The sequence below is a fragment of the Gracilibacillus kekensis genome, from assembly GCF_900143085.1.
Taxonomy (GTDB): Bacteria; Bacillota; Bacilli; order Bacillales; family Amphibacillaceae; genus Gracilibacillus; species Gracilibacillus kekensis.
Map to the genome: position 1 here is coordinate 1 of NZ_FRCZ01000005.1, position 57,671 is coordinate 57,671.

48 protein-coding genes and 1 tRNA gene (1 of these 49 running past the window's edge) are annotated in these 57,671 nt (G+C 36.1%); 8 read left to right on the top strand and 41 right to left on the bottom strand.

Features of this window, described 5'->3' with window-relative positions; translation table 11 throughout:
- Positions 1-328 precede the first annotated feature (328 nt).
- From BUC25_RS12385 to BUC25_RS12445, 11 genes are all read right to left on the bottom strand, one after another.
- Entirely contained in the window at positions 329-5,500 is a 5,172-nt protein-coding gene (locus BUC25_RS12385) for a family 43 glycosylhydrolase (protein ID WP_073202193.1), read from the bottom strand.
- 413 nt (positions 5,501-5,913) lie between these two features.
- Complete coding sequence (locus BUC25_RS19580; RefSeq protein ID WP_084543461.1) at positions 5,914-12,711, bottom strand: immunoglobulin-like domain-containing protein; 6,798 nt, start codon at positions 12,709-12,711, stop codon at positions 5,914-5,916.
- Between the two features lie 340 nt (positions 12,712-13,051).
- Positions 13,052-13,381 (bottom strand): hypothetical protein, encoded by a 330-nt coding sequence (locus BUC25_RS12405; protein WP_073202194.1) that lies wholly within the window; start codon positions 13,379-13,381, stop codon positions 13,052-13,054.
- Between the two features lie 12 nt (positions 13,382-13,393).
- Positions 13,394-13,909, bottom strand: coding sequence for an acyl-CoA thioesterase (locus BUC25_RS12410; protein ID WP_073202195.1), 516 nt, complete (start codon positions 13,907-13,909; stop codon positions 13,394-13,396).
- Between the two features lie 184 nt (positions 13,910-14,093).
- The gene (locus BUC25_RS12415) at positions 14,094-14,987 is read right to left on the bottom strand and encodes a LysR family transcriptional regulator (RefSeq protein ID WP_073202196.1); all 894 of its coding nucleotides are present in this window, start codon (positions 14,985-14,987) and stop codon (positions 14,094-14,096) included.
- Positions 14,988-15,104: 117 nt separating this feature from the next.
- Positions 15,105-16,448: a GH1 family beta-glucosidase gene (locus tag BUC25_RS12420; protein ID WP_073202197.1), complete on the bottom strand. Its 1,344-nt coding sequence runs from the start codon at positions 16,446-16,448 to the stop codon at positions 15,105-15,107.
- Positions 16,449-17,037: 589 nt separating this feature from the next.
- Positions 17,038-17,799 carry a sugar phosphate isomerase/epimerase family protein gene (locus BUC25_RS12425; RefSeq protein WP_073202198.1) on the bottom strand — a complete coding sequence of 254 codons (762 nt, stop codon included), beginning with the start codon at positions 17,797-17,799 and terminating at the stop codon, positions 17,038-17,040.
- A gap of 233 nt (positions 17,800-18,032) precedes the next feature.
- Entirely contained in the window at positions 18,033-19,073 is a 1,041-nt protein-coding gene (locus tag BUC25_RS12430; protein ID WP_073202199.1) for a Gfo/Idh/MocA family protein, read from the bottom strand.
- 15 nt (positions 19,074-19,088) lie between these two features.
- Positions 19,089-20,057 (bottom strand): sugar phosphate isomerase/epimerase family protein, encoded by a 969-nt coding sequence (locus tag BUC25_RS12435; protein WP_073202200.1) that lies wholly within the window; start codon positions 20,055-20,057, stop codon positions 19,089-19,091.
- A 21-nt stretch (positions 20,058-20,078) separates the two neighbouring features.
- Positions 20,079-21,104 (bottom strand): Gfo/Idh/MocA family protein, encoded by a 1,026-nt coding sequence (locus BUC25_RS12440; protein WP_073202201.1) that lies wholly within the window; start codon positions 21,102-21,104, stop codon positions 20,079-20,081.
- A 15-nt stretch (positions 21,105-21,119) separates the two neighbouring features.
- Complete coding sequence (locus BUC25_RS12445) at positions 21,120-21,842, bottom strand: ThuA domain-containing protein (protein WP_073202202.1); 723 nt, start codon at positions 21,840-21,842, stop codon at positions 21,120-21,122.
- Positions 21,843-22,068: 226 nt separating this feature from the next.
- Between BUC25_RS12445 and BUC25_RS12450 the strand changes: the two genes are divergently transcribed.
- Positions 22,069-22,833, top strand: a complete 765-nt coding sequence (locus BUC25_RS12450) for a helix-turn-helix domain-containing protein (protein WP_073202203.1) — start codon at positions 22,069-22,071, stop codon at positions 22,831-22,833.
- Positions 22,834-23,478: 645 nt separating this feature from the next.
- Here the strand turns inward: BUC25_RS12450 and BUC25_RS12455 are convergent.
- The 6 genes from BUC25_RS12455 to BUC25_RS12480 all read right to left on the bottom strand — a co-directional run bounded on the left by BUC25_RS12455 (position 23,479) and on the right by BUC25_RS12480 (position 28,620).
- The gene (locus tag BUC25_RS12455) at positions 23,479-24,156 is read right to left on the bottom strand and encodes a response regulator (RefSeq protein ID WP_073202204.1); all 678 of its coding nucleotides are present in this window, start codon (positions 24,154-24,156) and stop codon (positions 23,479-23,481) included.
- A gap of 274 nt (positions 24,157-24,430) precedes the next feature.
- Positions 24,431-25,516 carry a glycosyltransferase family protein gene (locus tag BUC25_RS12460; protein WP_073202205.1) on the bottom strand — a complete coding sequence of 362 codons (1,086 nt, stop codon included), beginning with the start codon at positions 25,514-25,516 and terminating at the stop codon, positions 24,431-24,433.
- A gap of 53 nt (positions 25,517-25,569) precedes the next feature.
- Positions 25,570-25,902 (bottom strand): helix-turn-helix domain-containing protein, encoded by a 333-nt coding sequence (locus BUC25_RS12465; protein ID WP_073202206.1) that lies wholly within the window; start codon positions 25,900-25,902, stop codon positions 25,570-25,572.
- 184 nt (positions 25,903-26,086) lie between these two features.
- Entirely contained in the window at positions 26,087-27,205 is a 1,119-nt protein-coding gene (locus BUC25_RS12470) for a glycosyltransferase family 1 protein (RefSeq protein WP_073202207.1), read from the bottom strand.
- 57 nt (positions 27,206-27,262) lie between these two features.
- The gene (locus tag BUC25_RS12475; RefSeq protein ID WP_073202208.1) at positions 27,263-27,703 is read right to left on the bottom strand and encodes a YveK family protein; all 441 of its coding nucleotides are present in this window, start codon (positions 27,701-27,703) and stop codon (positions 27,263-27,265) included.
- Positions 27,704-28,176: 473 nt separating this feature from the next.
- Positions 28,177-28,620 carry a DUF5392 family protein gene (locus BUC25_RS12480; protein ID WP_073202209.1) on the bottom strand — a complete coding sequence of 148 codons (444 nt, stop codon included), beginning with the start codon at positions 28,618-28,620 and terminating at the stop codon, positions 28,177-28,179.
- Between the two features lie 163 nt (positions 28,621-28,783).
- Between BUC25_RS12480 and BUC25_RS12485 the strand changes: the two genes are divergently transcribed.
- Positions 28,784-29,503 (top strand): metallophosphoesterase family protein, encoded by a 720-nt coding sequence (locus BUC25_RS12485; RefSeq protein WP_073202210.1) that lies wholly within the window; start codon positions 28,784-28,786, stop codon positions 29,501-29,503.
- Positions 29,504-29,878: 375 nt separating this feature from the next.
- Here the strand turns inward: BUC25_RS12485 and BUC25_RS12490 are convergent, their stop codons facing one another.
- Positions 29,879-31,969: a heavy metal translocating P-type ATPase gene (locus BUC25_RS12490; RefSeq protein ID WP_073202211.1), complete on the bottom strand. Its 2,091-nt coding sequence runs from the start codon at positions 31,967-31,969 to the stop codon at positions 29,879-29,881.
- A complete protein-coding gene (locus BUC25_RS12495) occupies positions 31,941-32,309 on the bottom strand; it encodes an ArsR/SmtB family transcription factor (protein WP_073202212.1) in 369 nt (122 codons plus the stop codon). The genes BUC25_RS12490 and BUC25_RS12495 overlap by 29 nt, the downstream gene beginning before the upstream one ends.
- Positions 32,310-32,481: 172 nt before the next feature.
- Here BUC25_RS12495 and BUC25_RS12500 point away from each other — a divergent pair, with 172 nt between their 5' ends.
- Genes BUC25_RS12500 through BUC25_RS12510 form a run of 3 tightly spaced genes read left to right on the top strand, consistent with a single transcriptional unit; the run spans position 32,482 to position 34,409 of the window.
- A complete protein-coding gene (locus BUC25_RS12500) occupies positions 32,482-32,856 on the top strand; it encodes a GntR family transcriptional regulator (protein WP_073202213.1) in 375 nt (124 codons plus the stop codon).
- A complete protein-coding gene (locus BUC25_RS12505; protein WP_073202214.1) occupies positions 32,846-33,715 on the top strand; it encodes an ABC transporter ATP-binding protein in 870 nt (289 codons plus the stop codon). The genes BUC25_RS12500 and BUC25_RS12505 overlap by 11 nt, the downstream gene beginning before the upstream one ends.
- Entirely contained in the window at positions 33,699-34,409 is a 711-nt protein-coding gene (locus BUC25_RS12510; RefSeq protein ID WP_073202215.1) for a hypothetical protein, read from the top strand. Before BUC25_RS12505 ends, BUC25_RS12510 begins: the two co-directional genes overlap by 17 nt.
- A gap of 493 nt (positions 34,410-34,902) precedes the next feature.
- On the opposite strand, the gene BUC25_RS12515 is transcribed toward BUC25_RS12510, so the two are convergent.
- From BUC25_RS12515 to BUC25_RS12530, 4 genes are all read right to left on the bottom strand, one after another.
- Positions 34,903-35,496: a histidine phosphatase family protein gene (locus BUC25_RS12515; RefSeq protein ID WP_073202216.1), complete on the bottom strand. Its 594-nt coding sequence runs from the start codon at positions 35,494-35,496 to the stop codon at positions 34,903-34,905.
- A 13-nt stretch (positions 35,497-35,509) separates the two neighbouring features.
- Positions 35,510-36,151, bottom strand: a complete 642-nt coding sequence (locus BUC25_RS12520; RefSeq protein WP_073202217.1) for an HD domain-containing protein — start codon at positions 36,149-36,151, stop codon at positions 35,510-35,512.
- A gap of 61 nt (positions 36,152-36,212) precedes the next feature.
- Entirely contained in the window at positions 36,213-36,686 is a 474-nt protein-coding gene (gene trmL, locus BUC25_RS12525) for a tRNA (uridine(34)/cytosine(34)/5-carboxymethylaminomethyluridine(34)-2'-O)-methyltransferase TrmL (RefSeq protein ID WP_073202218.1), read from the bottom strand.
- 105 nt (positions 36,687-36,791) lie between these two features.
- Complete coding sequence (locus BUC25_RS12530) at positions 36,792-37,631, bottom strand: amidase domain-containing protein (protein ID WP_073202219.1); 840 nt, start codon at positions 37,629-37,631, stop codon at positions 36,792-36,794.
- A gap of 206 nt (positions 37,632-37,837) precedes the next feature.
- On the opposite strand from BUC25_RS12530, the gene BUC25_RS12535 reads away from it, so the two are divergent.
- Both BUC25_RS12535 and BUC25_RS19400 read left to right on the top strand, forming a co-directional pair.
- Positions 37,838-38,146: a hypothetical protein gene (locus tag BUC25_RS12535; RefSeq protein ID WP_073202220.1), complete on the top strand. Its 309-nt coding sequence runs from the start codon at positions 37,838-37,840 to the stop codon at positions 38,144-38,146.
- Positions 38,147-38,318: 172 nt separating this feature from the next.
- Positions 38,319-38,462 (top strand): hypothetical protein, encoded by a 144-nt coding sequence (locus tag BUC25_RS19400; protein ID WP_170862698.1) that lies wholly within the window; start codon positions 38,319-38,321, stop codon positions 38,460-38,462.
- A gap of 177 nt (positions 38,463-38,639) precedes the next feature.
- Here BUC25_RS19400 and BUC25_RS12540 read toward each other — a convergent pair whose 3' ends face one another.
- The 5 genes from BUC25_RS12540 to BUC25_RS12560 form a co-directional block, all read right to left on the bottom strand.
- Positions 38,640-39,125 (bottom strand): AAA family ATPase, encoded by a 486-nt coding sequence (locus BUC25_RS12540; RefSeq protein ID WP_073202221.1) that lies wholly within the window; start codon positions 39,123-39,125, stop codon positions 38,640-38,642.
- Positions 39,126-39,150: 25 nt separating this feature from the next.
- Positions 39,151-39,654: a methylated-DNA--[protein]-cysteine S-methyltransferase gene (locus BUC25_RS12545; protein WP_073202222.1), complete on the bottom strand. Its 504-nt coding sequence runs from the start codon at positions 39,652-39,654 to the stop codon at positions 39,151-39,153.
- Between the two features lie 9 nt (positions 39,655-39,663).
- Entirely contained in the window at positions 39,664-40,803 is a 1,140-nt protein-coding gene (gene queG / locus BUC25_RS12550; protein ID WP_073202223.1) for a tRNA epoxyqueuosine(34) reductase QueG, read from the bottom strand.
- Positions 40,804-40,818: 15 nt separating this feature from the next.
- Positions 40,819-42,525, bottom strand: coding sequence for an ABC-ATPase domain-containing protein (locus BUC25_RS12555; RefSeq protein ID WP_073202224.1), 1,707 nt, complete (start codon positions 42,523-42,525; stop codon positions 40,819-40,821).
- Positions 42,526-42,666: 141 nt separating this feature from the next.
- Positions 42,667-42,740, bottom strand: a tRNA-Gly gene (locus BUC25_RS12560).
- Positions 42,741-42,925: 185 nt separating this feature from the next.
- Here BUC25_RS12560 and BUC25_RS19175 point away from each other — a divergent pair.
- On the top strand, positions 42,926-43,060 hold the full coding sequence (locus tag BUC25_RS19175; protein WP_139251827.1) for a lmo0937 family membrane protein: 135 nt from the start codon (positions 42,926-42,928) through the stop codon (positions 43,058-43,060).
- Positions 43,061-43,083: 23 nt separating this feature from the next.
- Here the strand turns inward: BUC25_RS19175 and zupT are convergent, their stop codons facing one another.
- From zupT to BUC25_RS12625, 13 genes are all read right to left on the bottom strand, one after another.
- Entirely contained in the window at positions 43,084-43,890 is an 807-nt protein-coding gene (zupT, locus tag BUC25_RS12565) for a zinc transporter ZupT (RefSeq protein WP_073202482.1), read from the bottom strand.
- 846 nt (positions 43,891-44,736) lie between these two features.
- Entirely contained in the window at positions 44,737-46,188 is a 1,452-nt protein-coding gene (locus BUC25_RS12570; protein WP_073202483.1) for a PH domain-containing protein, read from the bottom strand.
- On the bottom strand, positions 46,181-46,663 hold the full coding sequence (locus BUC25_RS12575; protein ID WP_073202225.1) for a PH domain-containing protein: 483 nt from the start codon (positions 46,661-46,663) through the stop codon (positions 46,181-46,183). The genes BUC25_RS12570 and BUC25_RS12575 overlap by 8 nt, the downstream gene beginning before the upstream one ends.
- A 62-nt stretch (positions 46,664-46,725) precedes the next feature.
- The gene (locus BUC25_RS12580; RefSeq protein WP_073202226.1) at positions 46,726-47,310 is read right to left on the bottom strand and encodes an ABC transporter ATP-binding protein; all 585 of its coding nucleotides are present in this window, start codon (positions 47,308-47,310) and stop codon (positions 46,726-46,728) included.
- Positions 47,311-48,063 (bottom strand): ATP-binding cassette domain-containing protein, encoded by a 753-nt coding sequence (locus BUC25_RS12585; RefSeq protein ID WP_073202227.1) that lies wholly within the window; start codon positions 48,061-48,063, stop codon positions 47,311-47,313.
- Positions 48,041-48,850: an ABC transporter permease gene (locus tag BUC25_RS12590; RefSeq protein ID WP_244535182.1), complete on the bottom strand. Its 810-nt coding sequence runs from the start codon at positions 48,848-48,850 to the stop codon at positions 48,041-48,043. The genes BUC25_RS12585 and BUC25_RS12590 overlap by 23 nt, the downstream gene beginning before the upstream one ends.
- Entirely contained in the window at positions 48,847-49,815 is a 969-nt protein-coding gene (locus BUC25_RS12595; protein ID WP_244535183.1) for an ABC transporter permease, read from the bottom strand. The genes BUC25_RS12590 and BUC25_RS12595 overlap by 4 nt, the downstream gene beginning before the upstream one ends.
- Positions 49,816-49,851: 36 nt before the next feature.
- Entirely contained in the window at positions 49,852-51,435 is a 1,584-nt protein-coding gene (locus tag BUC25_RS12600; protein ID WP_073202230.1) for an ABC transporter substrate-binding protein, read from the bottom strand.
- 205 nt (positions 51,436-51,640) lie between these two features.
- Positions 51,641-52,453: an ABC transporter permease gene (locus BUC25_RS12605; protein WP_073202231.1), complete on the bottom strand. Its 813-nt coding sequence runs from the start codon at positions 52,451-52,453 to the stop codon at positions 51,641-51,643.
- Positions 52,446-53,447 carry an ATP-binding cassette domain-containing protein gene (locus tag BUC25_RS12610; RefSeq protein ID WP_073202484.1) on the bottom strand — a complete coding sequence of 334 codons (1,002 nt, stop codon included), beginning with the start codon at positions 53,445-53,447 and terminating at the stop codon, positions 52,446-52,448. The genes BUC25_RS12605 and BUC25_RS12610 overlap by 8 nt, the downstream gene beginning before the upstream one ends.
- A gap of 265 nt (positions 53,448-53,712) precedes the next feature.
- Positions 53,713-55,344 carry a response regulator transcription factor gene (locus BUC25_RS12615; protein WP_073202232.1) on the bottom strand — a complete coding sequence of 544 codons (1,632 nt, stop codon included), beginning with the start codon at positions 55,342-55,344 and terminating at the stop codon, positions 53,713-53,715.
- 14 nt (positions 55,345-55,358) lie between these two features.
- On the bottom strand, positions 55,359-57,146 hold the full coding sequence (locus BUC25_RS12620) for a sensor histidine kinase (RefSeq protein WP_073202233.1): 1,788 nt from the start codon (positions 57,144-57,146) through the stop codon (positions 55,359-55,361).
- A 96-nt stretch (positions 57,147-57,242) separates the two neighbouring features.
- Positions 57,243-57,671 carry the 3' end of an ABC transporter substrate-binding protein gene (locus BUC25_RS12625; protein WP_073202234.1) on the bottom strand. The gene runs 930 nt beyond the window's last position, so the window shows 429 of its 1,359 coding nt (coding positions 931-1,359); its start codon lies off the right edge, out of view; its stop codon occupies positions 57,243-57,245.

Genomic DNA, 57,671 nt, shown 5'->3' on the forward strand with positions numbered 1-57,671 from the left:
AACTATTGTGACAGTTAACATTTTGAGCCTGTTACTCCAATAAACGAATTTTTCACATGAAAGTAATATCATAATGCAACCTCATGCTAGCGTTGTATAATATCAAATTAGCGCAGGCGTCCACTTCGACTCCTGAGGGATTAGCATGATCTGAAGATCCACTTTGACAAGTGTTTTTCTTTTCAAAGTTAGCTGAAGAGCATGCCCCTCGGAAAGCGAAGTGGGCAAGCCGTAGCGGTTGATACGCTCATAATAACTGTCAAAATTACCACGTCAGTTATTGCGCAGTATCTTCCAATTATACATAAAATTTTAGTCTTTTATTCAATTATCTCTTCAGCCTTCTACTTACCAATAAAGCGATTCCTAATGCCAAGAGGATTAGACTTATCAAGAAGTAGTTATAAATAGATGTCGCTGTATTCGGTAGTTCATCACCTGCCTGTTTTTCACCTTCTTTTCCATTTGTGTGTTGATTTCCACTAGGTATTTCATTATTGTCATCTGTGTCATCCTTATGGTTTGAGTTATTGTTATCATCATCTGAATCTTGATCATTATCATCATTTGAGCCATTACTACCATTTCCATCATTTCCGTTATTATCTGGATCTGTTGTATCATCTTCTTCTATTTTAGAAAAAACACCATAACTGGAGAAGTGTGAAACAGCAAGCTGGATTGTTTGGTTTTCTGAATCAACCTCGCCACCACGCTGCTCCCATACATTTGATTCTTCATTATAATAGTAAATTCCAATCTTATCTGGATTTGCATCTGCTTGATATCCCAAACTAAGAATAAAATCACTTGCTGGTTCATCGGCACCTTCCGGATACTCTACCGTAATGTTAAATGCCTCTCCTGCTATTTTTAAACCTTCATAATTGGTTCCTTCTATATCCATGGGTTCAACGATGATCGTTGTTCCTTTAGGCAAGTCTGACGGCGTTGTAATCTGAGCATTTGATCCTGAAATGATATAAGTTGTAGCTGCTGTAACCTCTTGTTTTTCATGAAAGTCTAGCTCTAAGTCCTCTTCAGGTGTTTCGTCATCCTCATCTGGTTCAGTACCTTCTTTATCAATATACACGGGTTCTGTTATCCCCTCTAATGTAGGTACAACTTCTTTTATTGTACCGTCTTGATTGAATTCCATTTTATCGATCATTACTTCTCGATTAAATCCGTTGCCATCTGGAATGGAAAACCTATGATAGACAATATAATAATCATCCGTATCAGGTATATTCAGCACAGAATGATGGCCTGTTGCCTTAATTCCTTGAGCTAAATCTTTACTTAAAATCACATCTTGTTTCGTCCATGGTCCCATTGGTGTTTCCCCTATTGCATAGGCTACTTGATAATTCTCATCTCTTGTATCATTCTCTGACCACATTAAATAGTACTTACCATCACGTTTAAATACTACAACACCTTCCCTGAAATTATCAGGCGTCATGTTCACTGGTTCTTCTGCAAGTGAAATCATATCTTCATTCAATGCCGCACCCCAAAGCGAGCCATTCCCCCAATAAAAATACGATTTCCCGTCATCATCGGTAAAAACATAAGGGTCGATCGCTTGACCCGAATATTCGTCTCTTGGAATAAGGGGTTCTCCAAGCGCATCTTCAAACCCTTCTTTAGGTGAGGACGAACTAGCGACACCTATTTGCTGATTTGCAGAGAAATAATGATAGAATTTTCCGTCTTTTTCTGCAAAACCTGGGGCCCATGCATTTCCTGTTGCCCACTCTACATCATCTGTCGCAAGATCAAGAATAACTCCATGATCTTCCCAATTGATGAGGTCTTTCGAAGAAAATGCTTTAAATTGTGTACCAGACCACCCTTCAAACCCATCTGTTGTTGGATACAAATAGAAAGTATCATCATGTACAAATATTTGTGGATCAGCATACAATCCAGGCAGCGTAGCAGATGGATAGATTTCAACCGATACTGTCCATTCTTGTTTATTACCATCTTTATCGGTAACCGTATACGTAATCGGGTTCGTAAAGTCTTGTGCTTGGTCAGTAGCTGGACTTATCTCAGCATCTGATGCTATTACAATTTCTGGTGTTACATTACTCAAATCAATCTCCTTACCTTTAAAAGGTACGGTTATCTGGTGATTCACTGCATCGATCTCTGTTACACCTTGCTGACCTGGTAATTGAAAAGCAGCAATACCTGTAGATGAAAGTGATTTATCAAGAATTTCATCAGTACTTAATGCACGATTATAAACCTCTACATTATCAAAAGCACCTCTAAAATACGGATCATCAGGATAAAATGACTTACCTAAATAAGCGAATAAATCATTACCCAAGTCGGACATCGAGACCGTAATATTATTGTTTTCTGCCAATAATATACCATCTTTATACATCTTCATACTAGTCGGTGTAATGACTAAATCAACTGTCATCCAATTATCTTTTACAGAAGCTGTATTCGCTTTTACTTCTTGCTCATTTGACCAACTATTGGAAGTGATCGCATTACGTATTTCCGTATCTCTTGTTCTTAAAAACATGTAACGTTGATTGTCTTTTCCTATCGCAAATGTGAAGAAATTACCTGTTACTGTTTCTGGTTTAATATCCATTGAAATTGTAACCGTATCTCTACCGTCGAAAAATCCTGTAGGAAATTCTGCAAAAGTGTTGTCTGTTCCATCTAAATATAAAACTTGGGAATCTTTTTCTTGATCATGTTGATATGTTGCATTTCCATGTAGTGTTCCATTTCGTTCATTACCTGAATTGTCTTGAATAACGTCTTCAGTCATTGACTCCTCAAAAGAATACGATAAAACAGGTGCTTGCTGTTCATCTTCATCAGGTATTTCCGATTCTTGATTCCATTTTTCTTGAATTGCTTGATATTCTTCCATTGTAATAGGTAAAACCGAACCATGTCGTTTACGGTTAGACCCTAACGAATAGTCAGCAGAATCCACCCTTGTAAAATCTCCACTAGATAAATCTGTTGTTAAAAGTGGCAGATATCCTTGCCCTGTTGCATATTGATCGACCATTAAATTCCATTTATCCTCATCATTCATTTTAAAAATTAAAGGTCCTTCCACATCATCGTTCGTTAATCCTAATGGTTCCAGGTTGCCTACTGCCGACCAATCTCCTAAAATTTGTTGACTTTCTTCGATCGTAATTTGACCATCAGCAGAATATCGATAATACATGTCATGATCTTTAATAATTGTAGTATCGATAATATGTTGGTCACCAGGCCGATCAATATAGACTTCTGGTTCAGTAAAAGAATAAAAATCTCTCGTTTTTGCATAATAAATATCTGCTTCACTGTATTCACCATTTTCATTCCGCGTTGTAGAAGCCCAAAATACAATATATTCTCCTGTTGCTTCATCATATACTGCTTCAGGTGCCCAGGCATTACCGGCATTTGATGGTGCAACTTCTACGATACGTTCTTCTGACCAATTCACTAGATCTGATGATTCCCAAATAATTAACGATTTACTACCATTTGTCGAGGCTTGCCCCCATCCTTTTCCACTAGCAATTCGTAGATCTGTAGCATTTAAATAAAATCTATCACCCTCTGGTGAACGAATAATATATGGATCCCTTACTCCTTTTTCTCCAATGTCTGAAGTTAACACGGGATCACCATCATTAAGATCTTCCCAATTGAAACCATCCTCACTATTAGCGAAATAGATCTGTTCACCAATATCATGTTCACCAGTGAAGTGTGTCATCAGATAGGCTTGATAATCATCTATTTCTGTTGCTGCTTTAACTGTTACCTCTAGCTCTTTAGTCTCGACAATTTCACCATAAGAAATAGTAGCCGTCAAGGTAACGAAAGTATCTGTTGATTGACGTGTTACGACACCTGGCGGGATATTATCATACCCCTCGTTGATCTCTTCTGTAACACTAATTACATCTGAATTGTCTGTTTCCCATGTAATAGAAGCGCCTTCTGTACTAGAACTAGGGAGCGTAATATTACCTCTAATATCTGAGGCATTCGGAATAACCAGCTCGTTTTTTGCTTTGTCAACAATTTCTTGATCCGTTAATCCTGCCATTTCTTTAATTTCCTCTGCTGTTAAGGTATAGTTATACACTTTAAAATCCGCTAATTTCCCTGTGAAGGCTGGAGCTGGGGTATATAGTGATTTACCAATATAACCAATAAAATCTGTTTCGGCATCCACACCATTTGCAAGTATATCCATGACAGAGAAAGTATGTGGAAGATTACCTACTTCCTCTCCATTGATATAGATGGTAATCAATTCGTCTTCAAAGGTAGCGGTCACCGTTTGATATTCTCCAGATTCGATGGATGCTTCCTGAAACAACTCTTCAGATTCCGCATCTTTTATTCCAAATCGTACCGTGTCATTTCCCTGCTTCGGATTGAAAAAAACATAATTATTAACATTTGGCCATTCCGCTTCCATTGTTCCTAGCGTATATAACCAATGATTGGCCGCTGTACTTGTGCTAAAAGTCGTTTCAACCGTAAATGTCTCATCAGTAACTAATCCTTTTGGCAATTTGACATACTCCGATTTATCACCCGTGAAGTTTAGAATCGCGTTATCATTTTCTTCTGTGAAATCTGACTGATCGAAACCTACAATAGGCGCATCATTTCCATTATTTGTTACATCTAATAAATTGCCTTCCTCTTGCGACATATCATAATGTGCAATTAATTGATCTGTAGATGATAAATAAATATGTTTTACTTCATCTGCTGTTAATGTATCATTATACACTTTAAAATCAGCTAATTTTCCTGTGAATGCGGGATCAGGAGTATATAATGATTTCCCAATGTAACCAATAATATCTGAACCAGATTCCACACCATTTTCTAGAATCTCTTGCACCGAATAGGTGTGCGGCAATTCTCCTGCTAGCTCTCCGTTAATATAGATGGTAATCAACTCATCTTCAAAGGTGGCCGTCACGGTTTGATATTCTCCAGACGTAATGGATCCATCTTGGAATAATAATTCATCCTCCGCATCCTTAATCCCAAAACGTATCGAATCATTCCCTTGTTTTGGATTTAGAAAAATATAATTGTTAACATTAGGCCATTCTGCTTCAATCGTTCCTATCGTATATAACCAATGGTTTGCTGCAGTGCTCGTACTAAAAGTTGTTTCAATTGTAAAAGTTTCGTCAATTATTAAACCTTGTGGAAGTTCTATATATTTGTCTTTATCTCCGGTGAAATCAAGTATTGAACGATTGTCTTCCTCTTTAAAATCTTCACTTTCAAACCCAACAATAGTTGCATCATTTCCATTATTCGTCTTATCGATCAGTTGATTTTCTAAATTTGTCATATCATAATGCGCAATTAGTTCAGTTGCTGAATGATTATTTGCTTTCACAGTTGCCGGTACAGGAAAAAGTGACAGAAATATAAGAAAAATCATAAAAAGAGCAAGATATTTTTTACCCAACATTATTTACCTCCCATAAAAATTTGTTTCATTGCGATTAGTAGTAAAAAAGTTCCTCCTTATCCACGTTTATTTGTAAACGCTTTCTTTTCTGGTTGTATACTCTTAATTATGATTAGCAATCTACTAAATTGAAATGTAATATTTTTAAAATTTTGTACGTTTTTTTACGATAGAATTGCATAAGAATAGTACATTATCACTTTTTTTCAAAAAAATTAACTGCACGGGAAATGTAGTGATCTAAACGGGATAACTGGTCAGCTTCACGGGATATGTTTCCTTCTTGACTGGATAAGCCTTGATATCCCGTTAAGAAAAGGATGTTTCCCGTGAAGCATCAGAGTTATCCCGTCTAGCAAAGGTATTATCCCGTGAAGCTTTTACAGTAGAGTTTTCTACTGTAAAATTAACTATTATTTACTGCTTTTTCTAACTCTCATAAACAATGCTGCACCAATGATTAAGAAAATGAAACTGATTAACAGATAGTTTGCTATATTTGTCGCGGTATCTGGTAATTGTTTATCAGATGCTTTTTGATCTCCTTGATTATTATTGTCGTTTGCTGGTGTCTTAGTCTCATTGTCTGTATCATCTTCATTTGATCCGTTTTCGTCATCCGTTGTACTTCCTTCTTCATCATTTGGTTGTTCCTCTTCGTTTGGTGATTCAGGTTCACCATTTGTCGGAGGTTGATTCGGGTCTGACGGTTTCTCTTCATTAGGATCCTCTTCTTCTACCTCAGCAAAAACGCCATAAGTTGAAAAGTGTGGCACCTCAAGACGAATCCCTTGATTTGTTTCATCGACCTCTCCACCGCGGTGCTCCCACTCATTTGTTTCTTCATTGTAATAATAGATGGCTAATTTATCAGCATCCGCGCCTGTTTCGTATCCTAACACTAAGATAAAGTTCTTCGCTGGTTCTTCTGCTCCTTCTGGGTAATCAAATATGAAGGTAAAAGCTGCACCAGCAGAAGTTATATCTTGTGCACTGGTGTCGTCTACCTCTTTCGTTTCAACCAATAATGTAGTACCTTCTGGTAAATCAGCAGGCATCTTTATTTGGGCACTTGTTCCACTAATGATATAGTTAATCCCAGCTTTTACTTCTTGGCTTTTCCCAAGTTCAAATTCCTGATCTTCTTCTGGAGTCTCATTATCAGACTCATCGATTACCGTTACTTCAACAGTTGCTGTGAATCCACCATCTGCAGTAGTCACTGATACTACAGCTTTCCCTTCACCTACTGCTTTAACCAATCCATCTTGTGAAACTGTAACAACCTCTTCCTTATTACTGCTAAACCAAACATCTTGATTTTCAGCATCTTCAGGTTCGATCGTTGCATTGATCGTTGTTTCTTCATCGATTTTTAACTCAACTGTATCCTGATCAACAGTAATACCCGCAACAGGGACGTCGATGCTATCTTCTATTTCTGTTGGAACATTCGCAAGTAATGCATCATATTCTTCTTGCGTAACTGCTAACACTGTTCCATGACGTGGGCTGCTTGGTAAATCATAGTCTTCGGATAATGTCCATTCACCAGAATCTAAATCAGTTGTTTCAAAAGGTACATATCCTCGGCCACCGAATTCATCGATAAACAAATACCATTTCTCTTCTGTATTTGATTTAAAGATCGCTGGTCCTTCTCCTTGACTAATCGTTCCTTTTCCAATACCTTCTGTTATCATTTCGAACTCAGGGTCCAACACGGAGTCTCCAACCTCTTGGAAAATAAATTTCCCATTTGGAGCACTATCTTCGTTAAAACCTCGCTCATCTTTAGTGAATCTGTAGATTTTCCCATCATGTTCCACCATTGTTGTATCAATGATCGAGTAACCATAATCCAGATAAACCTCAGGCTCACTAAACGTGTGGAAATCTCTTGTTGTAGTGTACATCATACGTTGATAGCTGTCTCCTGAATTTCTGTCTTCTTCACTGTCATACAATTTCGAAGCCCAAAAGATCACATATTCACCGATTGTTTTATCGTAAAAAATTTCTGGAGCCCATGTATTACCCGCTTCTGTTGGTGCGACTTCAACTAACCTTTGTTCCGACCAATTTACTAAATCGGTTGACTCCCAAACCATGATCGATTTACTTCCCGATGTTTGAGCGCGTCCCCAATCACCATTTCCATGAATTTTTAAGTCAGTGGCAATCATATAAAATTTATCGCCTTCAGGAGAGCGAATAATAAACGGGTCTCTTAGGCCTTGTTCTCCCAATTTGGAGGTGATTGCCGGCTCCCCATCGTTAAGTTGCTGCCAATGAAGTGGATCATTTCCTTCACTAAGTGCAAAGTAAATTTGCTCACCATTTGCTGTACCTTCACCTGTAAAATAGCTAAATAGGTAGCCCTTATAATCTTTTTCTTCTGGCATTTCTTTTACTTTTGCTACAAATTTTTTCGTCATTTCTTGGTCATTTAGTGATACGGTTGCAGTTAGTGTAATATCTATGTCCCCTTCTCCATAGTTAGGACGTGTCACCTCACCAGTTGTGGTAACAACATCAGAATCTTCAGAGCTCCAACTGATACTTGTTCCATTTTCACCTTCAGTTGGCAGAGTCAAATGACCACGGACATCATTTATATTCGGAACTTTTAAAGCTTCCAAAGCTTCTCTGATAAGATCGTTATCAGGAGACATACTTTTGACTGTGATCTTAATTTCTTTCGTATCGGAACTTTCCCCTTTTGAAATAGTCGCCGTCAATACTACCTCTTGATCTCCCTCTTCATAAGATGGGAGTTTAACCGCACCATCATTGGAGATTAACTCTGGATTACTCGATTCCCAAGTAACATTTGCTTTTAATCCATCAACATCTACTTGATTTGGAAGCAAGATATCTTCGCTCACATCTTCAGGTAATACTAATTGAGATTTCGCAAGTTCAACAATCTCTTGATCGGTAACACCTGTTATTTCTTCTGAAGATAATGCATAATTATATACTTTAAAATCTCTCAATTTTCCAATAAAAGCAGGATCAGGATTGTACAAAGATTTGCCAATATAGCCAATAAAATCAGCCTCTTCTTCTACTCCTGCTTCCAGTATTTCCTGAACAGAATAATCATGTTCAAGCGAACCTACTGGTAGACCATTGAGATAAAGCGATATACTTCCTTCTGCAAAAGTCGCAGTAAAGGTGTTATATTCCCCTGCATTAATACTGGCATTCTGAAATAATAACTCTGTTTCTGCATTTTTAATTCCAAATCTCACAGTTCCATTCGCTTGATTTGGATTTAAGAAAATATAGTTGTTTACATTTGGCCAATTACCTTCTATTGTTCCAATACTATAAAGCCAATGATTGGCGCCGGTATCAGTATGGAAGGTTGTTTCAATTGTAAAGGTCTCGTCATCAATTAATCCAGTTGGTAATTTCACATATTGAGAGTCGTCACCTGTAAAGTTCAGTGTAGTGAAATCCGCTTCTTCCAAAAAATCTTCTTGCTCAAATCCAACTAAAGGTGCATCAAATCCATTTTCTGTTACATCCGTTAACTTTCCATCTGCATAACTCATGTCATAATGTGCAGTTAACTGATCTACATCCGTATCTCCGTCAGAATTATCTGGGTCATCATCTGAAGAACTACTATCTGTAATGATATCTATACCATCCAATATATAGCTTCCACCTTTTATTACTATTTTTGCCGTATGGTTCGTCTTTTCAAGACCACGAATGCTATAGGATGTTTGTCTATCACCTTTCGAATATACGCGATAATCTTGATCGACTAATTGATCATCAATATATATATCGATTAAAGCATCTGGAGTAGCGCCAAATAAATTAAATCCACTACCTTCAAAATCAAAAATAATTGAATTATCACTTTCTTCTGGTGTGCTATAAATCGTTACACCTCTATAATCCATATACTGTTCTTTTATTTCATTATCACCCAGTGAAACTTTTAATGTATGTCGTTTTTCTTCGAGGTCTCTTATCGAATATCGTACACCGTCCTCTGCAACATCAAAGTTTCCAACACTTTCACCATCCAATTCAAAATGGTACGTGGTTTCATTACCTGTCCCTGCAAGATAATCGATTCCTGTTCCAGTAAAATGGATTAAAATATACGGATTATCATTGAAATTTGCCCACGCATTCGTGCTATTTGCACCCCATACATTACCATTTTCGCGATAGGCATAAACGGTATTTTCTTGGTCATCTATTTCTGAATCATCTGCAATAGCAGTAAAATCATTTGGTGCTATTGTTGTAGTAGCTTCAAATTCCATCGGTTCATCTGTCTCTATCTCTGCTCGAACAAAACTTGTGTAACTCTCTTTCGCTACTACTTTCAGTGTATGTTCCCCTTGTTCCAGATCTTCTGCAGACCATACCATTTGGACAACGGAACTATTATTTAAGTAACTCGCTTCCCCTACTAGTTCACCATCCAAATAAATATCTGCGGTCCCGTTAGACGGATTGGTTTCACCAAAAAGTCTTATTTCATTACCTTCAAAGGTAATTTCAAATGAATCACCATCATTGCTCCAAGCATTACCACTATTGGAACCCCAGTCACCAGAATAGAATACTTTGTTTAAAGCTCCTTGTTCTGTTGTCGTGTCTGTATGTTCAACCGTTACCCCATTCCAAACAGGGAAATCGGTAGTAGTCCTCATCTGTGTCCGATTAAAATGGGCATAACCCGCTTGTAAGAAATCCCAATCTCCTATATACCCAATAGGATTCCAGGGGTCATTGTTGCTTAGTGCCGCCTCTTCTGTATCATATTTTTGACCTTGAGCATTATCGAATTTTAAAGATTGGTATGGGTAACCTTCGATTGGCTCAATCCGTAAATTATCGATAAGTGTTTCATAATAACCTGAGCCTAATGTTACCCGACCAGCCATTACGGTCTTTGCTTCATCCGTATAGGAAGCAATTTCCTCACCATCAACATAAAGGGTAAATATATTTTCTTTTGCTTCAAAGGCTAGGTTATGCCAAACCGTATTATCAAAATTATCTATTTCTCCCTGCTCCACAACATTTCCTAATTTGAGAATTTGATAGCTACCATCTTTGTAAACGCGGGCATTATATGGAGCTTGTGAGTCCGACCATTCTGCTTTTACTTGACGGAGTCCTATTAAGGCATAATTTTCTCGATCCTCGACTTGGTTTGTATTTGTGTCTAATAAGAAATCATAAGATACTTTGTAATTAACCCAACGGAAATCCCCAATATTTGTATTAGGATTAACCCCTGCTTCTGATCCATCTTCCCCACCCCACACAGACCAATCTGCACCAATGATATCTGTGTTGATTTTTTGTTGCAGCATATTTCCATGTTCAGCTGCATTTGGAATGTCTCGCTCTACTCTTTCAAAACTGTCACTTTCTAATGGTTGAGTGGCTTCTGTGACTACTTCAAAAGCACCAATTTGATCGGTTGTATAGCGTGGGGTTCCTCCACGACGTTCTACGTAATCTCTTCCTTTGTCGTCTACAGCATATTCGTCATATTCAAAATCATCTTCATATGGAAGAGACATGATTGTATCTTCCGATAGATTGACAGGATTAGACTGATACTCAAACCCTGCCATTTCTGATTTGCGATCCAATGTAGAAATCGTTACAACGGAATATGGTTTCACTTCCAGCTGATAACTTCCATCCTCTGGAGTAATGGTTTGAATGTTTTTAAACCAATTTTCATCATAATCTTGTCCTTGATCAGATCCACGTGTTTCCCAAACATGTACTTCTGCGTTCTCTTTACCATTTAAATTTTCAGTATTAATGGTATATACTCTGGTATCTGCTGTATTGTTGGTAAACACACTTGTATAATCGTCGGTTTCTGGGTCTTTCAATGTCATATAATTGTGCGTACTTGTATCAACACGGACACCGCCATCTCCTTCGACGCCATCACTATATGTCGCACTATTCACATACATCCAGCGCTCATTTTTCTTCGTCGTGTGATCGTCATAACCAACAAAGTTCATGACATGGCGAACACCTTGTATACCTGCATCAGCTTCGTAAAATCCAGACCACGGATCGAAAGCACTAATAAGATGCTTTGGATTATATTGTGCACCTTGATAAAATGCTGCGACAGAAGGTTGGAAATCGAAGGACACTGCCTGTAATGGGTTCTCTGTTTCACCAGTCCAGGAGTAAATAGAAATGATCCTTGATATAACATCGGCAACTCCGACTTCTCCACCAATCCCCTTATAATGAGGCTGCATGTTTTCACGATAGCGAGCATTGATCATAGGTGAGACCCCTTCTGACACCCAAACTTCTTTAGGTTCTTTGCCCTCATTAATCAATTGGTCTTGCAATTGTGTCAGCTCATTGGAACCATTTAAATCATAATGACCGCTTATAACATCAATTTCATCTCTTAATTCCGCATCATCAAGAAGTACTTGACTGATCGAAGATGTGTCTCGATAACCATCAGCGGCAACTAATTTAATATCTTTATAGTCTTCTTCATAATTAGGCTCTTCTTTAATCTTTGAGGTGAAATATTTGAGCCAATCGACTTCAATTCGATTATTGCCGTTTATTGCTCGTTCATTTTGGGAAATACCGACATAATCCAACTTAAATCCATACTCCTCATAGACAGCATCAATCGTTTGTTTATACCACTGGTAACGATTCTCGTAATCACCATTTTCTGCGCCTTCCCACGACCACCGCGGCTCACCCCAACGTAAAATTTCAGTGGTAATATCCTCGTTTATCGATTTAGCATCAGCGGCAAACTGGAATCCTGCTCCTCGTAGAACATTTGCTGGCTCGTCCGAATATCTCATTGTCGCAGGTTCTGCTCCAGAGGACGAATTAATATCGCCACCTAATTCTACTTTTACGTGAGCTAAGCCGGCGCCTGTTTCTTTATTAAATAACTGATTCATAATTTCCCAGTATTTATCTGGATGTTCTTCCTTGTAATCTAATAATAATCGAGATGTATTGTTCCCGGAAACAGTCCCAAACCCTTTAAAACGATTGTATGGATCGACATCATCACCATCAATCGTAACTGTTTTTGTTATCTCTTCTGCTTGAGATTGTGGAGCACTAAGAAGAGAACCAAGTCCTACAACTAATATAGTTATGACAAAGAGACCAACCATTTTTTCTATGTTCCTTTTTATAACCATCCGTTATCCTTACCTCCTCTAATCATAGTTTGAACATCCTTTATGTATTTCTTGATGAAAGCATAAACACCTCCCTTGAATGAATGCGCTTTCATTATTTCACACTATGTATTATGTTTTTGTAATTTTTTTTACTTTTTTTACGATTATTTTTACAAATCCAGAAGCCAAATAAGCATCCGGAGCGAAGGCTAAACAGTTAAATCCATTTAGAAATAACCGGTGAACATTTCTAATATGACTAAAAATCCAAACGAAGCAATTCGAATCGTTTGGATTTCACTCTACTGTCCCCGGATTATCTGATTACCACTGGTCCAACTAACATATCTAACTCTTTTCATAAAACTATTTTACAAATGTGATCGTAGCTTACTTCTTTATACGTAGCTAATAATTCTTTTACTTGATCAAATGCATGTGCTTTTTTAAGCTCATTTACTTCCCGTTGAAAAATGGATTGAACATAACTATCCTCGACTTTAGGCTGAAATTCGCTAATGCTTTCATCCATTAATAAACATCCTAAATATTGAAAGCCATATTGTAATTGGCGAGTCAATTCTATTATATTTTTAAATTGTTGAAATTGTGCTGGTCGCTCTTTTTGCAATCTTTCAATTGCTTTTTGGACATTCTGTAATTCTTGAACATTAGTAGATACAATCATACAATCTCTCCTTTAATCCCAAGGTTTATCTAATAATATATTAGAGATTAATTCTTTACTTTGTTTTCTCTTTATATCTCTAATTTTAACTCGTTCACTGCTTGTCTCATATAAATATTTTTCTTCTTTAGACTCAGGTATTACTTTTGGTACTTGTGCCGGTTTTTTATCTGGCCCAATTGCTACAAATGTAAAAAAGGCAGTAGCAGCATGCCTTCTGTTGCCTGTTTCTAAATCTTCTGCAATTACTTTACAAAAAATCTCCATTGAACTTTTTCCTGAATACGTAACAAACGATTCGATACAAACAGAATCTGTCTGACGAATAGGTGCAATGAAATGTACGGAATCTGTAGATGCTGTTACACATTCTTTAATACGGGAATGTCTTCTAGCTGACAGTGTCGCACAAGCATCCATCTTCTTCATTAAAACCCCACCAAAGAGTGAATGATAATTATTTAAATCATTTATTAACACTTGATCTGTTTGTACCACTCTAGTGTCTTTCATTTTTTTTGTTTCCATTATATTGTCACCCCTAAAAAAATAACCAATTCTCTACCAATCCTGCCACCTATAAATTATAATCCCTAATTATAAACGATGTACAATACGAATATCGCATGCTTAAGATAAGAAAAATGAATGGAAACGAATTCAGTTAAATCTTTTTTCTTACAAAAAAACTCACCGTTTTATCTCGGTAAGTTTAGGTTGCATTATGTTTAATTAATTTTTCTTTAGTAAAATTGATAAATTGTTTATTTGTTTGAGAAAGATAAGTATCTTTTTTCCAAATGAATGCAAGGCTCCACGTGATTTCCGGATTATGAATCGGGATACTTTTTATATTTTTGGTTAGTTCCTTACTCGTGCTACTCGGCAATAAAGTAACTCCTAAACGTGTAGCAACCATTTCTTCCAAGAAATCAATTTGAGAGGTTTCAGAAACAATCTTAGGTGTAAACCCCGCTTTTTTACATGCATTAATAATAATGTTTCGTGATTCAAAGTCTTGATTGAACATAATAAAAGACTCATTTTTCAGATCCTCTATTTTAATCTCTTGTTTCTTTGCTAATACATGGTCTTCAGCCACTACTAAATTTAACGTATCTTCGACAAAAGTATAATAATCAAAAGATGGGTGCTGGTTTGTTAATACCGATACGCCACAATCTAATTCCCCAATCGTCAACTTTTCTTCGATTATTTTTGAACCATATTCCTCCAATTGGAACGTTACTCCAGGATATAATTCATGAAACTCCGCAATTAATTTAGAAAAAAAGAAAGAATTTACTACGGTTGGCAGACCAATACGAATATGTCCTGTTTTAATAGTTCGGAGTTGATCCATTTCATCATCGAGTATATGTAATTGGCTAACAATAGTTGAAGCATGCTTACGAAGCACCATACCGGCATCTGTCAACTGAATTTTTTTACGAGATCGAATAAATAGAGGAACACCTAACTCATCTTCCAATGCCTTAATGATTCTACTGAGTGCAGGTTGTGTTATATATAAATTTTCGGCTGCTTGTGTAAAGTTTTCCGTGTTTGTTACTTCTAAAAAATACTGGAGATGTTTAAAATCCACACTCGTCCCCCCTTATTATCATATAATGACCAATTTTATCATAGATGTTGTAAATCTGTTTAGTTTATATTTCCACACAAAAAAACAGGGCTGTCTTCGCAACCCTGTTTTTTAAATTTAATTTTCAAACCAATTATTATCAATCGTTTGTTTAAACCAATAATAGCTATCTTTTTTCGTGCGTTCTAGTGTTCTGTAGTTGACGTGAACAATTCCAAATCGCATAGTATATCCTTCTGCCCATTCAAAGTTATCCATTAATGACCAAGTGATATACCCTTTTACATTGACACCAGAAGAAATAGCACGGCTTAAAGCTGTTAAATGTTGTTGCAAATAATTAATACGACCTGCATCTTTTACACGACCATTTTCCGGTTCGTCATTATAACAGGATCCATTTTCAGTAATATAGATCGGAATATCACCGTAACTATCTTTAATTCGCATTAATACATTATAAAACCCTTCAGGGAATATCGGCCAACCAATATCCGTTCGCTCATAATTCATTTCAACCATTTCCCAATCAAGCAGACCCTCATTTTCTTTGTAGCGAGCAATATGTCCTGTATAATAGTTAATTCCGAGGAAGTCAACAGGCTGATTGATTGTTTCCATATCCCCCTCTTGAATATCTAATTCCACACCTTTTTTCTTAAACCAATCTACTAAAAATTGTGGATATGTTCCTTTAAAAACAGGATCCATGAACCATTCAATATACCAGCCGATTTCGCGATTACATGCATCAATATCTTCCTGGCGATTACTGTATGGTTCTAACCAAGTCGTATTAGGTGCAAAACCGATCTGTCCATCAATTCCTAATTCACGGAATTTTTTCACCGTTTTACCATGGGCCACAAGTAGATGGTGGGAAATTTGTGTTGCTAATTGTAAGTCTTGATTGCCTGGCGCATGAACCCCGATAAAATTCGATAGAAAAGAGATACACCATGGTTCATTTAATGTCAACCATTGTTTGATTTTACCTGAAAATTCTTTAAACATTACTTCTGCATAGTTTACAAAAGCATCAATGGTTTCACGGTTATTCCATCCGCCTTTATCTTGTAAAGCTTGTGGGAGATCCCAGTGATAAAGGGTACACATAGGTTCAATGCCTGCTTCTAATAGCTTATCAACTAAGCGATGATAATAATCCAATCCTTCTTGATTTATTTCACCTGTACCATTTGGAAAGATTCTCGGCCATGCTACCGAAAAGCGGTAGACATCTATTCCAAGTTCTTTCATCATTTCTACATCTTCTTCGTAACGATGGTAACTATCACAAGCGACATCCCCATTGTCACCGTTAATAACATTTCCAGGTGTCTTGGCAAATGTATCCCAAATCGACACACCTCGACCACCTTCATTTGTAGCTCCTTCTATTTGGTAGGAAGCTGTTGCCGTCCCCCATTTCATATCTTTCGGAAATTGTATAATTGCCATTTTAAAACCCCTCCAAAAATCTATAGTTTAGTTAAGAATTGCTGAAAAGCATAATCTGTATGCTTCGATAAATGTTCATGTCCAAATTCCTGATATAACTACCTTTTATATTCAGACACAAAGAAACCGATTTCCTTTTAGCACCCTAGATTTTATTAACCGTTAGATAGTTCAACTTCAATAAGCAATCTAGTTTTACGTTAAAATAGGAATTCACTATTTATTCTTTCATTTTTTTGAGTTCTTAGCTCATCTGATGTTAGATTTTGCCTCAATAGGAATAAACTTTTTAATAATTTAACTAGATAGTAAAAGTTAAACATATAAAGTTGCTATCATAACCATTTAAACAATATTTTAAATTTTAAAATAAGTATGAATTTAGGATACCGGTTTCATTATACCACATTATAAATTAATCGTTATCATAAAAGCTATAAATTTTTTTTGTAATTTTATAAAAATTTATAATTGTGGTAGCCAATTTTCCAATTAAAACTTCATACGTAACTCACCTACATATTAAAAACCCTATATCGAATCAACCTGACTAAGGTTGTAGATATAGGGAATTAAAATATTGAAATTATTAAGACTTAATCAATTCTTTTAAATTAACTACATTTTCTTTTGCACTAGCTAAAGGATCCCCATCAAATTGTTCTTGCTCAATTACGTACCAGTTTACACCTACATTTTCACCTGTCTGCCATAATGTCTTAATATCTAACGTACCTTTTCCAATTTCAATACTTCTTTTTTCACCATTCTCTATGGTCATGTCTTTTATGTGTAAGGATACTACTAAATCATCATAGCTTTTGATCGTTTGTAATGGGTCTACTCCTGCATGTGTTGCCCAATAACAATCTAGTTCCATTTTTACATACTCACGATCCGTCTCTTCGAATAATATATCGAAGCCTCGTTTACCATTCCCTAAATCAAAAAACTCCATGTCATGATTATGATACGCAAATGTAAAACCATTTTCTTTACACCTACGGCCAATTTCATTTAATTCTTCGGCCGCTCGGTAATAAGCACCCTCATCTTGTCGATATTCATCAGGCAAAATAGGACAGATAATTAAATTATTCCCGATCGTGCGGTTGTATGCTAAGGAAGACTCCAACTGATCGCCTGTTAAACTAGCAAAAGGCATATGACTTCCTGCAGCAACTAAACCAGCTTGATCCATCACCTGCTTTAATTCTTCTGCTGGCGTATCAAAGAATCCAGCAAACTGTACCGCTTCATAGCCCATTTCTCCTAACTTACGGAGTGTGCCTAAAAAGTCTTTTGACGTATGTTCACGTACTGAATATAATTGAATCGCAATCTTTCCCATTAATAACCCACTCTCCTATATAAAAAATTATTATTATTGCTAAGTAAAAATCGCTTCACGGGATATGTAATGTTGTAGACGGGATAATCGTTTGTCTTCACGGGATATACCTATCGCTTCACGGAATAAGCAAGGTTATCCCGTGAAGAAAGCATGTTATCCCATGAAGAGAGGAAGTTATCCCGTCAAGAGCAGATATTATCCTGTGAAGAGTTTTAAGCACTTGATCTGTCTTATATATTAACTGCTTTGCCTGTTTGGGCGGATTGGTAGAGTCCATCGATGATTTTTTGGATATTGGTTCCTTGCTTTGCAAAGTTATCCGTTACATTACCCTCTACGCAATCTTTTACAAATGTATGGATCTCTGTTTCGTGCGCGTTTACTTCTGGTAAATAGGCAGGTGTCAGATCGATTAATGTATCATGTTTTTCCTGATACATCTTCAGTGGAAAAATATCTGCGCCACCTTTATTGCCCATTAAGGAAACCTGCATGGTATCCCGTTTTTCTACATTGGCAGCGAACGCGGATTCCAATACAAGGGAGGCACCATTTTTGAAAGTAATCATCCCAACAGCCATGTCCTCGACGGTATAGTTTTGATAATCCCATTCACCAAGTAAGCCTACACCTTTTTTTGTACCTAATTGTTGATGTGTTTGCCCTAATACGACCTCTGGTTCTGGATAACCCATCAGATAAAGTGCTGTATCTAACATATGAACACCAATATCAATTAATGGTCCTCCACCTTGTAATTCCTTATTTGTAAATACTCCCCATCCAGGAATACCTCTTCTTCTGATCGCTTGCACACGTCCAGCATATATTTCTCCAAATTCTCCTGCGTCAATAAAACGTTTAGCAGCCTGTGTTTCAGACTGAAAACGATAATGAAAACCATACATTAATAGTTTTCCTGATTTAGTTGCTGCTTCTTCCATTTCGATTGCTTCCTCCTGGTTCATTGCCGGAGGTTTTTCACACAACACATGACAGCCAGCATTTAAAGCTGCAATTGCTGACTCTTTATGAAATTTATTCGGCACACACACACTAACTGCATCCAAATCTACTTTTTCTAACATACTTTGATAACTATCAAATGCTTCTGAAATCCCATGCTCTTTTGCTACTAATTGAGCACGTTCATACGCTACATCAGCTATTGCAACAACTTCAACTTGTTCTGAAACATTTTTATATGCGGGAAGATGCACGTCTGTTGCAATTCCCCCTGCACCAATTAAACCTACTCTAAGTTTTGTCATCACCATCGTCCTTTCTTATGCCCACCACATCTCTGTTGGACTCTCTTTAATATTTACGGCCTTCAAATTATCTACTGCTCTAGAAAAACCTTCATTAATTGACATAATTGGATCTTCATGTTCAATACTCACGACATAATCATAACCATAGGTTCTTAACGCACTTATCATATTGGACCATTCTTCTAAACTGTGACCACAGCCTACAGAACGGAAATTCCATGCTCTTGTTTGAATGTTTCCGTATGGTTGCATATCTGTTAAACCATACATGTTAACATTATCTTGATCAATATAGGTATCCTTTGCATGAAAATGATGCAGCGCACCTTCTTTTCCTAATATTTTGATTGCTGCAACTGGATCAATCCCCTGCCACCATAAATGACTTGGATCAAGATTTGCGCCAATTGCTGGACTCGTTTCTTCACGCAATTTTAACATGGTATATGGTGTATGCACTAGAAAGCCTGCGTGCAACTCAATACCAATCTTCACATTATGATTCTCTGCTAACTCACCGATTTCTTTCCAGTAAGGTACAAGTTTTTCTTTCCATTGCCAATCCAGTACCTCAGCGTATTCATTCGGCCACGGCGCTACCGGCCAGTTGGGAGCTTTAGCATTTTCCTGATCCCCAGGTGTACCTGAAAAACAGTTTACAACTGGTACCCCTGTTAAGCCTGCTAATTCTATGGTTTTTCTTAAGATTTCATCACTCTCATTAGCAAATGCCTTATCTGGGGTTAATGGGTTACCATGACAGCTGAATGCACTAATAGTTAACCCTCTGTCTTCTACTGCCTTTACATATGCTTCTCGTTTTGATGCATCATGTAAAAGTTCATCTATTTTACAATGGGTATCACCTGGGTAACCTCCAGTTCCGATTTCTACTGCATCCAAACCGCTCGTCTTAACATGATCAAGCATTTCTTCAAAGTTTTTGTCTGCAAATAGTACTGTAAATACGCCTAACTTCATTTCTATACCTCCCTTAAAACTTTATAGTGACACATTTTTCTTCGTTTGATTTGATTCTAGAGCTGCTAGAATGATTTTTAAAGATTTATAACCTTCTGTTCCATCAATTAATGGCTTGCGATCATGAAGCACACTATCGACAAAATGATCAATCACACCAGATGAAGTTTGACCATCACTATCATTGGTTTGAATTTGTCCTAATTGATAATTTACTTTCGATCCATCAGTAAAACTAGCAATCAAGCTGTAATTCGGGTCATCTTCAAGACGCAAGTTACCCTTTTCTCCATAGATGACAGTTGAATTATCTTCTCCACCTTTATAAGCCCAACTAGCAGTTAACGTTCCGATAATACCAGTCTGACTACGTAAAATTGTTACTGCCTGATCATCGACATCACTGTTTTCTTTAGCAGATGATTCGATCATGGAAGCAACTTCTGTAAATTCCTCACCTAATATATATCGAATCATATCCGCTTTATGTACACCCAAGTCACCTAGTGCACCTATAAAAGCCTCTTCTTTACGGAAAAACCAGCTATCTTTCCCATCGATACTCCAACCTTCTGGACCACCATGACCAAAAGTAGTGCGGAAACTGTACAATTTGCCTAACTCTCCAGCAGCAATCATTTGTTTTGCTTTTTCATGGCTAGGCACAAAGCGTTGGTTGTGTGCGATCATTAATTTTTTACCGGCTTTCTCACTTGCAGCAATCATATCTTGTGCTTCTTTTTCTGAAGTTGCCATCGGTTTTTCACATAACACATGTTTTCCTTGTTCTGCTGCAAAGATAGATACTGGTGCATGTAAATAATTTGGTAAGCAGACACTTACTAAATCTGCGTCAGATTCTGTTATCGTTTTTTTGTAATCGGTATAGGCTGGTGCATTATATTTTGAACCAGTTAACTGAGCACGTTCTTCGATAACATCACACACGGCTACAATTTCTACATGTTTATTTGCTTTATATTCTGGTAAATGACGTTTAATTGCGATGCTCCCACATCCAATAACAGCTACTTTTAATTTACTCATCATTAATCGCTCCTCTTATGATTTAGCTTTAATATCTTCTAATGGTTTTGCGTTTCCATAACTAGAGAATGTTCTACTCGTCGGCTTAGCCCAGCGGACAGCATTTTGTATAACCTTTTGAACATCTTGATGATAATAGGTAGGATATGCTTCATGCCCTGGACGAAAATAAAAGATTTTCCCATGACCTCGTCGAAACGTGCAGCCAGAGCGAAATACTTCTCCACCTTCAAACCAACTTACAAGAACTAGTTCGTCTGGTGCAGGTATATCAAAATGCTCCCCATACATTTCCTCTTTTTCAATTTCAATATATTCCCCTATTCCTTCTACTATTGGATGCGATGGATTGACGACCCACATTCTTTCTTTTTCATCCGCTTCACGCCATTTTAAGTCACAGCCTGTTCCCATAAGCTTCTGAAAAATTTTTGAGAAATGACCGGAATGTAGTACGATTAAACCCATACCCTCTAATACTCGTTGATGTACTTTTTCTACTATTTCATCTGCCACTTCATGGTGTGCTAAATGCCCCCACCATAGCATGACATCTGTTTTATTCAGTCTTTCATCTGTAATCCCATGATCAGGTTCATCTAGTGTTGCAGTTTCTACATGGATATCGTCTGTCTGCAAAAATTCCTTAATAGCTCCATGAATGCCTTTTGGATATATCTTGCCTACTTCTTGGTCTTGTTGCTCATGTCTGTGTTCATTCCAAATTAGAACGTTCATAAAAATGCTCTTCCTCCCTTATCTAGTTATCCTATTTTCTTAAGTTTTTAGGAATCAAGAGTTGAATCCATAATTTAGATATTCAATCCTTTTGTATTGTCAGCACTTACATATGCAATACAACTAACTAACATAATAAAGGATGATGTATTCAATTAACATAAATGATATAATCAAAACATGAACTATTTTGCTATTATTATAGCTTATTAGGAGGTGGTATTACATGAGAATAGATTTTTGTGGCTATTCGTACCATGATAGTCTGTTTCATACTTCTCACAGGTCTCGATTTGCTTCCTATTTATTTCGGCTACAAACGGAAGGACGTTCTCGGGTTAAAGTTAATGATAAAAGACATGTTGTAGAAAAAGGAGACTTACTCATTATTAAACCTGGAGAAACTTACGAACTATATGTTGAAGATGGACAACAAAGCGGGGATTTTCATTTGTATTGTGAAGGTGAATGGATTGACGATCGCTTTCATCTTGCACCAACTTTAACAAACATCCCATTAGAGGACACAGTTTTAGATTTATGGCACCATCTAATTATTGAAGGTCGTCGACCACAGAAAGAAAGAAATAGTGAACTTACCAAGTATTTGTTAAGTGCACTGTGTGTTTCTTTAGAAAGATCTTTAGATAAGAAAACATCGACGATATATCGACCTTACGTTGTAACCAAAATGATGCGTTACATAGAAGAAAATGCAACGAAGCAAGGTTTCCAAGTTCAAGATATTGCAAACTTATCTAATCTAAGCGTTTCTCGATGTGTACATATTTTTAAAGAGCATGTGAACATGACCATTATTGAATATGCTCAAACTATCAGAATATCCGCTGCTATAAACCAAATGAAATATACAACAATGACGTTAGAGAACATTTCACATAACTGCGGTTTTGGTTCTTATTCATACTTTCATCGCGTCTTTAAAAATAAATTTGGCATATCACCTAGTTCTTACAGAAAAAAAGTTTAGGAAAAATTGGGAGAAGATACTGCTCAATAACTTTTTTATATTAGCTAAAGTGGTAACTATGAATGTTTAATCTGATAAACATCCGCTCCGGCTGCCCACTTCCCTTTCCGTGGGGTTTTTCCTTCAGCTAACTTCTTCAAGCAAAGGTCGCTCGAAAAAGTGGATCTTCAGGTAAAACATTCCCACAGGAGAGAAAGTGGACGGCCTGCGCTAATATAGTTGCTCTACAACTATTGTGACAGCTAACATCTCGAGCTGTTAATCCAATCAACGAATTATTCACATGAGAGAAATGACATAATGCTACCTCATACTAGCTTTGTAAAATTTCAAATTAGCGTAGGCGTCCGCTTCTACTCCTATGGGATATTTTTCTCCTAAGATCCACTTTGGTAAGTGATCTTTACTTACCAAAGTTAGCTGAGGAGAAAAACCCATGGAAAGAGAAGCGGACAAGCCGTAGCGAGTGCTAAGCAAACTACGCATAAAATCCAAACGATGCTATTCTAATCGTTTGGATTTTTTTAATAATAAATTTCTTTTTTCGATCTTTTTAGGTACGTAAGAGGATGATACTCAATAATAAGCGACAATTTTATAAATATTAGTAGTATTCATTCATTGTCCTTTCAAATATAAATAGAATTACCCTGTCATATCTGAAAGCATTTGTAATAGTTCTACGCGATTTTTGATTTGTAATTTTTTGTATATAATAGATAGATAATTTTTTACAGTTCCTTCACTAATACCTAATTGCTCTGCTATCATCCGGTTAGTCCAACCTTTTTTCATAAGTTGAATAATTTGCCACTCTCTGTTATTTAAATCTTTGCGATTATTAAAATGTTCTTTAATAAAATGTAACGAACTCTCTCTTTCAATCTTCAATAATGACTCTAATCGTTCAGAAAAGGATTGAACGAGATTTTGTGGCGCAACAAATTTCCCATCTATAATAAAACGTAACGTGTTTTTAAACTCTTCGAGACCTGAACTTTTAAGTATATAACCATCTGCTGCGACAGATAATAAGGTCTCAATTGATTCTTCATCATCATAAGCAGAGAGCAATACTACTTTAATGTTAGGATATATTTCCTTTAACTGTTTCGCACATTCAAATCCATCCATTATAGGCATATGTATATCTAATAAAACTAAATATGGCCTAACTTCCTTTTCTTTAATAAAATTAATAACTTCTTGTCCATTTTTTAAAGTACCAATAACACGAAACTCCTCCATATCTTCGACAAAGCTAGTGATCATGTCACGAAAAAGTGTTTGGGATTCTGCTACTACTACAGTATGTTTTGTCATCATCTGTTCCTCCTCATTTCCTATTTTATTTATAGTGAACAATAAATGGATTACGTTTATTCCTGGTAACTATTTTTATTATAACGTATTTTTCATTCGTTTTAAAGAACATTTTAGTTTTAATTAACTATTTCTTTTGTTTTTTTCTGTTTTATAATAATTAAACTAAGATTTTGTATAGTTTCCTATTCCTATATAACATACTATTTAGCAAATGATTTTGAGGCATAAAGTATCAAAAATAATAATCCGTTATTTCTACTTAAAATATCTCTTATTCGAGATATTTTCTTTTAAGTGTGTTGAAGTTAAATTCATTAACAAAGTGTAGTTTATCAGCTATTTTTAATATAGAATACAACTCAGCCATGAAAGTCTGTTCTTTATGATTTATTACTTGTTTTAAATTGATTATCGGTTTGTTTAATAAATATGCTTCAAAATATATCGAAGATTGCTGATCCCACTCTACATAGATATCCATTTCTGCTAAATATAAAAGTATATTCATTTCTTCCCTGATGAACTGAATATTTCTTTCGATATTTAATTTCTTCATATATAAACGTACTATTTGTTCCCCCTTCAGATCCCCATAAAAATACCATATGAAGTTTGTATCCTTTTGCTTTAATCTTTTACAGAGGTGTATAAATGCCTCGATATGTCGTTGGCTAGTTGGACCGTGCATAGATAGAATCCTCAATTGTTGATCTCGGCTTAATTTATCATCATTATGTTTACTAATTTTAGTTAAAGACTCTTTATAAAATGGATCTGCATAATATTTTACATTAAATAACTTGTTAGTTAGCATTTCATTGTACATTGACTGTGAACTTATGTAGATAAGGTCATTTTTTTGAAGCGTTTTTAAAATAGATTGATACGATTTAGAAAAAAGTCTAGTTGGAAAATAGTATATCTTCTGTGTTGCATTGATTTTGTCACGTAAATAATGGGAAGTGAGTCCAGATGAAAAGCTAATTGCACTATCATAATATGTATCTGGGTGAAATAAATCAGGCTTGATTTTTTTCCAATAAAGTTCAACAATAGATGGATACGTATAATAAGCCTTTCGAATGTGAGCAGGTATTGGTGGATTCTCCACCTTGAAAAACCAATTTTGTTTTTGATAAATATCCTTTATAACCTTCGTGACTCTAGTTGTAACGGCTGGTAATACTCTAGTCGTTTCGGGTAATAAAGTTGTGAAGGTTGTGTTGTTCTCCATAAGTTTCACATCAATTTTTGCATCTTTCGACATATGACGATTAATAATAAATAATTGATGTTCAAAGGACAAAATAGGATCTTCCGGATCGATAATAAATAAAATTCTTTTTTGTTTTTTCATTAGTTAATCGTCCTCCTCTCTCTCCTATGGTTAGACTACCATCAACTTTTTTATCATTGATCCTGTTTGTTTTTCCATTTTATGAATTCAAATATTACTTTATACTCGTCAATATCTGGTTTGGTAATTCCTAATGCCTTTAATTCTCTAATAAATTCAGTCCATTCATTATTGGTGATTATTGGTTCATGTTCTGCCCCTAATAATGTTGCGACTTCTACATTTAGTACTTCTGCAACTTTTTCGACAATCTGAATAGACGGATTGTCGTTTAGATTTCTTTCGATATTACTTAAGTAAGATTTAGAAACATCTGCTCGTTCTGCCAATTCAGAAAGTGTTAATTTTTTTGCTTTTCTAATTCGATTAATATTCGTCCCTATCATTTTTAATACCTCAAATCCTATCGAAATTCTTCTAAACTTAATTTAACATCCGCAGGAATTTTCACACCCACTGATTGATAGCGAAACTTATCAGAAAGTAACCGTCCATGTATCCTTTGATTTAAAATTTGAATAGAATATTATGGACGATTACACGCGTTAGCGATTCATGATAGGTATATATTTATATTCCATCATCCCTAAGCTGCAAGTACTTTTGTTCGGTCTGACGAGCTACCTGCTTTACATCGTAACCCTTCTTAATTAATACCTCTGCATCTACTGGATTTCGATTTTTTTTCTCATAAGACTCGTACATTTTTTCCAACCATTCGCGTTTATTGTTTAACTGGATAAACTCTATCAAATCAGCCCGCAAATCAACCTCTCTTGGAATGTGATCGGAAGCAAGTATAGGTAAACCTGCACTCTGTGCTTCAATTAATGTCATTGGTAAGCCCTCATGAAGGGATGGGTATAGAAATAAATCAAACGCTTGCATCCACCGTTCGATATCTTCCTTTACATTTAAGAAAATCACGTGGTCAACTATATGATATTGTTTGATCTTTTCTTCAATTTTCTTTCGTAATGGACCATCTCCTATTAAAATCAATTTTGCTTGTGGAATTCTTCTGCGGAATCCTACAAATAATTCAATGAGGTAATCATGATTTTTTTGAGGCGAAAAAGGACCAATATGACCAATAAGAAATTCTTTATCACTGATATGTATTTCTTGCCTTACTTTCTCCCTTACGGAATTCGAGTAACAAAAACGTTCTAATTCAATAGCATTATAGATAATTTCAGCATTTTTAGCTTTTGTTTTGAACAACCATTTGGCAGCTTCAGAGGAACAGGCAAAATAATGAGTAGCATATAAAGAAATAATAGAACCTGCCACATTCTGTAGAAATTTTTCCTTTCCTGTTTTTTCCGTCCCTGTATTATGGCTATGAACAACCCTAACTGGAATGCCAACTCTTTTAGCAGCCTTTAGAGAGAAAGAACTCATTTTATCTAAATGTGCATGCATCACTATATAAAAGCGGTGTCCTTTAAAAAAATGTCTCAGAGCTTTTTTATATCCTTGTATCCCTACATCATCTATAGAAGGAATGCGGTAAAGATGTCCTCCCATAGTGCGAATTTCTTCATCATAATCGCCTTCTGCATTGGTTAAAAAATCAAATTGTACTTTACTCCTGTCTAGATTACGATAGACGTTCATTAGCATGGTCCCTATTTCGCCATGATTCATCTTTTCAACTACATGTAATATCCTTAACGCACTTTCCAAGTGTAATCCCCCTCTATTATTATTCGTTAGAATGTACAAATAAGTGGTAGCAATTAATTAGCGATATTTAATATGTGATTTAGCTTCAATCAGCTGACTTATATTGTATATTTCTAATTCATTACGGATAATTCTCGCTGTTGTGTTTGCTATCAAAACAGCTCGATCTGGTTCTGTATCGACTACGGATATACGAATAACTTGAGAATCATCTACTCTTTGCACATTGAAATTTTTAGTCAAGCTTTTTTTGGAATAAGGTAATTGCAACTCCTTGATTAACTCTTCTATAATTATGTCATCTTTTATCATTGCTACAATTGCTGTCATTGTCTCTGAATCCGTTTCAACCATTAGCTGAGTTGAAGTTTGAAAAAGAGCTTTGTCGGATTGACCATAAAGTAAATAACCTGTAGCTGACATCATTACCACACTAAATAAGATAAAGATTCTTTTTTTATTAATAAAAACAAACGGATGATTTACATCTTTTTTCATTTTGTTCACCTTTTTTTCATTATAACGAACGATGATTTTAAACTTTTCTTACTTAAGTGCAGTTCATTTCATTCTATTCATTTAAACATAATATAAAGAACAATAATTTCTTTATAAAGAACATATGTATATAATCTCATGAGTTGTAAGGCTTGTCAACTGTATTTTGGGTAAAAAAAGAAGGACGAGTATTCACTCATCCTTACTATAGCCTATTCTTTTTCGGTTTTTTAAGGTAGAACTAAACGATGCCTCCACCTAAACCAAGTAACATTATACCGAAAAAAAGTGAACTGCTACCACTTAATTTCGTTTGAAGCAAAAGCTTTTAAGTTCTATACTTTTAAGACGCTTAAAAAAGAAGACTTCTTTCGGTAATACGTTAAACATATTTGTTGTCGTTACCAGGTAACCAAGTGTCCTAGTACCAAACCAAGTACTCCCAGCAAAAAAACCACTGGCAGTCAGTGGTTTTAGTCTTCCATCATTTTTTTACGGTCATTTTCTTCAGTTAAAAAGTTCATAAAAGTATGAATTCCCATACGTGGTTGCGATTTAATCAGGGAAATATAATCCTTCTTTTTATAATCGTTAATGACATCACTTTTCTTAATTCTCGTTACCATGTGCTCCACTTCTAACTCTTTTATCTTCCTTTTGATATGCTTTGATTCTTTATATAAGGCTAATCCAACTGCTGCCATGAGTGCATAAACAACTGCAATCGCAAACATACCATTGGAAAAACCACCAAAGAATACGAAAAAGATTAAGTTAAAAAGAGAGATAAACAATAATGGTACGGCAAACATCATATATTTTGTATTCTTTTTGATTAATGGATTTATTTTCTGAAACAATTTTTCTAATTCCAGTTTCATAAATGACGGCAACTCATTTGTAATAAAAGAAAACATTTAGAAACCTCCTTAATAGAGTTATTCCCAAATAGCATAAATAGAAAACCTGTGAATAATCTGGGGATGCTATATCTATATTATACGTTTTTCGAAAAGAGAACGTCAAAATCTTTGCTTTTGAAAAGTCTCATACTTTATCATTAATAGTGGAGGTGTTCATATGAGAATTGCATTTCTTTCAGACATTCACGGAAATGCCGAGGCACTTGAAAAAGTAATCGAAGATATTAAAACAAAGCACGTAGATCGGATTGTTATGCTCGGTGATATTGCATACCGGGGACCAGAACCAGCTAAATCAATTGATCTGATTCGTTCTTTGACTACAGACGTCATTAAAGGCAATGCAGATCAGTGGGTAGTACGCGGCGTTCGTGAAGGCGAAGTGCCGAATCAAGCGATAGACATCATGCAAAAAGAACAGCAATGGACAAGGGATCAATTAACTGAGGATCATATAGCTTATTTAGAAGACTTGCCTTCTGAACTTTCTTTTGAAGCAGATGGAATCAGAATCCATGCTTTTCATGCCACCCCTGATAGCTTATTTGATGTTGTCTTACCAAATGTAGCAGACAATGATCTACTGAAAAAACTTACTCAAAAAGAAGAAGCAGACCTGTATTTATATGGTCACATTCATAAAGCATATCAACGCACTATTGAAGGAAAAACCATCGTCAACTTAGGTAGTGTTGGTCTACCATTTGATGGGATAGCTAAAGCATCATATGTATTGGTAGACATTACGGATGGTCAAGTACAGACCAGTAATGTCCGGCTGCCATATGATATAGAAAAAGTATGTCAACTGTATGAGGATGTCAGTTATCCAAATATAGAGAAGATGCAAAACATTATTCGCTCAGGACGTAATTAACTTTCAAAAAAACACTAAGACAAAAAGAATTCCTTAACTTCAATCACGAATGATGGAATTACTACACAATTAAAGGATTATGCGACATAACTCTGACGGTAATTTTGAAATGATTCATGAGTGTGGTATCCGCTTCGGCTTGGCCACTCCCCTTTCCATGGGGTTTTTCCTTCAGCTAACTTTTTAAGCGAACTTTGCTTAAAAAGTTAGCTTAGGGTGAAAACCCGCGGAAAGGGAAGCGGACAAGCCGGAGCGATTGTGACACAGTTATAAAATCTCATAATTACCACTTTGGTTATGTCGTATAATCCTTCTAATACGCATGAAATTCAAAAGATCATAAAGTCTATTCAAATCATCTTTTGGATTTAATTTTTAAACCATATTCTTCTGCATCAATCTTAAAGCATTTAGTACAACGATTAAGGTCGCTCCCATATCAGCAAATATCGCTAACCATAGCGTTAACCAACCAGGAATCACTAATAATAACGCTATTACTTTTAAGCCAAGAGCCAGGAAAATATTTTCTTTGATAATTCGTAATGTCTTTTTACTTAACTGAATGGTGTCTGGTATTTTTGCAAGATCATCCCCCATTAAGGCGACATCTGCTGTTTCTATTGCAACATCCGTTCCTGCACCACCCATTGCAATGCCAACATTTGCTTCTGCTAACGCTGGTGCATCATTAACACCGTCTCCTACCATCACCACATTTCCATATTTATTCTTTAATTCTTTAATAGTAGTTAATTTCTCTTCTGGAAAAAGATCTGCTTTTACTTCCGATAAATCTAATGCTTTTGCAATGTTTTTAGCTACGCTATGATGATCACCTGTTAACATGATCGCATGTTTAATTCCTTGCTGATATAACCTGTTGATTTGATCCACTACATTATTTCTCGGTTGATCAGCCACTGCTATATATCCGATAATTTCATCGTTCGTTCCAACATATAAGATCGTCTTCGTTTCCAAACCTGAAACATCAGGCAAACGAAATCCCGCAAATAGTTTTTGATTACCAAGTTTGTATCTTGTTCCACGAATTGACGCTTCTACCCCTTTGCCTGTATACGATTGAAATTGTTCTGCTTCTGGTAATGTAATCGATTGAGTTCGCTTCATGATAGCTCTTGCAATCGGATGTTCGGAATAGGACTCTAAAGCTCCAGCAATTTTCAATACTTCTTCTTCTGTTCCTTTTAGTGCAGTAATATCTGTCACCACTGGCTTACCAATCGTTAAGGTTCCCGTTTTGTCAAAAGCAATCGCATCCACTTGCGCCAATTCTTCTAAATAGGCGCCACCTTTAATCAATACGCCATTCCTGGCAGCATTACCAATAGCAGTAACAATAGCAACTGGTGTAGAAATGACTAATGCACACGGACACCCCACCACCAAGACGGCGAGTCCATTGTAAATCCAAGACTCCCAGCTTAAGTTGAAAAAAAGTGGAGGAATAACCATAACAAGTACCGCTAATATCATAATAAAAGGTGTGTAATATTTAGCAAAACGATCGACAAATTGTTGTGATGGTGCTTTTTCTGCTTGTGCTTCCTCTACTAAGTGAATAATTTTGGCAATCGTTGTATCATCACTAAATTTCGTTACTCTGACAACCATAGCTCCTTCTTCATTGAACGATCCTGCGAAAACATTACTTCCTACTGTTTTTTCTACGGCTACAGACTCTCCCGTGATCGCTGCTTGATTGACCGAAGACAATCCTTCGATTACTTCGCCATCCATCGCTACTTTTTCGCCAGGTTTAACGACCATTGTATCTCCAATAACGACATCTTCTATATCTACTTCCATCCATTCATTTCCACGTTTAATAGTTGCACGATTAGGAGCAAGCTCCAATAAGGATTGAATTGAATTTCTTGCTTTATCCATTGAATAGCTTTCCACCGCCTCACTCAGAGCAAATAAGAATACGACTACCGCAGCTTCTGCCCATTCCCCGATGATGGCAGCACCGATTACTGCTATCGTCATTAATGTTTTCATATCAAATTGGAACTTTACTAAATTCTGCAAACCACTCTTAATTAAATCATATCCCCCGATAGCAATAGCAAGTGTAAACGTTGCGATCGTCAGCCAAAACGATTCTCCTAATTGGAAAAAGAAAACATAACCAATCAGTACAAATAATAATGATAATGCGGTTAATTGGTTTTCTCTTTTTTGATAAAAGGGAATTTGAGGCTTCTGTTCTTTCTCAGGATAAACCTTGATATGGTCAAAAGCACCTGCTTGTTCCAATTCTTCGATAGTTGTATTTCCATGGACCGTTAATTTAGCTGCGGAAAAATTCAATTCCACATCTTCAATATCTTCTAGCTTACGGACGTTTTTTTCAAATGTTGCAGCGCAATTGGTACAAGATAGGCCTTGCAATCGATACACTTGTTTTTCAGACAACTTTAACACCTTCTTCAGCATGTGTTTTTGCGATCGTTACCATTTGACGAACATGACTATCTTTTAATGAATAAAAAACCAGTTTTCCTTCCTTACGATACTTAGCTAACCCCATATTCCTCAACATTCGTAAATGATGAGAAGCTGTTGCTGTTGACGATCCAATAATGTTCGCTACGTCACAAACACATAGTTCCTTTTCAAGGGTCAATGCATACGTTATTTTGAGTCTGGTAGCATCTGATAATGCTTTAAATAATAGCTCTACACCTGATATTTCCTCGATTTTGGGTTGTACGCGATCTATAACAGCTTGATCATAACAATACGTTTCACAGGCATCTTGCTTGTACTTAGTCATTTGGTCCACCTCATTCAAATAATCATTTGATTGTTTGAATATAGTATATCGAAATATAGATAAATATGAAACCATAATCAGCAAGAAAATTTTAAAAAGGGCTTGCAAATTTCAACGCATTGTTATATAGTTAATTACATGAGTAACTAACCAATTAGGTGGTGAACTAAAATTGACAGAAAGACTCAAAGAAGATCAACCAATTTTCCAACAAATAGCCGAAATGATCGAAACAACTATTGTAGAAGGGGAATTACAAGCAAGTGACAAAATACCCTCCACAAATGAATTTGCTAAACATTATCAAATAAACCCAGCAACTGCTGCAAAGGGAATTAACTTGCTCGTAAACCAGGAAATTATATACAAGAAACGAGGGGTCGGTATGTTTGTTTCAGAAAAAGCGCGTGACATCGTCATCAAAAAAAGAAAAGAACAATTTTATGATCAATATGTGCAACCAATGCTAAAAGAGGCTACAAGAATTGAGTTAAGTGAAGAACAATTAACAAAATGGATTAAGGAGGTTTACAATCGTGGAAATTAGAACAAATCATCTAACGAAAAAATACCGAAAAGAAGTGGCGCTTGATGATTTATCTTTTCAATTATCAGGAGATAAAATTGTTGGGTTATTAGGTAAAAATGGTGCCGGAAAAACTACATTAATGCGGTTATTGGCAGGACATTTTGCACAAACAAATGGTGAAATGCTCATAAATCAAGAATCGCCATTTAATAACTATTCCTTATCAAAAAATATTTGCTTGATCATGGAAAGCAATAACTTCCATGATAAGTTTACCGTAAAAGACATTTTAAAAATTTCTTCAAAATTTTACCCATACTGGGATAAAGAATACGCAGAAGAATTACGAGAGGTTTTCCGTCTCAAACCGAAGAAAAAAGTAAAAACCTTATCTAAAGGGATGTATTCCGCATTAGGTATTATCGTAGGTTTGGCTAGCAATTCTCCTATTACCATTTTTGATGAGCCTTATATTGGTTTAGATGCTGCCTTTCGCTCGACATTCTATGATTTATTATTGGAATCCTATGAACGCAACCCACGTTTGATTATACTTTCTACACATTTAATTGATGAAGTAAGTAAATTATTTGAAGAAGTAGTGATCTTACAGGAAGGTACATTATTACTACATGAGTCTGTGGACGATTTAGCAAATAAACATATTTTATTATCAGGTAACAAAGAGGAAGTAGAACAATTTGCATCCAACAAAAATGTGATCCATGAAACATCAATGCTAGGACAAAAAACCGTCGTATTATATGATGAAACTATCACGGATCCAGCTGGACTAAAGGTGAGTCGGGCAAGCTTACAAGAATTATTTGTCTATTTAACAAAAGAAGAGGTGAAGCGACATGCTCGAGCAAATTAAATTAAATTTATATTTCTTTTGGAAAACTTCATGGATGACACTGTTAATTTTTTGGTTGATTTATGCAGGTTTTGTATTATTCATGCTACTAATTACTTTTTCATCAGATGGTGGCATTGAAATGATGGGTGTTAACACCTTTCCTAGTATGATTTTCTTTGTTATTTTTGGGGTTTATTTTTTCAGGGAAACCTTTTCCAATGTGATTAAATTTGGGATTACCCGAATGAGTTACTATGTATCGTTAATGATCTATATCGTACTTTTCAGTATACTCATGACTACGATTAGTCAACTGTTTATCAAATTGATCGAATCTCTTATTGAACTTTTCAACATTACCAACTTTACCTTTACCGGGATCGATCTGAACATGATCGAGAACATTTCACAATGGGAGTTCATTTTATACGAAGCGTTAATCTATATATTACTATTTCTACTTAGTCTATTATTTGCAAGTATTTTTTACCGTTTTGGTTTAAAAGTAGGGTTCTTAACGTTATTAGTATTTCCTTTAGCTTTTGTTTTTAAGGATGTTGCTGAGATCATTTTTGACGCTCTAGCATACTTACTTATTGGTAGTGAAAAGTATCAAGCATTTTACTTTTTGATACCGTACCTTGTTCTTGCTTTATTACTGTTACTACTCACGAAGAGGTTAAGTGTCGTCGATCAGGTAACATATAAATAATTTATAAAAACCGGAACAAGCCCACCCAGTCCTTTTAGTGGTAATTTTGAAATGGAAAATAGGTATAATACCCGCTTCGGCTTGCCCACTTCGCTTTCCAGGGGGCGTGTCTTCAGCTAACTTTTGTAAAGAAGTTCACTTTACAAAAGTGGATCTTCAGATCACGCTAATCCCCTTGGAGTCGAAGTGGACGCCTACGCTATTTTTTGCATTACAATGTTGTACATGCTGGACATACTGATTTTATTACACATTTTAATAAGCTCAAAAAGTTAGCTGCCACATCCATTGTAGAATAGCATTATAGCGTAGGCCGTCCGCTTCCACTCATATGGGATGATTTTCGCCTAAGATCCGCGATCAGTGCTTACTAAAGTTAGCTTAAGATGTGTCCGCGGAAAGGGAAGTGGACAGCCGTAGCGAGGGGTTAATAGTCACTATATTACAAATTGGTTAACCAAAAACAGTAGGTGGAATTTCTCCATCTACTGTACTATACATTACCTTTTTGATTAATGGTAGAAAGGTGATCTGTTTGATTATAACGATTTATTTTCCAAGACTCGTCCAACCATTCAATATGCGAAATACAACCATTTCCTAATGTTGTTTTACCTGATCCAATCTCCCCTTTTGAATAAAGAGATAAAATCATATTGATCACAGCACCATGAGCAACTAGTAATACTTTTTTGCCTGTATAGTGTTGATGAATACTATTCAAGCCATCTACTAATCTTGTAGAAAGTTCTTCTCTTCCTTCCTGATTCGGATAGTTTCCACCGGAGAAGTAACGTAAGCGCTCTTCTACAGTCATACCTTCTGCATCCCCAAAGCCTCTTTCGCGGAATTCGTCCATTTCTATCATCGAAAGATTTAAGTACTGATTAATAATGGTAGCTGTCTGTTTCGCTCTTTGTAATGGGCTAGTAATCAGAAGATCCCAATCTGTAACTTGTAAAAATTGACCACATTCGTCCGCTTGTATTTTTCCATTTTCATTGAGCGGGATATCTGTTTGGCCTTGGATTCTACCTTCTGCGTTCCAATCTGTTTCACCATGCCTAACTAAACAAACCGTTGTCATATTGAGCCCCTCCTTATTCGTGAATTTCCTCAAAAAACTGTTCTAGAAATTGATGCATAAAATGATGACGTTCCTTTGCTAATTTACGTCCAGTTTCTGTATTCATCAAATCTTTTAATTTTAATAGTTTTTCATAGAAATGGTGAATTGCACTAGATTTTTCATGTCGATACTGATCTTTGCTCATCTCTTCTCTTACTTCAATATCCGGATCATAGATAAGTTGACCTTTTTGACCAGAATAAACAAAACATCTGGCAATGCCAACAGCACCGATTGCATCTAATCGATCTGCATCCTGGACAACTTTTCCCTCAATTGTTGTTAAAGGTATGCCATTTCCACCTTTAAATGACATGTGTTTAATGATCGTTATGATATGTTGAATATCTTCTTTCATTATGTTTTGTGATTCTAACCATTTTTGAATCGTTGCTAATCCTTGTTCTTCATTTTCTACTACTTTATCATCCGCTAAATCGTGTAACAATGCGGCAATGGTTACAATAAATAGATTTGCGCTTTCTTCTTTTGCTATTTTTCTTGCCGTCTTGGTCACTCGTTCGATATGGTACCAATCATGACCAGACTTTTCATTTAATAATTGCGCACGGACCATCTTTTCGGTATGTAAAATAATATTCTCCTGCTCCATTCGATCACCACTTTTACATAATTTTTTTATGAATAAAAAAACCACAACGGTTATGCTGTGGTTAGTCTAGGCCAGGAAAGCCTTGTTGCTTCATGACATCGTAGACAACAATTGCTGCTGTATTAGACAAGTTTAACGATCGCACTTTATCCGTCATTTGCAGACGAAGACAACGATCTTCTTTTCCTTTTAATAAATCTTTTGGTATACCATTTGTTTCACGGCCAAATACGAAGAATAAATCTTTATCACTTTCACTAAAGTCAAAGTCTGAATAGTATTTCGTACCAAAATTCTCAATATAATAAAACTCCCCTTGAGGAAACATTTGATACATTTCATCTAAAGAATCATAATATTGGATTGAAACGTCGTGCCAATAATCTAAGCCCGCTCTTCTTAACATTTTATCATCGGTTGAAAAGCCAAGCGGACGAATTAAATGTAAATGGACATTTGTAGCAAGACAAGTTCTTGCAATATTTCCTGTATTCGCCGGAATTTCTGGTTGATATAATACGACATGTACTGCCAATTTCGTTCACCTCAACTATTGCTTACTAACCTAAACATTATACCATATTACAGTATTTTTGCACCCTCCACAATGAAGTATCTTACGAACAATTACTTTATTTGGTTAATCGCCTATTTTAAAAAATCGATACTTGCAATTTGGAGTCCATGCGGCAGAATCCTCATACGTCCAATATCGATGTCTACTATTATTAGTATGGGCGTTAACCAATGGCATATTGGCATCATCTTTGGTTACTACAATCGTTGTATGATCCCATTTGTCATCACCTTCAAAATCGTAACAAATCACGTCCCCAGGAAGAAGTTGAGTTGGTTCACTTAATTCCTCTCCTTTTAATCCAGAAGTAGATCCACTTAAATACCAACGAAAAGCATTCGCAACAGACCAGCTGAAACTCCAGCTTGTATGATTATACCACCACCCCTTCGCTCGATTTGGAGCACCGTGCATCGGCGCGCCCCCTGCTCGTAAACACTGAGAGATATAATTGGTGCAATCATTATCATCAAAATGCTTATAAGCTGGGTTTGCTTCATTCCACCATCTTTCTGCATATTGAACCGCTGCTCTGCGATCATAGATAAATCGACTTGCATATTCGCCTAAACTCATTTTTTCGAAATCTGGTATTTCTAGCTGTTCTCTTTCCATTAATACATCTTCATTTATCTCTCCCTTAACAATTATGGCTTTTCTATTTTCAGATTCTTCTTCATGATAAAAGCTGTGCTGATCTTCAATAAAATAAGTACGATTCAAATTGTAATATATCTCTACTCCTTTTTTTGTTTGCAAAACTTTCTTCTTTTTACCGGTCACATGAATTTGTTTAATTGTTTTATGATATTTTTGGTGCAGGTTTCTTTTTGTTTGAAAAAGATCATCTTCATAATTTGATTTAGACTTCCAATAGGATTCTACTAATTTCCATTCAGACACCTTATCCCTCCTTTCTTTATATATATTCGTTAAACAAATGAAAATCACACATATCAAATGACCAACTACTATTTCAATAGATAAATATGTCACGATGATTACTTTTTTTACAAAATATTACCTTTATATTAAAATGCCTTTTTTGATGATTATTTGTTTTTTCACGGGGTATCAGTAGAGTGAACAAACTACAAGGAGGAATAAACATGATGAAAAAATTCTTATCAATGATAGGTGTATCTGTACTAACAGTCGGGGTATTAGCAGCTTGTGGTGAAGATGAACCAACAGAACCAGTAGAGGAAACACCAACAGAAGAGCCTGCACCAGCTGAAGAAGATGCACCAATGGAAGAAGAAGCACCTGCAGAGGATGAGGCTCCTGCAGAAGATGAGGCACCAACAGATGAGGAAGCTCCAGCTGACGAAGAGGCGCCTATGGAAGAAGATACTGAAACGGAAGAGGACAACGAAGCTGAAATGGAAATGGAAGGCGACGTTGAAACTGAAGAGTAATTTTTATATTGTTGAAAAGGTAAGCGGCTATCGCTTACCTTTCTTTATTTATGTAAAAGCTTTTTTAACACTATTAAAGTATTGTAAATTTTGTTAAAATTTGTATTAAGACGTATCTTTTCATTCCAAATTATCGTATATATGGGTAGTACAGAAAAAAGGAGGGATGAAAATGATTAAAAAGAAATGGTTCTCTATTTTTGCGGTTACGGTTCTGTCTATTAGTCTTCTTACAGCTTGTGCGGAAGAAGAAGGGGAAGAGGATCAATCAGAAGAAACGACAACAGAAGAAACAAACGAAGAATCTGAAGAATAAAAAGAACTTGGTCTACATACCAAGTTTCCTACTGAGTACAATTTAAATTAATTATCGCGGAATCCGAATGATTGCAGTTTCAATAAGATTTACAATCATTCGGATTTTTTAATTAAATTATAATAAAGTGTGTATATAATAGCATTTCAATACTACGCCAAAAGCAAAAATTTTCATTTAAATGTAACGGACAATCTCGTCAACTACTTGCTCAATCGGTGCAGTAGCATCAACTGTAATTCCTTTTTTCGGAAGGTCTTCTTTTGTTTTATGCAATCGAGCAATAAGTTCTCGTTCCGTTTTTTTTCCACCAAACTCATTTTCCGGCCGTTCTTCAAGTCGCTGATTCAACGTGTCAATACCGACTTCAAGGATAAACACACCATCGAATAAATCAATAAATTTCGAAAAATTCCTAGATCCACCGCAAAAAAATGTTATTTCAGCATTCTGATTACCGACCAAATCCTTTACTTTATCGACATCCCAAATGTGGTTTTCGTGCGTCGCGCTATCCATAGGTATGCCAGTCTCTGGATCACCTTGGTATGCCAATTCACGGTCACCATGAATAGTTTGGTAACCGCGTTTCTGTAATTCTTCACAGACCGTGGTTTTTCCAGTACCGGAGACACCTTCTATTAGATAATTTCTGATACCCATAGCAAGACCATCCGTTCCGATAGTTTTAGTGTTTTTTTTCTAATCTTAATAAAAATTCTTTCTTGTCAATACCTCCACCATAACCAACTAATTTCCCACTTTTCCCAATTATTCGGTGGCATGGTACAATAATCGAAATTGGATTTTGATTATTAGCTCCTCCTACCGCTCTGACTGCTTTAGGTGAACCAACAATGTGTGCAATTTCCTGATAAGAACAAGTAGTTCCATAAGGTACTTGAGTAGCCAGTGCTTCCCAAACCTTTTGTTGAAAAGATGTACCGTAAAATTTATAGGGAATTGTAAAAGTCCTTCGTTTTTGGTAAAAGTACTCATTAAGCTGTTCAAGGATATCCTGAAATGGGACTTGGTCCTTCTTTAACTCAAGGGGAAGCATATTTTTACTTAACCATTTATTGATTTTTTGATGCTTATCTTCAAAACTCCCGAATTCCATACGAATTAAATAGTTCTCTTGGCTAATTAATGTCAGTATTCCTAATGGGGACTCATATTCAGTATAATACATCGTAACCTCCTAAAGAAATTCCTTTTCCATTTCTAATCCTTTGTTCATTTCATTAATTACTTCTTCATTTGTTTCTTGTATTTTTGCATCTCTTATTGCTTGAAACCCTCGTTTTTCACCAATCTTACCTATTGACCAAGCAGCTGTTCCACGAATTACGGGCCTTGGATCCTGTTGCATCAGCTCTATTAGAACATCTAAAGCAGCTACTTCTTTGTAGTGACCAAGTGCTATAATCGCATTTCGTTGCAGAGGCTTTTTACCTCGCCATGAACCAGCCATTTTCCCGAATTTCGATTTAAACTCTTTGTTTGAAATCGACAACAGGTCTACCAATCTGGGTTTGACTAAATCAGGATCTGGCTCAAACTGTTCATGATGATGAAAATCAACACCTTTATTATACGGACAGACCACCTGGCATGTTTCATACCCATAGATAAAATTGCCAAGTTTGTCTCGGTGTTCATCAGGGAGAAAACCTTTTGTTTGAGTGAGATATGCTAAACATTGCTGGGCATTCAATCTACCCGCCTCCACAAGTGCGCCTGTCGGACAAGCATCCAGACATTTGGTACAAGTGCCGCAACCTTCTTGTAATGGTTGATCCGCTTCAAATGGAATATTGGTGATCATTTCACCTAAGTACATATAGGAACCATATTCCGGTGAGATGATCAGCGTATTCTTTCCACTGAAGCCAATACCAGCACGTTCTGCTACTGCACGATCTGATAATTCACCAGTATCGACCATCGAGCTATATTGGAAATCTCCTATTTTCTCTTGCAAAAAGTCAGCAAGTTGATCCAGTTTTTCCTGTAATACAAGATGATAGTCCGTTCCCCATGAAGCTCGACAAAACATGCCGCGACGATCACCTTTAACGCTTTTTGGATCATTTTTTATTCTTGTTGGATAAGCAAGTGCAATGGCTATAATTGATTCTGCTTGTGGCAACAACCGCTTAGGTTCTGTACGTTCTTCATTACTGCCTTTTTCAAATCCTGATGCATAACCTAATGCTTGCTGTTCTTCCAGTCTTGATTTTAAGGTTGAAAATGTATCCACACTGGCAAACCCAATCTTGTCGATGCCAATTTCTTTACTAAACTGGATGAGTTCTTCTTTCAACTGTGCATATGCCATTACACTCACCTCCTTCTATTTTTGCTTTATTTTAGCTGTACGGATCCGATTCAAACATGCCGCAATTTCAAAACGTCTTGGACGAGCAAGGTCACCAGGATGTTGCTTGGGAAATGGCGCAAAAGCTTGCAAGCCTTCTTGATCAATAACCGTTTCGATATCATCTAGAATCTCAGTTAGTGGTTTCGCTTGTTTTAAGACAGATTTATCGTCCAAATAACGAAGGATCTCCGCAATCGCCCTTGTCTGTGAGCTATCGATTAATTGCTCCACATCCTGTAATTGGATCGAATGATTTCCCATTAGAATCAAATCAAGACCCTTTGCTTGGACTTTTTTCTTTTTTCCTTTTTGTAATTGTAAACTATTTGCTAAGAAAATACGCTGATTCATTGTGTGTTGTAATTCACCAGTAATTTTCTCCCGAGTCACAGGTTGATTTTTTACAATTTGTTGTGCTTTTTCCGTAACATTAAATGGTTTGTATTGATCCATCATGATCACTTCATTTGCGACGTCGAAGTAATCACCTGACCCTCCCATCACTAATATAGTAGAAATATTCAAGTGATCTCGTAATTGCTTTATTTTATCGATGAAAGGTGTTATCGGCTCCTTGTCTGGCGCTACAAGTGCTTGCATTCTGGCGTCACGGATCATGAAATTTGTGGCACTGGTATCTTCATCTATTAACAATGTGGAAGCGGAAGCCTCTATTGCTTCTACTACATTTGTTGCTTGTGATGTACTTCCACTTGCATTCTCTGTTGAAAACTTTTTGGTGTCCTGTCCATGTGGTAAGTCATTAATAAAAGCTGAAATATTTACAGAGGTTACCTGCCTTCCATCCTCTGCTCTGATTTTGACAGCATTAGGATCTGTTAACACATATTCTCGTCCATCACCTTGTATATGGTGATAAACACCTCTCTCTAATGCTTGTAATAATGTGCTCTTCCCATGATAGCCACCACCAACAATTAAGCTAATACCTTTTTTAATGGCCATACCTGTTAGAGGTTGATTTCGGTGAGGAATATCAATGGTAACACGATTTTCTTTTGGACTTTCAAATGGTACTGCTTTTGGTAATAGTTGATTACTAACGCCACTTTTTCGAGGTAAGATAGCTCCGTCCGCTACAAAAGCAATCCAATCTTGTTTTTTCATTTCTTCTCTAATTGCGATATGCTGATCTGCAAGTTGTACACTTTTTTCTAATTCATCATCCGACACTGAAAAAATCGAATTTTTCAGGATAGACGGGATCATGGTAAAGAATAATTTCTCTGCTTCTTTCCCATTAATTCTTCTGCCATTTGCAGGTAATCCTATTGATAAACAGATAACGGTAGCTTTATTATTTAATTGAACTGCTGTTCGTTCCAGTATTTCCTGTCCTGGTTTATCAATGTGGATCAGCCCACTTTTTCCCGAGCCTTTAGCAAAAGATGTTTCTTTTTGAATAGCATCTGCTACAGTACGTGCGATGTGATCTGCTGTATATATATTTCGTTCTTTTAATTGTTTCCATTCTTCTTTAATCGGACGAATTGAATGCGGTATGACGACTCTAATTTTAGATGGCGCTGCAAAAGGGTCGCCTTGTACGTAATCAATAGCTAATTGAAAGTGTTGAAAGGAATAGCTGCCCTGAATTGATTTATATGCTTTATAACTTTTTCCATCTATGTTTTTTAATAGTTGCTGTAACTTTTTCACTATATCAAAACTCCTCTTTCAAATTTAATGCTATGTTAAGAATACAAGTTAACACGTGAGACTTCAATAAGTAGTAATAATACCAATAAAAAAACGTAATGCTTCATTTTAAAAACGAAACACTACGTTCACACCTATGTATGGAGCGGGTGAAGGGAATTGAACCCTCGACATCAGCTTGGAAGGCTGAGGTTTTACCACTAAACTACACCCGCAACTAAATAATGAATATATAAGACATTTACATGAGTTTAAAATATATTTTACATTTCCTTTACGAAACCACGTGTTTTATTATAACAATCTACCAAAAGTAATGCAACAAATAATAAAAAAAAGTTTAATAAGAAACCAAAGGGGTATCTTATACATAACAAAAATAAAAAAGGAGTGATTCAACATGATTTGGACAATTATCGGTATCTTGTTATTAGCTTGGTTACTAGGCTTCCTATTCGAAATAGCAGGTGGATTAGTACACATATTATTAGTTATAGCACTTATCGTCTTCATAGTAAAAATGATACGAAGTTAAAAAAACGGGGAATCCCCGTTTTTTTATATGAATAATAACAGACTCAAAGCCATTACTGCCATACCAACGATCAATCCGTAAATGGACGTATGGGCCTCATCATATTTTTTGGCAGCTGGTAATAACTCATCAAGAGAAATAAATACCATAATACCTGCAACACCGGCAAAAATCATTCCAAACATAACGTCGGATAGAAAAGGCATTAAAAATAAAAAGGCAGCTAATGCACCGATTGGTTCTGATAAACCCGACAAAAAAGACAATTTAAATGCTTTTTTCTTATCACCTGTTGCGAAATAGATAGGTACTGATACAGCGATACCTTCCGGAATATTATGAATAGCAATGGCTACTGCTATGGCAATCCCGAGTGAAGGATCTTGTAGCGCTGCTGTAAATGTTGCTATACCTTCCGGGAAATTGTGAATAGCAATTGCTAATGCAGTAAATGTTCCCATTTTCAACAAAGCGCCGTCCCCATTTGGATTCTTATTCATATCTTCCACTTTCTTTAATTCATGCGGATTTCCTTGTTTAGGAATAAATTTATCAATCAATGCGATCAGAACCATTCCTCCAAAAAAACCGATCACCGTTAGCCAATTACCCTGAGTTTCTCCTAATTCACCTACCAGCGAATCCTTGGCTTTCACAAATATTTCTACCATTGATACGTAAATCATCACACCTGCTGAGAATCCTAACGCCCAAGATAAAAACTTCGTATTTGTATTCGATGTAAAAAAAGCTAATACACTACCAACCCCTGTTGCAAGACCTGCTAACAAAGTTAAACTGAACGCTAAAGCTACACCTTCTAATCCCATCATCAGCTGTACACCTCTCATAATCTAGTTAAAATAAAGTGAGACTTCAATCAATGGGCGTCTTACCCCCGCTGATTACTAGCCAATTTATCAGGAAGTTAGCATCTGTTTATTCCCCACTTAGCATCTTTGCTGACGCCTGAATTGAGAAGTGTGGAACCACAAACACCTACATCGTGATAAAAGATACATTTATATATATGTCATAAACCCGAAAAAGTTTCTCATAGGAAACATATTACACCTAACGCAAAAAATCGTCAATACTTTTTAAAAATCGAGAGTTTTTGCTTTAGTGAGATAATACACAGTACTTCAAGCAATATATGGTCATGATGTTTCGAGGATAGTAACTCTCATCGGGGTTTCGATCGATATTTTTTGATGTTTTTCCAATGATATAGCTTCTCATCGGCATTTCAATCGTTATTTACTTCCATAATGCCGATGAGACTCGTTTTCGTCGGCATTTCGATCATTATTTATTGCCATTTTGCCGATGAGACTCGTGCTCGTCGGCATTTCAATCATTATTTACTTCCATTTTGCCGACGAGACTCGTGCTCGTCGGCATTTCGATCATTATTTACTCCCGTTTTGCCGATGAGACCCGTTCTCGTCGGCATTTCGATCATTATTTACTCCCATTTTGCCGATGAGACCCGTTCTCGTCGGCATTTCGATCATTATTTACTTCCATTTTGCCGATGAGACTCGCGCTCGTCTACTTTTGATCGATATATAATGTTGAACTAGCTACCGTTGACTATCTTCAAAATTAAAACAAGTACTCAGATGTTTTTATTAATCACTGGCAACAAAAAAAGTCCCTTCTCTGAGGGACTTTTAGGAATCTATTCGATAAGAATACCAATCTGCAATTTTATCAACATCTTCAACAGTTAACTCTTTAACAACGAAGTGACGGCCCATGAATTTATTTAAAATAGCTGTATCTATCGTTGCTAAGTTTTGTTTACGGTGTAAGATATGTTGTTTCTTTTTGAATGATTGTAATCTTTTATGTTGTACTAATGCCGTATCCTTACTAAGGGTTCTGCTTTGCACCAACAATTGATTTTCGTTTAAAAGATAGCCCGTTGCCTTAAATTGAAAGTAAGCATAAACACACGCTAAAAACGTAATAATAAGTGGTATCCAAGCAAATTCAAAAAACATGACGGCAATTACGATAGTAGCAATCAACGGTAATATTGCTGACCTAATTAAATAATACGGCAAAGCTTTTTTAGGCAGTTTTGTCATACCTTCTATTTCGTATTGATATTCTGGTAATAATTCTTGTAAAAAGGATTTTACTTGGCTCTTTCGTAACAATGGGAAAATTAATGTATGCATTTCCTGATTTTGACTTATGTCACCACTTGCAATCTCGACATACATCGTCGCTAATCCTAACGGCTGCCTGATAAGTGTTTCTTTAATTCCGACCGCTTGGATTCGCTTAAGCGGAATTGTCGATTGTTTCTTTTCTAATAAACCTCTCGTAATAAACAATTCCTTCTCGTATCTGGTTATCGTAAAATTCCAGTATTGAATAATGGTCGCTAAAACACCTAATATCCATAACAATATTAATACGATAATGGCAAATATGATTAATATTTGAGCAGCTTGTGAAAATAGCCACTCGGTAACCTGATTATAGAAACGATCAGGAATTACACTTTCAAATTGAGAGAAAACAAGACCAAATAAACCTATTATAATTCCAAAACTTCCAGAAGTAGATCCTGCTACTAAGAGTGCGTTTGGTGTGATTTTTCTCTGAGCTACCGCTTCAGCAATGGATTCTTCTCCTGCAGCCTCCACATCTTCAACTTCTTCTTCCATCATTTGTTTTTTATACTTCAATTGGTCGTGAATCTTTTTTCCTTCTGCCATCTTTACCGCCGAAAGAGCTGCATCAATACGATGGTCACTTCCAGCCGTTTCAATCTGTACTTTCGTTAAACCCATAATACGATGAATGATATTCTGCGATAAATCAATGGATTGAATACGATGTTTCGAAATCGTTCTTTTTTTGCGTATGAGGATGCCTTGATGAATACGAATTTGATCCTCTTCCAATTGATATGTATACCGATACCAAGATAATACACTGAAGATGATGATAAGTGCCGCTAATACAGAGGCACCAATAATTACATAAAACCATGCATCATTTCCTACTGCTAAAATTACTAAAGGTAAGACACCAAAAATGGATTGTCTTATAGATTGAATAATATTAAAAATCATGGCTGCCGGGTGTAGTCGTTTTGGTTCAGACATCATCTTGTTCCACCCTCGCTAACTCTGATATTTGGTCTCGTAAATCTGCAGCTTCTTCTTCTAATAATGCTGGTATTTCATGCGTGGTTGCTGCTGTCGATATCTCCAATGTAGATAAACCATATTTTTTCAAGATAGGTCCTTGTTGTGTATCAACATGTTGAACACGTATCATTGGAACAACAGTTCTTGTAACAATTAAGATACCGTGTTGTATGTATACTTCCTGGTCATAAATTTGATAGCGCCATCTTTTCCATCGCAACTTTGGTATCAAAAACGCAGTGAATCCCCATTCTAAAATAGTGATGACTGCTAGGATAATTCCAACCCAATAAGGAAAAGGTTCAAAATAATAACTGACCACAAAAGCTGCTATCGTTAATAACAACGGAATAATTGCAATAAGATGTGCTGTTAATTGCCATGCTTTTACCGCATCTGTCGCGATTCTTTCATTTGGTTGCTCTCTCATTAGTTTCACCCTTTCTATGCTTAATAATTTATACGATTAATATCTATCTTTGGTTTCATAAATTATTTAAAGTCTATTACTTTATGACAGAGATTATCTAACAAAACCGTATCATGACTAATAATCACTAATCCAATTTTATTTTGTTGAACATGTTCTGTAAGTATTTTAAAGATTTCTGCCTGTGATATTGGATCTAACATAGTAGTAATTTCATCCGCTATGATAAATTCTGGTTGAGCTAACAAGCATCTTGCAATACATACTCGTTGTAGCTCCCCTCCAGAAAGTTGCTTGGGATAACGATATAACCATTCAGGTAAAATATTTAACTTTTTTATTATGGATTGATCAGGCACACCTGCTTCTTCAAGTGTTTTATCAATTCTCCATTTTGGATTGACAGCTTGCTCAGGGTGCTGCCAGATCAATTGGACTGAATGAGATTTGCCCTTCATCTGTTGCACATTTATTTGGCCGTGATCCGCTCGTAAATAACCAGCAATAATCTTTGCTAGTGTTGTTTTACCGATTCCGCTTTTACCACTTAACCCTAGTATTTCTCCGTTATTTACCGTCATAGAGAAGTTTTGAAAAAGAGGTACATCGTCAGGTAATGTGTAAGATACGCCTTCAATCTTCAACATCTAAAGACTCCTTATAAATAAGTTTTTAGGTAACGCCTGCCATAATGCTTTTGTATAAGGATGGAAAAGTCTCTCACCCTTTCCTACAAAGTTTTCTTTAAGCGTGTTTTCGATTATTTTCCCGTCCTTAATTACTGCGATACGATCAGCTAAGTCGACAGCAACGTCAAAATCATGTGTAATCAGTAATATCGACTTACCCGACGCTTTCACTTCTTTTAATAACGATAACATATCTGTTTTCGAATCAACATCTAAACCTGGTGTCGGTTCATCGGCAATCACTACTTTCGCAGCACTGCCAAGTGCTATCGCTACTAATATTCTTCGTGCCTGCCCCCCGGATAATTGAAAAGGGTAGCGTGAAGCAACTTCCTCTTCCAGACCCAATCTCCCCAATAAATCGAATACTTTTTGCTCTGAATGAGGTGCTGGTAGTAAACTTTGAATTTGTTTTTTAACCTTCATGAGAGGGTCTAAAGCATCAATGGATTGTGGTATTAATACAATGTTTTGGCCACGATCTTTCTTAGTAATCGGCCGAGATTGATAATTTAGAATACCTGTTTGTCTAAGGTTATCAGGTAAGAGCTGTAATACCGCTTGGGCAATAAGACTTTTTCCTGAACCACTAGCACCGACTAATGCTACTACTTCTCCTTCATCGACTGACAAATTAACAGAGTCTATAAGTATACGGTTTGTTTGTTGATGAAAAACAGATAGTTGTTTAATCATTAACTTGCTGTTCATAGGAGCGATCCCTTCCAAAATAATCTTTTAATGTATTGGCAAATCGTTGAAATATTATGATCATCATTAATAACGAAAGGCCAGGAAAAAATGCTAACCACCACATACCTGCGGATAAATATTGCATTGATTCTGACAAAATGATACCTATTGCCGGCTCCTCGGCTGATAAGCCAAAGCCTAAAAAAGTGATCGCAGCTTCATGCAAAATCGCATGTGGGAAAATTAGAATGAACCCTACCAACAATTGGGGTGCAAGGTGTGGAAAAAGATGGTGCCTCGCTCTCCACCAAAGTGGTTTTCCTAACTGTTTAGATAGTTGAACATACGGCATTTCTTTTAATTGTAATATCTCTGCGCGTAACACTCTTGTGATCGCTGGCCAGTGCGTTAGCATCAGTCCTATAACAACCCCTTTTAATCCACCACCTAAAACAAACGTAATTAGAATAAGTGTTACGAGGTGTGGCAGACTCAAAAATAAATCAATAAAGCTTGTCACGATTTTATCTAATGTTTTATTAACAGAGGATACGAGACTTAACAACAGTCCCAAAAAAGTAGATAACATAGCCGTTAATATTCCTATCGTAATACTTAATTGCAGACCTTTTAGTGTTCGGATCAACATGTCACGTCCAAGCCAATCCGTACCAAACAGATGAAGCAAACTAGGTGCTTGATTTTTTATTTGTAAGTTTATTTCAATCATATTTCTATCTAATAAAAAGGACGTTATATATATAAAAATGAATATAACTAACGGGATAATCCATTTTCTTTTCAAGATCTAGTCCCTCCTTTACGCAAGCGAGGGTCTAAAACATAATAAAGTGTATCTGCTATCCAATTACCAACAAACACAAAACAGGCGCTAATTAGAACGATCGCTAAAAATAACGGAACATCCCCATTCAAACCAGCGTCAACAATGGCCTCACCCAAACCAGGATAGCTAAAAACCTGCTCTGCCAGAATAGCACCACCAAACAATTCTCCGAAAGAAGCAAAATGAACAGAGATGGCAGGTAACAGCATATTACGTAAACCGTGTCTAAAAAATAATTTATATCCGGTATAACCATTGGCTCTCGCTTGTAAAATGTAAGGAGTATTGAGTATGTCTACTAACTTTTCTCGAGTGTGTAAGCAGACATTAGCAACTCCAATAATACTTAATGTTGCAGCAGGCAAAACCGCATGATAGACACGATCTGTAAACGTGATTTCTGTTACAGTAACTCCGATTGGCGCACTCAATCCGGTTGGGAAAATTCCTAACCAAACAGAAAAGACCATTAATAAAAGCAACCCCAGCCAAAAACCAGGGGTCGATAACAGCACATAGCAATATCCTTTTATTAAATTATCTAACCAGGATCCTTTTTTCATTGCTGCTAATGAACCTAATACAACTCCAAATAAACCCGATGCTATCCATGCAAGAGCAATTAGAATAAAGGATGATAAAAAACGATCCGAAACCACCTCTAATACAGGTACACGATGAATTAACGAAGTGCCGAAATCACCAGTCAATAGACTTGTTATCCAGTGAAAATATTGAATGATAACAGACTGATCTAAGCCCCAGTAAGCTTCAATCATCTCACGCTGGTCTGGACTTATAAGTAACATATCTGCACCAATATAAGCACGAACTGGATCAATCGGTGACAAACTGATGAGCAAAAAAGTCAGCAAGCTTACTGCAACAAGCAATGTTAGTAATTGTATCAGTTTCTTCATCATAAATAATATCATCAGTTTCACCGTCTTTTTTCAGTGTTAATCAATTAGTTGCCAATCCGTAATAAAATCGGTTATCGGCCAGCCATGACCATGTGGTTGTACTTTTTGTTCACCAATTTCCACTTGTTCATTAATAAAATAAATATGGTTTAAATTAACCAGCCAGACCCACGGGGCATCACCAAGAACACTCATACCCGTTTCCCCGTCCCACTGGGCTAATTTCCAGTATTTATAGGCATCTTCTTCTGAACTCGCAGCTAATGCTTGCTCTAAATAGTGATCAACCTTTTCATTTTGATAATAGTTGGCATTATAATAGGCCATACCCCTTATATCAGAATGATACAAAGAATATAATTCGAGTGGGTTATGGCTCCCCCACCCCATCATAACTGGATGTTCATGCATCTGCTTCTCAATTTCATTCCAGCTAGCTCCTTTTGTTTTTACCTCGATACCGAATTCAGTGGCCATATCTGCAAAAACAAGTGACAATGATTGTCTCATTTGGTCATCTGTTGGGTAATATAACGTCAAACTTGCCTTCTTGCCATCTTTCTCAAAAACATCGTCTGGTCCTCGTTGCCAACCTGCTTCTAACAAAATCTGCTCTGCTTTGTTGGGATCACCGTCCTCAATTATAACTTCCGGATTTTGCCATGGTAATTGGTCAACACTAGAATAAGCGACCGTTCCCTCTCCGTCCAAGACGCCGTCAACAATCGCTTGGCGGTCCACTGCATAATTAAGAGCTCGCCGAATTGCAAGATCAGATGTGATATCATTTCCTATTTGTTCGCCTTCTTCATTTGTGCTGGCTGGAGGAAAGGGTAACATTACTCCACGGTTATCAACGCTTTGAAGTGAAAGGCGATTCATTCCTTCTATTTCTTGATTCGACATGGTGATCGGAACAGACAACACATCAACTTGTCCTGCTTTTGCAGCTGCAAGTGCTTGATCTTCTCCTACAAATAAAAAAGTAAGCTGCTTAAATTCTGGTTCTTTCCCATAATAATGTGGATTTGATTCCACCATTAATTGTTCACCTTTACGCCATTCTACCAATTGATAGGGTCCAGAGCCAATCGGATTTTGTGAATATCCACTATCATAGGCATGTTCAGGGACAATTCCTAATGTTTGTAACGTATGAACGAAGGTAGATTGCGGCTCTGAAAGATGGAAGATCAGCTCAAAGTCATTTACTTTTTCAATTTTTGCAATATTTGCTACATCTACAATCGATTGAGCTTGTTGGGCAGTTTCAAATGTAAAAATGACATCGTCTGCTGTTACTGATTCTCCATCAGAAAACGTTGCATCCTCACGAAGTGCAACGGTCCACGATCTGCCATCCTCGGAAACATGATAGTCCGTGGCCAAATCATATGTAATTTCAAGATCTTTATTGTAGGCTAATAACGTGCTTTGAAAAAGAGCTGAACCGTATCTTCCCCATCCTGTCGTCGGATCAAAACCGTTGTCTGGCTCACCACCAATTGCTAAAGTTAGCGTTTTTTCATTATTTAATTGTTTCGTCTCTTCAGGTATTTCTTTATTACTACATCCAAACACAAGTAACATTAAACTAAATAGTATTACATAAAACCGCATGATGTATCCCCTTGATATTATATATTTTAGAATAGTTGAAGTCTTAAGACAAAAATGAAATCCGATTCATTATACAAACTCCGTGAACAGAATTTGATAAAATCGGATTGTTCCATTGCATCATAGTAAAATAATGCACGTATTATTAGTTTACACCATTTGTTTTTGATGTGAAAATAGTTGATAATTTTCCAACCTCTATATTTTAATTCTTATTCCGAAAAAAGTACATGGTTAATGGTCCGAATACAACAATCAGTCCGATCGATATGTAGATCACCATTAAAATATCTGACATAGCATCTGTTCCATGGATAATCCCTCTCACTGCATCGACAACAAAAGTAATAGGGTTAATATCTACAAAAACCTGCAGCCAATTCGGCATTGTTGTTGGATTGACAAAGACACTACTTAAAAAGGTAAGTGGAAATAATAACATCATACTTATTCCCATTAATGCTTTCTCAGAGCGAACAATTATACCTAGCATCGTCCAAATCCATGACAGACTAAAAGCAAATAGCAATAGTACTAACACAGCTAAAATTACACCAAAAAATCCAGCTTCAGGTCTAAAACCTAAAATATAACCAAGAGTTATCATTATCGTGGATGCTATTAAATAACGAACCGCATCGACTACAAGAGCACCAACTAATACAGAAGGACGCCATATTGGTAACGAGCGGAAACGGTCAAATACACCTTTTTCAATATCTTTGTTTAAGTCCAGACCAGTGTACATCGTAATCATGGAAACGGTCATTACTAAAATGCCTGGTAAAACAAAATCAAGATACTCCCCAGTCGAACCTGAAATCGCTCCTCCAAATAAATAAGTAAACATAAGCAAGAAAATAATCGGAAAAACTGTAACATCAAATAATTGTTCAGGAACATATCTTATTCGAAGTAATGCTCGCCATGCGAATGTAGCTGAAGCATTGAGCGCACCTGGCTTTTTTGGTCGTTCATGGTTTTGAAACACTTCTTCAATAGTCGTATTTTTATTCATTGACTACACCATCCGTCTCTTGATCTGGTAATTTTCCAGTTAGTGTTAGAAATACTTCATCAAGACTTGGTTGGGCCATCGAAAATTCTTTTATTTTAACATTTTGATTTGCGAGAGCGCCAATTGCAACTGCTGCTTTATCATGTTCTTTGATCGGAAGGGTTAATGAATAATCCTTTAGATCCTTATCAGCCTTTTCCCCTAACTGTTCTTCCAAAATAGTGGAAGCCCTTTGTAATTCTACTTCATTATCAAAATTAACAATCAAGCTACCAGCTCCAACTGACGCTTTCAATTCCTTACTAGTACCCTCAGCAATTAACTTTCCATGGTCAATAACGCCAATTAAATCTGCTAGCTGATCTGCTTCTTCTAAATACTGTGTTGTTAAAAATACCGTTGTTCCTTGTTTTACTAACGCACGAACAATATCCCACACCTGGTTACGACTTCTAGGATCTAATCCTGTCGTCGGTTCATCTAAAAAGAGAAGTTCGGGTGATGTAACAATACTTGCAGCTATGTCGATTCGGCGTCTCATACCGCCTGAATATTTCTTAACTTGACGCTTGCTTGCATCAGTTAATTGAAAGGCCGCTAATAATTCATCTGCACGTTGTTTTGCTTCTTTTCTTGTGTAACCGACAAGCCTTCCGATAAAAATCAGATTTTCCCTGCCTGAAAGCTCTTCGTCTACAGACGCAAATTGACCAGTTAAACTGATCTTTTGCCTGACATCATCTGCTTCTTCCACTAAGTCGTACCCCATCACTGTTGCATGACCATTATTCGGTTTAAGCAATGTAGCAAGCATACGAATCGTCGTCGTTTTACCAGCACCATTGGGACCTAAGAAGCCATAGACAATGCCCTTTGGTATTTTTAAATCGACACCATCTACCGCATGTTCCTTACCAAATGTTTTAACCAGGTTAGTCGCCTCAACAGCATACATTTTTTTCTTTTCCACGAATTCACTCCCTCTCGTTTTCATTACCATAATACCAGTCTTGCTTCTATAACTTTTCTTAAATATTGCTATCCTGTATGTATGCTTTATCTCTTCAAATTATAACATTTATTTTTAAAAATAGGGATGTGTAATTGAATAGTTCGCAGTACAGAGGTATAGTTCTGTGAAAAAATAAGACTTTAATACAGCAGGAGCAATACCCTCCTGCTGTTAAGTAGGACGTTATCACTCATCTCTTAAAGGATAGATATTTATTATTTGTTTGTCCAACAAACTATTATATGAGCTATGATTGACTAATATTCCGCTTAAATTTATAATCTTTTGGTGACATTGATGTATATTTTTTAAATGTTTTCAAGAAATAACTTTTATTGTCAAATCCTAGATCTGCTGATAATTGTTCCACTGTAACTGTAGTAGTATCTAATAGTTCCTTAGCTTTTTCCATCTTTAATTTTGTTACATACTCTATAAAACTTTCACCTGTTTCCTTTTTAAAAACTCTGCTAAAGTAACTAGGATTAAGATGTAAAAAGTCAGCAGTATCCTTTAAAGTGATTTTTTCGTGTAAATGTGTCCGAACATATCGTTGCGCCTTCATTACATCTTCATTTTTCGGAACTGCTTCAATCGTGTGAACATGCTCTATGAATTGCTGACATATTTGAGAGATGGTTGCTTCTAACTCTTCCATATTTTCAACCTCTTGTATGTCACGACTTGTCAACGATTGAAACATACGATCATCGAAATGAACAAGTGCATGCAAATTTAACTTGATATCAAGGATTAATTTCATTGCCCAATCTTTCACCATTTTTGGTGGGTATTTCTGACTCTGTATTCTTTCCATCTCTTTTTTAAGATAGTTGGTGATTTGTTGTGGTTCTTTATTTAATATATGCGTTTTTAAGGAGTCCACAACTCTACCATATTCTTCAAAGATAGAAGCTTGACTGTAATGAATCAATTGATATCTCTGAATCGAAGCAGATTGATAGTAAAATCGTTGCTCTTCCTGATTTAATAAATGCTTAATCACAGTGACTAAATCTTGTCGATTCTGATTATTCTCCGCTATTACGGTCGTTATCGATACTTTTAAATAATTGTTCAGCTTTTGATGAACCTCCTTTAATACTTGTTCAGTCGTCTTAGATAAGCTCGATTGATTGTTCCCTTCGATTGGGAAAAGAATAATGAATTTACGTTGCAAATAAAAAATCTGGATATCTGGGTGGTATTGTTTCAAGACCTCTTCTACTATGTTATTAATACTGAACTGTAACAGCGTATCTGATTGATAACGGTTAATTGTCAAATAGTAATTATCTACAAAGGATAGTACTACTGTATAACGTTGGGTAGAGAAATCCATTCCCAATAATTCTTCCTGTTCTTTCCACCACGATTCATTGTACATGTATGTCTCTTGTAAGATGGTTTCTATAAATTTAGTCTTCAGAGACATATTATTTTTTTGAAGAAACTTACTAATTTTTATTTGTTGACTTTTAGTTCGATCAGTTTCATCCATGGTTTTTTTTAATTTATGCAAGAGTTCAATGATCTGCTCTTCTTCCATCGACTCTTTTAAAATATAATCATAGGCTTCTAACTTAAGCGCTTGTTGTGCATAATAGAATTCGTCATGACAAGATAAAACAACACTAAAATTAGTCTGCATACCTTGTTTATTCTCTTTAAGCTTTTGCATCATTTCAATACCATTCATATTAGGCATTCCGATATCCGTTATTAATACATCACAATGGTGTTTCGTCAAGTAATCATAGGCTTGTAAACTATCTTGAAAAGAAGCGATAACTTCAAACCCGGTTTCCTCCCATGGAATCATCTTTTCCATAAATTTTGTTACTAATTTATCATCATCAACTAATACTACGCGATACATAATAATCCCCCTTTTTATATTGGGAAGTAAAAGCGATAATTTGTACCCATCCCTTTTGAACTGTAAATTTCCATATCAAACGTATCACCATAAATAAGCTTCATCCGCTGGTAGACATTGTGAATTCCTATTCCATTAAATGATTGTGAATCTTGTGATGTTGATTTCTGTTTTTCATTATAAATATTATTTTTTAATTGCTGTAAAACCTGATCATCAATGCCCTCACCATCGTCTGAAACTTGTAATTCCATTTTCCCTTCCTCGATTATCCTACTACTAATAACAATCGTTCCTTGACTATTATTATAACCGTATATGACAGCGTTTTCAATCAGGGGTTGCAAGAAAAATCTAGGAACTTCGACATTTTTCGTTCCCTTTTTTAAATTAATAATTAATTCGATCTCATGCTGATGGCGGAAATTCATCAATTGCATATAATTTTCTATTATTTCCACTTCTTCAATTAACGGGATGAATGCATTGTTTCGGTTGATCGTCATTCGCAATAGTGAAGATAACGCATGAATTAATTGTGCACTTTCTTTATCTCCATTCATCTTGATCTGCAATCGGATCGCATTTAGTACATTAAACAAAAAGTGTGGATTGATCTGTGCTTGTAGCATCTCTAATTCTGCCGTACGCTTATCTTCTTCCTGCTCTTTAATTTCTAGAATCATTTCCTCTAATGTATCCAACATATGATTGAAAGAATGTCCTAGCTTAGCAATATCATTATTTCCATACGTTTTAGCTCTTCTTTGCAGGTTCCCTTGTTCAACTGATTTGGTGACCGCATTTAATTCTGACAATGGTTTTGTTAGTTCTCTTACTAAAACGATTAAACCAATTAAAAACAGTACTAGTAAGGCCCCTTGTATGAGAATTGTCGTTCTTGTAATACCATTAATATTACCTATTGTTTCCTGGTAGGGTACAAGACTTACTAGTCGCCAGTTTGAGTAAGAAACAGGATGACTTACTAAAAAGTACTCTTTGCCTTTTTTTTCTACTATCTGATAATCATTGTTATGAACATCGTATGGCATGTTTTGGCTAATCAATGACTCATCCACGCTGGAGTAAATGATACCTTTTTGATTTGTTAAAAAATACTCAGAATTACTGTCTTGTTGAAAATTATCCAACAATGAGCGGATTTGCTTTTCTTGTACACTAACAATTAAGAAAGCATCATATTGCGTTGCTTGTTGTAGGTTTTTTCCTACACTAATTAAATAGGGATCTGATTCTTTATCAGATGATATGTAGTTAGGATGGGCTCCTATCCATAACGTGTCGTAATAATTAGAATTTTGCAGTTCACTAAACCACGGTTCTTGATATAGTTCTAGTGGATTAAATTCACTTAATGAATAATTCATATAAAATAAATCGTTGCTAAATAAAATAGTAAAATAGGTTGGTGCTAATAAATCTGTAATGCTTGAAATCTGATTTGACAGCTCAATATAATTTAGAGCAATTTTCTGACTTGCTTGAGGTGCTTCAGGATCTATTGCTTGGTGCTGCTTCATGATTTGATTGAACTTCGTATCAAATTGAATATAGTTGGATGCATACATAACATCATCTAAAATGCTTCGCAAATTCACCTCGATCATACTTAGCGATTCATACGCTTGTCTGGTTGCACGTTCTTCTAATACATCCTTCGTAAAATAATTCGAAACAAAATATGTGCTTATCCACGGTAGCAAAATACAGACAATTACCGCAATAATCAAACGACTTCGTAAGGTTAATTGATTTAGCTTTAAAATTAACTGTCTCATGATGTTCACCACCCACTGTTAGAATCATTGCTACACCTCAAAATCAAAAACATAAATAAAGAGAGGAATAAGCCCTCTCTTTATTTTAGCATATTATTATTGATTAGCGTCTACTACACTTTGTACACGTTCTTTAACATTTTCCATCGTGGTATCTAAATCTTGATCACCTAATAAATATTTTTCTACTTCCGCAGCATATTCCGTATGCACCTCGGTAACATATGATGCTGGTGCGTAAGCTTCAGTTGGTTCAATAGAACTGATTGAATGTACAAAAGATTCTATATCTATTACTTCTGGGTTTGGTGTATTTGCTGCAACATTTTCTACAGCTGCCGTTAAATCTGCATCTCTCCATGATGGCACCCATACACCTTGTTCCATAATTCCTTCAGTTGATAACCAACGGATAAAGTCATATGCTGCTTGTTTATGTTCTGATGATTTCGCAACACTAACAATATCTCCACCAACTTGCGAATACATAGTGTCTTCCATTTCATTTTGTGGAAAAGGTGCCCA

Coding starts and splice junctions, on each gene's coding strand:
- BUC25_RS12385 (WP_073202193.1), bottom strand. CDS start 5,500: ATGTTGGGTAAAAAATATCTTGCTCTTTTTATGATTTTTCTTATATTT.
- BUC25_RS19580 (WP_084543461.1), bottom strand. CDS start 12,711: ATGGTTATAAAAAGGAACATAGAAAAAATGGTTGGTCTCTTTGTCATA.
- BUC25_RS12405 (WP_073202194.1), bottom strand. CDS start 13,381: ATGATTGTATCTACTAATGTTCAAGAATTACAGAATGTCCAAAAAGCA.
- BUC25_RS12410 (WP_073202195.1), bottom strand. CDS start 13,909: ATGGAAACAAAAAAAATGAAAGACACTAGAGTGGTACAAACAGATCAA.
- BUC25_RS12420 (WP_073202197.1), bottom strand. CDS start 16,448: ATGGCAATTATACAATTTCCGAAAGATATGAAATGGGGGACGGCAACA.
- BUC25_RS12425 (WP_073202198.1), bottom strand. CDS start 17,799: ATGGGAAAGATTGCGATTCAATTATATTCAGTACGTGAACATACGTCA.
- BUC25_RS12430 (WP_073202199.1), bottom strand. CDS start 19,073: ATGACAAAACTTAGAGTAGGTTTAATTGGTGCAGGGGGAATTGCAACA.
- BUC25_RS12435 (WP_073202200.1), bottom strand. CDS start 20,057: ATGAAGTTAGGCGTATTTACAGTACTATTTGCAGACAAAAACTTTGAA.
- BUC25_RS12440 (WP_073202201.1), bottom strand. CDS start 21,104: ATGAGTAAATTAAAAGTAGCTGTTATTGGATGTGGGAGCATCGCAATT.
- BUC25_RS12445 (WP_073202202.1), bottom strand. CDS start 21,842: ATGAACGTTCTAATTTGGAATGAACACAGACATGAGCAACAAGACCAA.
- BUC25_RS12450 (WP_073202203.1), top strand. CDS start 22,069: ATGAGAATAGATTTTTGTGGCTATTCGTACCATGATAGTCTGTTTCAT.
- BUC25_RS12455 (WP_073202204.1), bottom strand. CDS start 24,156: ATGACAAAACATACTGTAGTAGTAGCAGAATCCCAAACACTTTTTCGT.
- BUC25_RS12460 (WP_073202205.1), bottom strand. CDS start 25,516: ATGAAAAAACAAAAAAGAATTTTATTTATTATCGATCCGGAAGATCCT.
- BUC25_RS12465 (WP_073202206.1), bottom strand. CDS start 25,902: ATGATAGGGACGAATATTAATCGAATTAGAAAAGCAAAAAAATTAACA.
- BUC25_RS12475 (WP_073202208.1), bottom strand. CDS start 27,703: ATGAAAAAAGATGTAAATCATCCGTTTGTTTTTATTAATAAAAAAAGA.
- BUC25_RS12480 (WP_073202209.1), bottom strand. CDS start 28,620: ATGTTTTCTTTTATTACAAATGAGTTGCCGTCATTTATGAAACTGGAA.
- BUC25_RS12485 (WP_073202210.1), top strand. CDS start 28,784: ATGAGAATTGCATTTCTTTCAGACATTCACGGAAATGCCGAGGCACTT.
- BUC25_RS12490 (WP_073202211.1), bottom strand. CDS start 31,969: ATGCTGAAGAAGGTGTTAAAGTTGTCTGAAAAACAAGTGTATCGATTG.
- BUC25_RS12495 (WP_073202212.1), bottom strand. CDS start 32,309: ATGACTAAGTACAAGCAAGATGCCTGTGAAACGTATTGTTATGATCAA.
- BUC25_RS12510 (WP_073202215.1), top strand. CDS start 33,699: ATGCTCGAGCAAATTAAATTAAATTTATATTTCTTTTGGAAAACTTCA.
- BUC25_RS12515 (WP_073202216.1), bottom strand. CDS start 35,496: ATGACAACGGTTTGTTTAGTTAGGCATGGTGAAACAGATTGGAACGCA.
- BUC25_RS12520 (WP_073202217.1), bottom strand. CDS start 36,151: ATGGAGCAGGAGAATATTATTTTACATACCGAAAAGATGGTCCGTGCG.
- BUC25_RS12535 (WP_073202220.1), top strand. CDS start 37,838: ATGATGAAAAAATTCTTATCAATGATAGGTGTATCTGTACTAACAGTC.
- BUC25_RS19400 (WP_170862698.1), top strand. CDS start 38,319: ATGATTAAAAAGAAATGGTTCTCTATTTTTGCGGTTACGGTTCTGTCT.
- BUC25_RS12540 (WP_073202221.1), bottom strand. CDS start 39,125: ATGGGTATCAGAAATTATCTAATAGAAGGTGTCTCCGGTACTGGAAAA.
- BUC25_RS12545 (WP_073202222.1), bottom strand. CDS start 39,654: ATGTATTATACTGAATATGAGTCCCCATTAGGAATACTGACATTAATT.
- queG (WP_073202223.1), bottom strand. CDS start 40,803: ATGGCATATGCACAGTTGAAAGAAGAACTCATCCAGTTTAGTAAAGAA.
- BUC25_RS19175 (WP_139251827.1), top strand. CDS start 42,926: ATGATTTGGACAATTATCGGTATCTTGTTATTAGCTTGGTTACTAGGC.
- zupT (WP_073202482.1), bottom strand. CDS start 43,890: ATGGGATTAGAAGGTGTAGCTTTAGCGTTCAGTTTAACTTTGTTAGCA.
- BUC25_RS12570 (WP_073202483.1), bottom strand. CDS start 46,188: ATGTCTGAACCAAAACGACTACACCCGGCAGCCATGATTTTTAATATT.
- BUC25_RS12575 (WP_073202225.1), bottom strand. CDS start 46,663: ATGAGAGAGCAACCAAATGAAAGAATCGCGACAGATGCGGTAAAAGCA.
- BUC25_RS12580 (WP_073202226.1), bottom strand. CDS start 47,310: ATGTTGAAGATTGAAGGCGTATCTTACACATTACCTGACGATGTACCT.
- BUC25_RS12585 (WP_073202227.1), bottom strand. CDS start 48,063: ATGAACAGCAAGTTAATGATTAAACAACTATCTGTTTTTCATCAACAA.
- BUC25_RS12595 (WP_244535183.1), bottom strand. CDS start 49,815: ATGATGAAGAAACTGATACAATTACTAACATTGCTTGTTGCAGTAAGC.
- BUC25_RS12600 (WP_073202230.1), bottom strand. CDS start 51,435: ATGCGGTTTTATGTAATACTATTTAGTTTAATGTTACTTGTGTTTGGA.
- BUC25_RS12605 (WP_073202231.1), bottom strand. CDS start 52,453: ATGAATAAAAATACGACTATTGAAGAAGTGTTTCAAAACCATGAACGA.
- BUC25_RS12610 (WP_073202484.1), bottom strand. CDS start 53,447: ATGAAAACGAGAGGGAGTGAATTCGTGGAAAAGAAAAAAATGTATGCT.
- BUC25_RS12615 (WP_073202232.1), bottom strand. CDS start 55,344: ATGTATCGCGTAGTATTAGTTGATGATGATAAATTAGTAACAAAATTT.
- BUC25_RS12620 (WP_073202233.1), bottom strand. CDS start 57,146: ATGAGACAGTTAATTTTAAAGCTAAATCAATTAACCTTACGAAGTCGT.